Source organism: Amycolatopsis deserti, assembly GCF_014653945.1.
GTDB lineage: Bacteria > Actinomycetota > Actinomycetes > Mycobacteriales > Pseudonocardiaceae > Amycolatopsis_E > Amycolatopsis_E deserti.
Window position 1 is genome coordinate 56,875 of record NZ_BNAU01000010.1, and the last position, 56,136, is coordinate 113,010.

Here is a 56,136-nt window from a genome sequence, read left to right on the forward strand (position 1 = left end):
GGACTGGTGCTCGCGCGCTCCGGCGATGATGCTCGACGCATGATCACCCCCGACACCAAGGACTGGACCTGGGTGCTGCGCACGCCGTGCCCGGAATGCGGTTTCGACGCCGCGACGTTCGCGCGCGAGGACGTGCCCGCGATGCTGCGGGCCAACGCCGAAGGGTGGCGCCGGGCGCTGGCGGAGCCGGACGTCCGGAAGCGGCCCGCGCCGGAGGTGTGGTCCACCTTGGAGTACGGGTGCCACGTGCGGGACGTGTGCCGGATCTACCTGGAGCGCCTGCGGCTGATCCGCACGCAGGACGCCCCGCTGTTCCCGAACTGGGACCAGGACGCGACGGCGGTCGAGGACCGGTACGACACCCAGGACCCGCGGGTGGTTGCGGACGAGCTGATCGCGGCGGCGGACCGGCTGGCCACGGCGCTCGCCGAGGTGAGCGGCGCGGAGTGGGACCGGACCGGCAGCCGCAGCGACGGCGCCCACTTCACCATCGACACCTTCGCGCGCTACTTCATCCACGACCCGCTGCACCACCTCTGGGACGTGACCGGGCAGCGGGTGGGGCACTAGCGGCGCGCCGGAGCCTGCCCGTCCGGCGAGGACATCTCTTGATCTTTGAACTCGCACCCGCGCTGCTACCGCCGCAGGTAGCCCAGCGCCTCGTCGTGCAGGTGCCCGTTCGACGACAGCGCCGAGCCGCCGTCGAAGCGCTCCGCGCCGCTCAGGTCGGAGAACCGTCCGCCGGCCTCGGTGAGCAGGATCTGCATCGGCGCGACGTCCCACGGGTTGACGATCGGCTCGGCCGCCAGGTCGATCGCGCCCTCGGCCACCAGGCAGTGGTGCCAGAAGTCGCCGAACGCGCGGGTTTCCCAGCACGCCTCGACCAGGCCCAGGTAGGCCTCGCGCGAGTGGTACTCGGTCCACGAGCCCAGGTCCGTCGTGGACAGGTAGGCGTCCGACAGCGACGACACGGCCGACACCGAGATCCGGCGCTCGCCCGCCGAGTCGCTCATCCACGCGCCCTCGCCCGCCGCGGCCCACCAGCGGCGGCCGAGCAGCGGCGCGCTGACCATGCCGACCACCGGCTGCCCGTCCTCCACCAGTGCGATCAGCGTCGCCCACACCGGGCCGCCGCGCAGGAAGTTCTTCGTCCCGTCGATCGGGTCCAGCACCCACGCGCGGCCCGACTCCCACGCCGTGCCGCCGCGTTCCTCGCCGGCGACGTTGTCGTCCGGGCGCTCGGCGGCGAGCACCTCGCGCACCGCGTCTTCGACCGCCGTGTCCGCGTCGGTGACCGGGGTGCGGTCCGGCTTGCTGCTGACCTTCAGGTCGCGGGCGCGGAACCGGGCCGTGGTGATCGAGTCCGCCGCGTCCGCGAGCCTGCCCGCCAGGATGAGATCGTCCGTGTAGCTCGCCACGCCACGATGTTTTCACGGACCGCGGTCGTAGAGTTGGCCAGGTGAGCATGGTGTTGCTGGCCGAGGACGACCCGGCGATCGCGGACCCCCTGTCGCGCGCGCTCGAACGGGAGGGCTACGACGTCGAGGTGGTCGGCGACGGCCCCGCGGTACTCGACACCACCCAGGCCAAGCGGGTCGACCTGCTCGTGCTCGACCTCGGCCTGCCCGGGATGGACGGTCTCGAGGTGTGCCGCCGGCTGCGTGCGAACGGCAGCGAGCTGCCGGTGCTGATGCTCACCGCCCGGACCGACGAGGTGGACTTCGTGGTCGGCCTGGACGCCGGCGCCGACGACTACGTCGCCAAGCCGTTCCGCCTGGCTGAGCTGCTGGCCCGCATCCGCGCCCTGCTGCGCCGCCGGGCGCCGGAGGTGCTCGAGGCCGGTGGGGTGCGGATGGACCTGGGCGCGCGGATGGTGCTGGTGGACGGCCGCGAGGTGCAGCTGGCGAACAAGGAGTTCGAGCTGCTGCGGGTGCTGATGAGCCACGCCGGGCAGGTCGTCAGCCGCGACGAGATCCTCGCCGAGGTGTGGAACGACCTGGAGTCCAAGACCTCGAAGACGCTCGACATGCACATGTCGTGGCTGCGCCGGAAGCTGTCGGTGACCAGCGACGGCAAGGGGTCGGTGATCCACCACGGCGACGGTGAGCGGCGCATCGCGACGGTCCGCGGCGTCGGCTTCCGGTTCAACGCAGACTAGTGCGCCGCCGGATCCTGCTCGCCATCCTGCTGGCGGTCGCGGTCACCGCGGCGGCGCTGGGCATCCCGCTCGGCGTCACCGCGTGGAAGCTGGTCGACAGCATCTACAACGAGGACCTCGCCGGGCGTGCCGCGCAGATCGCCGCGACGCTGGACACCGAGCTGGCCGACGGGGCGCTCGACCAGAACGACCTCACCCAGGTGTCGGTGGCGATCCCGCAGGGCGGGAAGCTGGTCGTCGAGGTGCCGGGGCAACAGCGGATGACCGAGGGCGCCGACCCGGGGGCGGACCCGGTGACCGCGACGGTCCAGCTGGCGCGGCAGGGGCACCTGGAGCTGTCGATCCCGTCCGGTCCGCTGCGGTCGCGGCAGACCACGGTGACGCTGGCCGTGCTGCTGCTGGTGGTGTTCTCGGTGACGATCGGGACCGTGGTGGCGACCGTGACGGCCCGGCGGCTGGCGAAGCCGCTGCGGCACGTGGCCGAGCGGGCGGCGCGGCTCGGCGGCGGGGACTTCCGGCCGGACCCGAGCCGGTACGGCATCGGCGAGCTGGACATGGTCGCCGAGGCGCTGGACACGTCGGGCACCGCGCTGGCGCAGCTGGTGCAGCGGGAGCGGCAGCTGGTCGGGGACGTGTCGCACCAGCTGCGGAGCCGGCTGACCGCGCTGCAGCTGCGGCTGGAGTCGCTGACGGTGGCCGACGACCCGGACACGGCGGAGGAGGCGCGGGCGGCGCAGGAGCAGGCGGACCGGTTGTCGGAGGCGCTGGAGGAGCTGCTGGCGGCGGCGCGGGCGGCGAGCGAGGTCGACACGGAGGCGCTGGAGCTGGCCGCGGAGCTGCCCGAGGTGTCGCACGAGTGGCGGCAGTTGCTGCGCGCGGAGGGCCGCAACCTGCGGTTGAAGATCGGCGAGGGCCTGATGGCGCGGGCGACGCCGGGCCGGCTGCGGGAGGTGGTCGGGGTGCTGCTGGACAACGCGCTGCGGCACGGGGCGGGGACGGTCACGCTGGCCGCGCGCCGTGGCGAGACCGAGGGCACGGTGGTGGTCGAGGTGAGCGACACCGGCTCGGGCATCCCGGACGACCTGGCGCCGCACATCTTCGAGAGGGGTTTCTCCGGCGGCGGCTCGACGGGCGTCGGCTTGGCACTGGCCCGGGCCCTGGCCGAGGCGGACGGTGGGCGGCTGGAGTTGTCCAGCCGTCGGCCGGCGGTGTTCAGTCTGTTCCTGCGGGTGCCGTACCCGGGGGACGTGCCGGAGGTGCGCTGGCCCGCGGAGCGTGTGCCCCGCTGAGCGTGGTGGGTTCAGGACGGGTGGCCGGTCGGGCCACCGGTGGCGGCCGCACTGGGTGGCGCGGGCCTTGGCGGGCGGCGGTCGGCGCGGTGGCTGGAGTTGTCGGGCGGCTGGCCGGCGAGCGCGTGCCCGGTTGGGGTGGTGGGTTCAGGTTTTCGGGCCGCCGGTCGGGGCCACTGGCGGCGGCTGCGCTGGGGTGGCGCGGCGCGTGCCTTGGCGGAGGCGGTCGGCGCGGTGACTGGAGTTGTCGAGCCGTCGGCCGGCGGTGTTCAGCCTGTTCCTGCGGGTGCCGAATCCGGGGGACGTGCCGGAGGTGCGCTGGCCCGCGGAGCGCGTGCCCCGCTGAGCGGCCGGGCACGATGCACCCGGGCGTCTCAGGCGGTCGGGTCCGGCGAGCGGGAGACGTCGCGGCGGCGCTGGCCCAGTTCGTCCGGGAAGACCCACCTCTTGAAGCCCCAGAAGCGGAACACCATCGCCAGCAGCATGCCGATGATGGACCCGCTGACGAAGTCCGCCGCTTCCTGCGCGAACCGGCTCACGTGTGGCAGCTCCAGGTGCAGCACGTACCGCGACACCCACAGCGGAATCAGGTTCACGGCCACGGCCAGGCCGCTGATCACGAAGAACAGCGCGGCCTCATGATGCCTTTCCCGGCCCCCACGAGTCCGGAACGACCATTCGCGATTGAGAATGTAGGACACGATCGTCGCGACGATGATCGCGATCGCTTTCGCGGTGGTCGGCTTGTCTTCCAGCACGCTCAGTTTCAGCAGGTACCAGACACCGTTGTCGACGATGAAGGTCGTTCCGCCGACGATCCCGAATTTGAGCAGCTCCCGATGCTTGATCAAGACCGAGCGCAATGGCTCGGGCGTGTGCGACAACACGCTTTCCACAACGGTCACTTGCGCAGTGTACGTAGTCCCGGGAACGCGAGGTCGTCAGGCGGCGCGTGAGCCGGTTTCACCCGTTTTCGCGACCCCGCCCGGATGCGCCTTCTCCTGCGGGAACACCCATTTCCGGAACGACACCCAGCGGAACGCGGTGCCGAGCAGCGTGCCCACGATCATGCCGCTCACGTAGTCCGCGATCTCCTGCGTGACCAGCCCGACCTCGGGCGTGTGCAGGTGCAGCACGTACCGCGACACGGCGAGCGGCAGCGCGCTCAGCCCCAGCGAAATCGCGCTCATCAGGAAGAACAACGCGGCTTCGTGACGCCGTTCGCGGCCGCCGCGGGTGCGGAAGGACCACTCGCGGTTCAGCACGTACGACACCACCGTGGCCACCAGCGTCGCGACCGCCAGCGCGGTCACCGGCTTGCCGGTCAGCACGGTCAGCTTGAGCCCGTAGTTGACGACGTTGGTGAGCACGAAGCAGGTCCCGCCGACCAGCACGAACTTCAGCAGCTCATGCCGCCGGACGAGGAACTTGCGCACCCCCCGGGGCAGGACCCGCAGCAGTGCCCCGAAACCGGTCATGGCGGGTGACCCTACTCCCGGCGATCAGTGCGGGATCCACGGCAGCCACCACCACGGCCGCCCGTGGCCCTTCGACGTCGAGGTCGTCGTGGTGGTCGTCGTGGTGGTGCTGCTGCTGGAAGTCGTCGTCGTGGTGGTCGTCGTGTCCCGCGAGGTCGTGGTGGTCGTCGTGGACGACGACGGAGGCGCCGCAGTGGTGGTCGTGGTCGGCGCCAGGCCCGGCGTCGGCACCCCGCAGTGCGGGAACCAGCAGTCGAACGTCACGGTGCGCGACGCGTGCGCGCTGCCCAGCGTCGCCGACACCGTCACGGTCCGGGACTCCTTCTTCGGCCCGTCCAGCTCGAACCACAGCCGCAGGTGCTCGCCCGGCTCCAGCGCGTTCAGGCTGGTGCAGGTCGTCGTCGGGCCGCTGTCGCACGCCGCCCGGAAGTTGCCCAGGATCAGCCGCGCCTCGTCGTCGATCGACAGGGTGACCGGCTTGGTGTTCGGGCCGGTGTTGACAACGTCGACGGACATCCAGGCGGAATGCCCCCAGGCGGGCTGGCCGCTCCACACGGCCTTCGCCTCGAGCGTCAGCTGGTCCGGCGCCTCGGCCACCGACACCGGCACGCTGACCGACACCCGCACGTTCGACCCGGCGTTCACCGAACCGGTGATCTGGCCGGACGCCGCACCCTGGTCCGCCTTGAGCAGGAACGTCAGCACCGCGCTCTCACCCGGCTGCAGCCCGCGCGGCGTGGTGCAGGTGACCGTGCCCTCGCCCGGTGGACAGGCGACCAGCAGCGGCCCGGACGCGGCCTGCGTGCCGAACCCGCCGACGCCGCCACCGCCGCCGCCCGCGGGCACCACCCGGATGCCGGGCGGCAGGTTCAACGTCGCCGCGACCGGCTCGGACACCGACCCGCCGCTGTTGCGCACCGTGATCGGCAGGGCGACCGGGTCCCCGCCCGGTTCCAGTTCGAGCGCCGACGTCGGGCCCTCGGCGGTGATGTTCGCGGGCGCGCCGGGCGCCGGCGGCGGCGGTGCCGGCGCCGGCGCCGGCGCCGGTGGCACGACGGGTGCGGGCGCCGGCACGACGGCCGGAGCCGGCGGCGGCGCGGCAGGGGGAGCGGCGGGCGGGGCCGGGGGCTGCGCGGGCGCCACCGCCGGCGGTGGCGCCGGAGCCGACGCGGCCGCCGGGATCTCCTGCGTGCCGCCACCCGCGGCCAGCGCGGCGGCGACCGCGGCCGCCACCGCCGTCCCGGCGACGCCGACCCCGACGAACTGCCGCGGCCCGGCGGCGGCGACCGAAGCCGCGCCACCCGCGGACCCGGCCGCGGCACCGGCGGTCGCCACCGTCGCGGCCGTCGCCTTGCCCGCGGTCGCGAGGTAGCCCAGCGCCGCGCCGCCCAGCACGATCGGCGCGATGATCGCCCGCAGCGCGCCGTTGACCTCGGCCAGCTCGGCGGCCAGCGCGCGGCAGTCCGCGCACTCGTCCAGGTGCGCCTCGACCTGGGCGCGTTCCCGCTTGGACAGACCGTCGCGGGTCCACGCGCCCAGCCGGTCGGCGCACGCGCGGCACTTGTCGGCGGACGTCTCGGCCAGGTGCACCTGCAGGTAGGCCTGCCGCAGACCCTCCCGGGCCCGGTAGGCGAGCGCGGACACGCCGTTTGGCGTCAGGCCGAGCAGCGGCGCGACCTCGGCCGGGCTCTGCTGCTCGATCTCGGTGTGCCACAGCACCGCCTGCCAGCGCTCCGGCAGCGACGCGAACGCCTTCGCCGCCATCGTCCGCTCCAGCCCGGCCAGCGCGGTGTCGGAGAACTGCACGGTCAGCGCCTCCGCGCCGACCGTGGTCATGTCCTCGTTGAGGTCGACGCGCTTGTCCTTGCGGGTCTTGTCGTAGGCGGTGTGCCGCAGCGCGGTGAGCAGGTACGCGCGGAAGGCGCTGTCCGGGCCCTTGCCCGCGCGCAGCGTGTCGAGGACCTTGGCGAACGCGTCGGAGACCAGGTCGTCGGCCTCGGCCGTGGACCGGGCGAGCTGGCGCGCCAGGTTGTAGGCGGCGCTGACGTGCCGTTCGTAGAGCGTGCCGTAGGCAGCCAGGGTGCCGGTGCGGACGTCGGTGATCAACTCCGCGTCGCTCTTGCCCTCGAAATCGGCCGAAAGGGTGGACACCGCTCTCCTTCATCCCCAGTGCTGCGCGCGATCAGTGTGACTGACCGGCCCCGGCACGTCACGCCACACCTCGCACTGTTGACCCGCACGGTGTAATTCCGTCACGGCGCGCCGCTTCGATCGTCACATCACCGGAACAGCGGTCGCGGGACGAGAGGACGGTTGCCAGTGGACGTGCCGGCCATGGGGTTGCGGCTCGAACCGGAGCCCGGCGGCGGCGGATCGCTGCGGGAGCTGCGGGCGCGCTGGCAGGCCGCGAGCCTGGCCGCGGGATGGCGTTTCCCCAGCGACTGGGCGCTTCCCGAGGTCGACACGGTGTGCGCGGCCGTGTTGCGCAAGGGCTCCGCGGAGATCCCCATCGCGGCTCTGGCAAGGGCGCGGGCCGCGGCGGGCGCCGGGCTCGGTGAGACCCTCACCGATCTGGCGGCGTTGCACGCCGTAATCACCCCGCCGGGGGACTCAGGCGGTCTGGTGAGCCCGGACGTGGACGCCCTGCCGTCCCGGCTACTGCGGGTGGCCGCGCTGGCGTGGGCCGACGTCGCGATGGACAAGCTCGCCACCGCCGAGGTCATCGACCCGCTGACCGGCCTGCCGACGGCGTCGTACCTGCGCACCCGGCTGCGCGAGCTGTACCGCCGGCCCGGGCACCAGGTGTCCGAAGACCACACCCTGCTCGTCGTCTCGGTCGACCTGTCCGGCGTCAGCGGCTGGCCGCGGCTCACCGCGATGATCCTGATCGCCGAGGCGCTGCGGGCGGTGTTCGACGGCGGCGAGAGCATCGCCTCGCTCGGCCCGTCCACGGTCGCCGCCGCGGTCCCGCGCGACGGCCGCATCGCCGCGAAGGCCGTGATGCTGCGACGCGAGCTGCACGAGCGGCTGTCGGTCGACGACCAGCTGGAATCGGTCGGCCCACCGAAGATCAAGCTGATCCGGCTGCCCGCCACCCACGAGTCCGCGTGCGACCTGCTGCAGCGACTCGCACGAACCTGACCCTCCCGCCCGCCAGCCCTCCGCCACCCTCAACGGAGGCGCTTCGCGCCGCGGCACCCTCCCCGAGACTCACTACCCGTTTCGTGATTTCCTGAAAGGGTGACCCAGTCAGTGCCCGCCACCGGCGGCGAGCCGCTCGGCGAGCCGGCGCACCCGCGCCTGGCCCTGCGGACCTCGCTCGCCCGGTTGTCGGTGCGGCCGCGTTCGATCCTGCTGCTGTCGCTGGTCCCGCTGCTCGCGCTGGTGTTCGGCATCGTCGGCTGGTTGCTCGACTGGCGGCTCGGCGTGGACAGCGCGGTGTACCGGGCGGGGGCGATCACCCTCCTGCACGGCGATCCGCTCTACGACGCGAACACCCTGCCGCCGGAGCCGTGGTGGGCGCTGCTGCCGTTCACCTACCCGCCGACGGCCGCGCTGCTGTTCGTGCCGCTGGCGATCCTGCCGGTCCAGATCGCCTGGGGCGTGCTGACCGCGATCTCGGTGCTGGCGATGGCCCTGGTCATCCGGGTGGCGATCGGCTCGCTGCCGACCCCGCCCGCCGTGCGCCGCTGGTGGTCCTCCCCGGCCCGCGCGACGCTGCTGTTCTCCCTGGTCATGCTCGGCCTGGAGCCGGTGTGGCGGACGATCTTCCTCGGCCAGATCAACCTGATCCTGATGGCCGTCGTGGTGCTCGACGTCCTGGTCGTCACCACGCGCGGCACCCGCTGGGGCGGGGTGCTGGTCGGCATCGCCTCGGCGGTGAAGCTGACGCCGCTGGTGTTCGTGGCGCACCTGTTCCTCACCGGCCGCCGCCGCGAGGCCTTCCGCGCGTTCGGCGTGTTCCTCGGCCTGCAGCTGCTGATGCTGGCGCTGATCCCGGGCGACACGATCCGCTACTGGACCAAGACCATCTCCGACACCGGCCGCATCGGCCCGGTGCACTGGGCGGGCAACCAGTCGCTCAACGGCCTGATGAACCGGCTCACCGACCTCGCCCCGTGGGCCTCGAAGGCCGCGCTGGGCGTCGCCGCGCTGCTGGCGATCCCGGCCGTGTGGCTGATGCTGCGCTTCCACCGCCGCGGGCAGGCGCTGGCCGCCCTGCTGGTCACCGCTTTCTTCGGGCTGCTGGCCTCGCCGATCTCGTGGTCGCACCACTGGGTGTGGGCGGTGCCGCTGCTCGTGCTGCTGGTGTCGCGGCTGCCGCAGACCACGCTCGCCACCGCGTGGAAGCGCTGGGTCGGCACCGGGGCGGTGGTCGCGGTGTTCATCAGCTGCGTGCTGCTGGCGCTGCCCAACGGGCGCAACATCGAACTGCACTGGAAGTTCTGGCAGACCGTGCTGGGCAACGCCTACATCCTCACGCCACTGGTGCTGACCGTGGTGCTGGTGACGCGCTGGGCACTGCAGCGCCGGCGGGAGCGGGCGCGTGACGACGTTACGGTCGCGGGCTGAGCCCGCGCTGGTCGGCGCCCTCGTCCTGGGCGCGCTCGCGGTCGGCGTGGCCGGCTGGCTCGCGGGCTGGCAGCTCGGTGCGGACAGCGCCGTCTACCGCGCCGGCGCGCTGACCTTCCTGCACGGCGACGCGGTCTACACGCCGGAGCGGCTGACCACACTGCCGTCCTGGGTGTCGCTGCCGTTCACCTACCCGCCGGCCGCGGCGCTGCTGTTCGTCCCGCTGACCGCGCTGCCCAGCGGACTGACCTGGGGCGTGCTGGCCGCGGCGTCGGTGCTGTGCCTGGCCGTGGTGATCCGGGTGAGCGGGCGGTTCCGCGGCTGGGCGGTCGCCGGGCTGACGGTGGCGGCGCTGGGGCTGGAGCCGGTCTGGAAGACGATCTTCCTCGGCCAGATCAACCTGGTGCTGCTCGCGCTGGTCGTGGTCGACGTGCTGGTCCTGGCCGGCTCGCGCTGGTCGGGCGTGCTGATCGGGGTCGCGGCCGCGGTTAAGCTGACGCCGCTGATCTTCGTGGCGCACCTGTTCGTCACCGGGCGCTGGCGGGACGGGCTGCGCGCGCTGGGCACGTTCGCCGGGCTCCAGGTCGTGATGTTCGCGTTGATGCCCGGCGACGCCGCGCGCTACTGGGCCGAGGCGGCGTTCGACCCGCACCGCGTGGGCGGGGTGTCCTGGATCTTCAACCAGTCGCTCGGCGGGCTGGTCAACCGGCTCTCGCACGAGGCGTCCTGGTCGACGGCGGTCGCGCTGGGTGTCGGGGCGGTGCTCGCGGTGCCGGCGGTGTGGCTGGTCCGGCGGCTGCACCGGCGCGGCGAGACGCTGGCCGCGTTGCTGGTGACGGCGTTCTTCGGGCTGCTGGTCTCGCCGGTGTCCTGGTCGCACCACTGGGTGTGGGCGGTGCCGCTGATCGTGCTGCTCGCGTCGAAGGCGCGCTGGGCTTGGGCGGGCCTGGTGACGGTGTTCTTCGACAGCTGTGTGGTGATGCTGGTGCCCAACGGCGGGGACACCGAGTTCGGCTGGGGGCCGGAGCTGTTCGTGCCGGGCAACGCGTACGTGCTGGCCGCGGCGCTGGGAATCCTCGGGCTGGCGGCCCGTGAGCTGCGTCTCCCAGTAATCTCATAGCCGTTATGGACAAGCGCACAGGTCTCCCGATCGTCGGGATGGTGGGCGGCGGCCAGCTCGCCCGGATGACACATCAGGCCGCGATTTCGCTGGGACAGTCGCTGCGGGTCCTCGCGCTCGACGAGAACGACGCGGCCGGGCTGGTGGCCGGGCAGGTCCAGATCGGGCACCACACCGACCTGGACGCGCTGCGCGAGTTCGCCAAGACGGTCGACGTGGTGACCTTCGACCACGAGCACGTCCCGTGGGAGCACCTGTTCGCGCTGGTCAACGAGGGCTTCACGGTCCGCCCCGGCCCGGACGCGCTGGCCTTCGCCCAGAACAAGCTGGTGATGCGCGACCACCTGTCCGCGCTCGGCTTCCCGTGCCCGCCGTACGCCGAGGTGTCCGAAGTGGAGGACATCCTCAAGTTCGGCGCCGAGCACGGCTGGCCGGTCGTGCTGAAGGCCGCCACCGGCGGCTACGACGGCCGTGGCGTGTGGATGGTCGAGTCCGACGCCGAGGCCCGGACGCTGGTGCCCGAGCTGCTCGCCGCCGGCACCGAGCTGCTGGTCGAACAGCGCGTGGCGATGAAGCGGGAGCTGTCCGCGCTGGTCGCGCGCTCGCCGTTCGGGCAGGGCGCGGCCTGGCCGGTCGTGGAGACCGTGCAGGAGAACGGCATCAACACCGAGGTCCTGGCGCCCGCGCCGGGCCTGACCTCGCGCCAGGTGCACGAGGCGCAGGAGCTGGCGCTGCGGCTGGCCGACGAGCTCAACGTGGTCGGCATCCTGGCGGTCGAGCTGTTCGAAACCGACGGTGGCCTGCTGATCAACGAGCTCGCGATGCGCCCGCACAACTCCGGCCACTGGACCATGGACGGCTCGGCGACCTCGCAGTTCGAGCAGCACGTGCGTGCGGTCCTGGACTACCCGCTGGGCGTGACCGACCTGATCGCGCCGACCGTGATGGCCAACGTGCTCGGCGCCCCGGAGACGCCTCAGATGGCGCCCGATGAGCGGCTGCACCACCTGTTCGCGCGCTTCCCGGACGCCCGCGTGCACCTCTACGGCAAGGGCGAGCGGCCCGGCCGCAAGCTCGGGCACGTCAACTTCGTCGGCGGCGACCTGGAGAACCTGCGCACCCGCGCCAAGCTGGCCGCGCACTGGCTGTCGCACGCCGAATGGCCCGACGGCTACGACATCCACTGAGAGGAGCACGCGTGACCGACGTCGGCGTGATCATGGGCAGCGACTCCGACTGGCCCGTGCTCGAAGCGGCCGGGACGGCGCTGGACGAGTTCGGCGTGTCCTACGAGGTCGGCGTGTACTCCGCGCACCGGACGCCGCAGCGGATGCTCGACTACGCCCGCACCGCGGCCGACCGCGGCATCAAGGTGATCATCGCCGGCGCCGGGGGAGCCGCGCACCTGCCCGGCATGGTCGCCTCGGCGACGGTGCTGCCGGTGATCGGCGTGCCGGTCCCGCTGAAGTACCTGGACGGGATGGACTCGCTGCTGTCCATCGTGCAGATGCCGGCGGGGGTCCCGGTGGCGACGGTGTCGATCGGCGGCGCCCGCAACGCCGGGCTGCTGGCCGTGCGGATCCTGGCCGCGCAGGACCCGGCGCTGCGGGAGAAGATGGCCGCCTTCCAGGCCGATCTGGAGCAGTTGGTGCTCGACAAGGACGCCAAGCTCCAGGAGAAGCTCGAGTCCTAGCTCGCGGTGTACTGCTTCGCGATGAAGGCCGCGGCCGCGTCGACGGCCAGACCATCCCTGCGGAGCTGGCGCCGCGGGTGGTCGCGGTGATCGCGTTCGGCAACCCACTCGGCCTGTACGGGCAGACGATCAAGACGGCCAGCCCGACCTACCGGTGCCCAGGTAGGTCCGGATGCCGATCGCGATGTCGGTGACGCTCGCGCCCTGCGAGTAGCCGCCGATCGCGAACTTGGTGCCCGGGCAGGCGGCCGCGGTGGACTTGATGTGGTTGCTCATGTCGGTGCGCCCGGGCCGGCGCTGGTCTGGTCGTAGCTCGCGGCGTAGTCGACCGCGTAGGACGACACCGAGGCGGACGGCAGCGCGGACTTCACGTCGGACACCAGCGGCGTGCCGGTGATGCCGAGGCCGGGCGCCTCGCCGCTGCCCCGGGCGAACACGACCTCGAGGTCCGAGCAGGCGGCGGCGTCGGCGGTGGCGGTGCCGGCCAGTGCGAGGACGGCGCAGGCGAGCAGGGTCAGGTTCCGGAGCTGGTGTGGACCATTCACCGAGTGTCCCGCCATCGTGTTGCCCGGGCATCGGTGAAATCACCAGTGTCGGTGAACTCCGGCTCGATCCGGTGCGCCTCGGGTACCCGGCGATCATGGAGTTCTCGCGCCGCTCGCTGGGCATGTTCGCCGCCTCCGCCGGGTTCGTCCGGGCCGAGCCGCCCGCGGCGCGGGCGCCCGTCGGGCTGGTGCTCTCGCACGAGCAGTTCCCGACCGCCCGGCTGCTGGACTTCGCACGGCAGGCGGAGGCGGCGGGCTTTTCGTTCGTCTGGGCCAGCGACCACCTGCAGCCGTGGCAGGACAACCAGGGGCACTCCATGTTCCCGTGGCTCACGCTCGCCCTGGTCGGCGAGCGCACGCGGCGCGTCACCTTCGGCTCCGGCGTGACCTGCCCGAGCTACCGGCACCACCCGGCCGAGGTGGCGCAAGCGTTTGCCTCCCTCGAACTGCTCACCCCGGGGCGGACGTTCCTCGGTCTCGGCACCGGTGAGGCGGTCAACGAGCAGGCGGGCACCGGCCAATACGGCCGGTACGCCGAGCGGCACGACCGGCTCGTCGAGGCGATCGAGCTGATCCGGCGGCTGTGGACGGGGGAGCGGGTCACCTTCCGCGGCCGGTTCTTCACCACCGACCAGCTCAAGCTGTACGACCTGCCGTCGAAGCCGCCGCCGGTGTACGTGGCCGCGCAGGGGCCGAAGAGCGCACGGCTGGCCGGCCGCTACGGCGACGGCTGGATCACGCAGGCCGGGGCGTCCCTCGACCCGGCGTTGCGGGACGCCTTCGCCGCGGGGGCGCGCGAGGCGGGGAAGAACCCGGACGCGATGCCGAAGTGGGCCGAGCTGTTCGCGGTCGTCGGCGACCAGCGGGAGATCGACCTGGCGGCGCAGCGGTGGCGGTTCACGGCCAAGCCGGCCGATCTGCCCAACCCGGTTGCCATCCAGGAGGCCGCGCAGGCCACGCCGCTGGCCGAGGTGGCGGGCCGCTGGACGGTGGGCACGGATCCGGCGGTGCACGTCGCGGCGGTGCGCAAGCTGCTCGACGCGGGTGTGACGCCGTTCCTGCACTTCCCGCAGGAGGACCCGGGCGTGGCGATCGAGTTCTACCGCGCCCGGGTCCTGCCGCTGCTCTAGAGCCGCTGCCGCAGCTCCCGCTTGAGGATCTTGCCCGCTGCCGACACCGGGATCTCGTCGACGAACCGCAGCTCGCGGATCCGCTTGTAGGGCAGGACGTTGTCGTTGACCGCGGACAGGATCTCCGCCTCGGTCACGGTTTCGTCCGCCCGCACGACGAAGGCCACCGGCAGCTCGCCGACATCGGCCTGCTTGCGTCCCACGACGGCCGCCGCGGCGACGCCGGGGTGCGCGATCAGCAGCTCCTCCAGCTCGCGCGGGTACACGTTGTACCCCTTGTACAGCAGCATGTCCTTCTTGCGGTCCACAATGGACAAGTAGCCGTCCTTGTCCAGGATGCCGATGTCGCCGGTGTGCAGCCAGCCGTCCACCAGCACGGCGGCCGTCTCGTCGGGCCGGTTGTGGTAGCCCGCCATCACCTGCGGCCCGCGGATGCACACCTCGCCCTGCTCGCCCTCGGGCACCGGGTCCTCGCCGCCCTCCAGGGGCACGATCTTGACCTCGGTGTCGAACACCGGCACGCCCACCGACCCCTGTTTGCGCAGGCCGGAGCGGAACGCCGGGTTGATCGTGGCGCCCATGGTGACCTCGGTGAGGCCGTAGCCCTCGGTGATCACCGCGTCCGGGAACCGCGCCGCCAGCGCCTTGAGCATCTCGTGCGGCAGGGGTGCGGCGCCGGAGCTGATGCCGCGCACGGACGACAGGTCGCGCGTGGCGAGGTCCGGGCTGGCCAGTAGCGCCGCGAACAGGGCGGGCGCGCCGCCGATCGAGGTGACCCGCAGGCGTTCGGCGTCGGCCAGGTAGGCGACCGGGTCGAAGCGGTCGTGCAGCGTGGTCGAACCGCCGCCCATGACCGGCACGTTGAGCCCGCCGATGGTGCCCATCGCGTGGAACCACGGCGTGAGGTTGATGCCAGAGCCGGTGCCCAGCCGGGTGGGCCACTCGTCGGGACTGCCGACCTGGTCGAGCGTGAGGTCGCCGTCGTCGTCCAGCGCCGGCAGCGATCCGGTGCCCCAGCACGCGTACTGCAGCGTGTTGACCACGACGTTGCGGTGCGGCAGCCGGACGCCCTTCGACCGGCCGGTGGTGCCGCCGGTGTAGGAGAGGTGGGCGAGGTGGGTGCTGGTGTCGATGTCCAGCTCGGGGCGGGTGTCCGGCTGGTCGGCGTAGAAGGCCTGGAACTCGACCTGGCCGTCGGCGAGGTCGTCCGGCGCGACGACCACGACCAGCTCGACGGCGGTCTGGATGCGGACCGCGGTCAGTACCGGCGCGACCTTGCCGAGCGTGACCACCGCGACGGCGCCGGAGTCGGCGAGCTGGTGGGCGAGGTCCGCGGGCGGCAGCAGCGGGTTCGCCGGGGTGAAGGTCGCGCCGGCGAGCAGGGTCCCGTAGTAGGCGACCGGGTAGGCGAGGCAGTTGGGCAGGTGGATGGCGACCGTGGCACCCGGCCCGATGCCCCGTGCGCGGAGCGCGTTGGCGAACCGGCAGGCGGCGCCGTAGGTCTGGGCGTAGGTGAGGGAGCGGTCGTGGTGGGTGAACGCGGGTTCGGTCGCCGTAGCGTTTCGCGGCGCCGGCCAGTATCGACCCGGCGGGGACGTCGGGGTAGTCCAGCGATCTCGGGAGGTGGGGCGGCCATGACCCAGCAGTGATCGGCATCACCCCACCATAGAGCGAAGGTGCGGCCCAGAACACAATTCCGGCTAGTGAACGAGCACTAACATGGATGGCGGACTTCTTACCCGCTCGATGAAAGGTGACGACGGTGTCGGAGACCCCGGGCCTCTACCAGCTGGCCGAGGAGCACGAGGAGCTGCGTGCTGCCGTGCGTGCGCTGGCGGAGAAGGAGATCGCGCCTTACGCCGCCGAGGTGGACGAGCAGGAGCGGTACCCGTACGAGGCGTTGAAGGCGCTCAACGCGTCCGGCTTCAACGCGGTGCACATCCCGGAGGCCTACGAGGGCCAGGGTGCGGACGCGATCGCGGCGTGCATCGTGATCGAGGAGGTCGCGCGGGTCGACGCGTCGGCGTCGCTGATCCCGGCGGTGAACAAGCTGGGCACCCAGCCGATCCTGCTGTCGGCGTCGGAGGAGCTCAAGAAGCTGGTGCTGCCGGAGATCGCGGCCGGGGCGACGGCGTCGTACGGGCTGTCGGAGCGGGAGGCCGGCTCGGACACCGCGTCGATGCGGACCCGCGCCCGGCTGGACGGCGACCACTGGGTGCTGAACGGGACGAAGGCGTGGATCACCAACGCCGGCGAGTCGACGTGGTACACGGTGATGGCGGTGACCGACCCGGACGCACCGAAGAAGTCGAACGGGATTTCGGCGTTCGTGGTGCACAAGGACGACCCGGGTTTCTCGGTCGGCCCCAAGGAGAAGAAACTCGGCATCAAGGGCTCGCCGACGCGGGAGATCTACTTCGAGAACTGCACCATCCCGGCGGACCGGATCATCGGTGAGCCCGGAACCGGCCTGAAGACGGCGCTGCGCACGCTGGACCACACGCGGCCGACGATCGGGGCGCAGGCGCTGGGCATCGCGCAGGGCGCGCTCGACGCGGCAGTGGCGTATGTGAAGGAGCGCAAGCAGTTCGGTAAGGCGATCGGCGAGTTCCAGGGCGTGCAGTTCATGCTGGCGGACATGGGCACGAAGATCGAGGCCGCGCGGCACCTGGTGTACGCCTCCGCGGCGGCCACCGAGCGCGGCGACGCGCGCGCCGGATTCATGGCCTCGGCCGCGAAGTCCTACGCCTCGGACGTGGCGATGTCGGTGACGACGGACGCCGTGCAGCTCTTCGGCGGCGCCGGCTACACCCGCGACTTCCCGGTGGAACGCATGATGCGCGACGCGAAGATCACGCAGATCTACGAGGGCACGAACCAGATCCAGCGCCTGGTGATGGCGCGGGCCCTGCTGAAGGGCTGATCGAGGTTTCGGCGGCGCGGTGCCCGGGCTACGGCTCGGGTGCCGCGCCGTTTTTTTGGGCTTCGCAGGCTGGCCGTTGGCAATTTCGCATTCGAGGTCGGCGAGCGGGCGTGTCGTGGTGACCGCCCCGGTGCTGTGGACCGAACAGCGCTGAACCAGAGCCCCTGTGGTCCTGCTCACCCGTTCCTGTCCAGTATGTGGGTATTTCACCACCCGCTCACCTGGCTCCGGTACCGTCGACCCCGCTAGTTGAAACTTCAACCAGAACGGGGAGCAGGGATGTACGACCGAGTCAAGGACGTGGCGGCGCTGATCGGCCGGGTCGCGGTGGGGGTGGTCTTCCTCGCGCACGGCCTGCAGAAGTGGGACGCCGGGCTGGACGGTGTCACGAACATGATGAGCGGCATCGGCGTGCCGTTGCCGGCCCTGTCCGCCCTCTTCCTCATCGTCCTCGAGACGATCGGCGCGGTGGCGTTCATCGCCGGCGTCGCGCTGCCCGTGCTGGGCCTGCTGTTCGCCGTGGACATGGTCGGCGCGATCTTCTGGGTCCACCTCGACGCGGGCCTGACCGGCCAGGGCGGCTACGAACTCGTGCTCGTCCTCGGCGCCGCGGCCCTCGCGCTCGGGTTCAACGGCGGTCGCCTCTCGCTGGACCACCTGCTCCTCGGCCGGCGGGCACGCAAGGCCGAACCGCAGACCGTCTAGGCGAGCAGGTCCACCGTCGTCCGCTCGGCGGCCCGCCGGGCGTCCAGCTTCGACGGGTCCGGGTTGGAAATCTGCACCAGGTGGGCGCCGGCTGACAACGGGGTCAGCAGGCCGTCCAGCACACCCTCCGGCACCGTCCACTCCACAGTGGACAACACCCGCGCCCCGGGGCCGAGCTTTTCCGCACGCGCACGGGCTTCCGACAGCACCTCGTCCACAGTGGAACCCGCCAGTGCCGGGGTGTCCCCGGCGATCGGGATCATCGGGCTGAAGTCGTCGCCGTACGCGCGGGCTTCGTTGAGGTAGTCCAGCGCACCCGGAACCGGCGCGGTCAGCCCCCGCCCCATCGGGTCCAGCGCCACGACCGCCGTCGCCTCGGCGCCCTCGCCCGAACCGCCCGGCGCGACGAACGCCACCCGCGCACCCGACGGCGAAGCGACCACCTCCGCCCCGCACCACCACGCCCCGAGCAGCACCCCCGCCGTCTGCCAGTGCGCGGGCAGCGCCACGGCCACCGGATCGCCCGGCTCCACGTCGAACTCCTCGACCAGCCAGTTCGCCGTCTTCGCGGCCCAGTTCGCGGTCGTCGCCACCGACAGCTCCACCCGGGTGCCCGCGGCGTCGTCGTAGTGGGTGATCAGCGGCTTCCCCGGCTGGGCCAGCAGGGGACGGAACAACGCATCAGTCAGCGACACGCCCTGAATGTAGCCGCCGCGCGCAGATGGGCGAGGGGCCGGCCTAGTTCACACACGTCACCCCGGCGGGCACGGCCTGCACGACCCCGCCCGAAGACGCCCCGCCACCCGAACCGGGACTCCGCCCGGCCAGCCCGGCGAAGAACTGCCGCACCGCGACCGGATCGACCTCCACGATGCTCTGCTCCCCGTCCGGGCTGCGGCCGTCGATCGTGATCACCGGGATCGTCGTGAACGTGACGTCCCCGGACGCCAGCCCCTTGGCCTTGTCCGCGAACTGCAGCAGGTCGAAGTCCGGGTCGAGCACCAGCGACCGGTGCAGCGCGTCGGTCAGGTCGCCGAGCGTGCCCGGGTTCGCCAGCACCCCGGCCGACAGCACCTTGTGCAGCGCCGAGGACAGGAACGCCTGCTGCCGCACGATCCGGTCCAGGTCCCCGCGCGGCAGGTTCTTCCGCTGCCGCACGAACGACAGCGCCTCGCCGCCGGACACCGTCTGCACCCCGGCGCGGAAGTCGGCGCCGGAGTCCTTGTCCTCGGTCGCGTGGTTCAGGCACACCTCGACCCCGCCGAGGGCCTCGGTGATCAGGTAGAACCCGAGCAGGTTGACCTCGGCGTAGTGGTCGATCCGCACCTGCGTGAAGTCCTGCACGGCCTGCACCAGCGCCTGCCGCCCGGCCTGGTCGGAGTCGCGCTCGACCTCGGCCGCGTCCCGCTTGCCCTGGCGGCGCAGCTCGTCGGCCTTCGCCTGCTTGGCGACGCCGTACACCGAGTTGATCTTGCCCTGCCCGCCGCGCGGCACGTCGATCCAGGTGTCGCGCGGGATCGACACCGCGAACGGCTTCGCACCGTTCTTCGGGATCCGCACGACGATGATCGTGTCGGTGTTCACCCCGCTGGTCTGCTCGGTGCGCAGCGTCTTGAGCACCTGCAGCGGCAGCGCGTTGCCCTGCATGTCGGTCCGGGCGTCCGCGCCGACCAGCAGGATGTCGTCGCCCCCGTCGTCGGCGGGCGGCGCCGGCTTGTCCTCGGGCAGGTCGAGGGCGTCCGTGGTGTGCACGTTGCCCTGCACCTCGTGGTAGGTCGCCCAGGCGTACCCGGTGGCGGCCAGCGCGACCACCGAGACCAGCGCGACCACCGCCTTCCCGGTCGCGCGGAACGGGTGACGACGCCGGGCCGGTGGCTCCTCGGCGGGGGCCGTCGACCGCGGGTAGGGCGTCGGTTTCGGCTCGTCGTCCATCCCCGTGTCTCCCCCCTCGTCAGCCCCTGGGAACCAGGTTAAGGCACCGGGGCGTCAGTTCACACAGGGCACGTCGCCCGCGGTGATGGGCGGCGGCGCGGGGGAGGACGAGGTCGGAACCGGGGTGCTCGTCGTGGTGGCGGGCCGTCGGCTGGGGCTGCTGGGCGGTGCGCTGGAGGAGGACGGCGCCGAGGTGGGTGCGGCCGAACTCGACGCAGGCCGGCCCGAGTCGGAGGTGAGCTGGTCGACGAACGCGTGCACGGCCTGCGGGTCGACGCGCACGACGTCGGCGCCGCCGATGGTGGCGTTGCCGATCACCGGGATGGTGCGGAACTCGATGTTGCCGCCGTTGAGCCCGCGCATCTGGGCGGCGAACTCTGGCAGGTCCCAGTTGTCGGAGAGCACCACCGACTTCTTGACGGCGGTGATCACGTCGGAGAGCTTGCCCGGGTTGGCCAGCACGTCCCGGGAGAGCATCTTGCGCGCCAGCCCGGACAGGAACGCCTGCTGGCGCGCGATGCGGCCCAGGTCGCCGCCCGGCAGGTCGTAGCGCTGCCGCACGAACGCCAGCGCCTGCACGCCCTCGATGGTCTGCCGCCCGGCGGGCAGGTCGACCCCGGACTTGCGCTCGCGCACCGGCGCCTTGAGGCACACCTCGATCCCGCCGAGGGCCCGCGTCACCTCGTAGAAGCTCGCCAGGTTCACCTCGGCGTAGCGGTCGATCATGCCGGGCTTGCCGATGAACGTCTCGAGCGTGGCGATGAGGTTCTTCCGGCCGGTGACCTTGGCCTGCTCGTCGGCCGTCCTCAGGTCGACGCCCTGCTGCTGGAGTTCCTTGAACTTGTCGTTGTAGGCGTAGACGAACGCGCCGTTGAGCTTGTGCTTGCCGAACCCGCCGGCCAGCTCGACCCACGAGTCGCGCGGGAACGAGATCGCCACCGCGCGGCGCCCGTCCTGCGGGATGTGCACGAGGATCATCGTGTCGGTCTGCTTCTCGCCGTCGGACTCGCCGGCGTGCAGCATGTCCAGCACCTCGCGGGGCAGCGGGTTGCCCTGCGCGTCGGTGCGGCTGTCCATGCCGACCAGCAGGATGTCGACCGCGCCGTCGAGCGGCACCGCGTGCAGCTCCTCGTCGAACACCTGGGTGGTGGACAGGCCGGAGTTGGGGTCGCCGATGAACTGCCAGCCGTACCAGGTGATGGTGAGGACCGCGACCGACACCAGGGCGACGACCAGCTTGCCGCCGCGCCGGGCGACGACGGCGATGCGGTGGCGCCGCCGCCGGGGAGACGGGATGGGCCGCGCGGGCCACGCGACCTCGTCCGCGGCCTCCAGGCGGGTGGTAAGCCCGTCGGTCACACTCGCTCCCTCCCAGCCCCCGACCCGAGTGAATGCCTCCAGATTACTGTTCGGGTGAGTGAAGCGGCCGTGGGCTGGTCCATGACGATCTTGAGGAGGAGCAGGCGATGCGGGTCCTGGTGACCGGGGGCGCGGGTTTCATCGGCTCGCACTACGTCCGGCAGGCGATCTCGGGGGCCTACCCGGCGCTCGCCGACGCCGAGGTGGTGGTGCTCGACAAGCTCACCTACGCCGGCAACGAGGCCAACCTGGCGCCGGTCGCGGACTCCCCGCGGCTGCGGTTCGTGCGCGGCGACATCACCGACGCGGAGGTGGTCGCCGAGGTCATGACGGGCGTCGACCTGGTCGTCCACTTCGCCGCCGAGTCGCATGTGGACCGCTCCATCCTCGGCTCCGCCGACTTCGTGCTGACCAACGTGTTGGGCACGCAGACCCTGCTGCAGGCCGCGCTGGACGCCGGGGTGGGCAGGTTCGTGCACGTCTCGACGGACGAGGTGTACGGCTCGATCGAGAGCGGATCGTGGTCGGAAGACCACGTCCTGGAACCGAATTCGCCGTACTCGGCGTCGAAGGCGTCCTCCGATCTGATCGCGCGGTCCTACTTCCGGACGCACGGACTACCCGTGTGCGTGACGCGGTGTTCGAACAACTACGGGCCGTACCAGTTTCCGGAGAAGGTCATCCCGCTTTTCGTTACCAACTTGTTGGACGGGCTGACGGTCCCGCTCTACGGCGACGGGCTGAACGTCCGTGACTGGCTGCACGTGGACGACCACTGCCACGGCATCCAGCTGGTGGCCGAGGGCGGCCGTCCGGGGGAGATCTACAACATCGGCGGTGGCACGGAGTTGACCAACCGTGAGCTGACCGAGCGACTGCTGGCCGCGGTCGGGGTCGGCTGGGAACGGGTCGAGCAGGTCGCCGACCGCAAGGGGCACGACCGGCGGTACTCGGTGGACATCACCAAGATCAGCACCGAGCTCGGGTACGCGCCGAGGGTTTCCTTCGACGAGGGTCTGGCGGCTACCGTGCGCTGGTACGCCGACAATCGCGCGTGGTGGGAGCCGCTGAAGCGGCGCGCCGCGCTGGTGGGGAAGTGACGATGCTCAGTGTGCTCGTGCCCGGCGGAACGGGGCAGCTCGGCAGCGCCCTGTCCGCGCTCGCCTCGGCCGACGTCCAGGTGGTCGCGCCCTCGTCGGCCGAACTCGACCTGACCAGCGCCGGTTCGGTGATCGCCGCGGTCAACGCGCTGGCCGCCGAGGCCGCCGAGGCCGGGCGCAGCCCGCTGGTGATCAACGCCGCCGCCTACACGGCGGTGGACGCGGCGGAAACCGACGAGCCGCGGGCGTTCCGGATCAACGCGGACGGTGCGCGCGTGCTGGCGGCGGCGTGTTCGTCGCGGCGGGTGCCGCTGATCCACGTGTCGACCGACTACGTGTTCCCCGGCGACGCGTCACGGCCGTACGAGCCGGAGGACCCGCTGGGGCCGCGCAGCGCGTACGGCCGGACCAAGGCGGCGGGTGAGGACGCGGTGCTGGGCTCCGGTGCCCGGGCCTGGGTCGTGCGGACGGCCTGGGTGTACGGCCCGGGTGGGGCGAACTTCGTGGAAACCATGCGCCGCCTGGAGAGCGAGCGGGACACGCTGTCCGTTGTGGACGATCAGCGGGGGTCGCCGACCTCGGCCGCCGACCTGGCCGCCGGACTGTTGGAGCTCGGCCGGGCCGTGGTGAGCGGGCGCGGGCCGCAGCGGCGGGTGCTGCACTGCACCAACGCCGGGGAGACCACGTGGTTCGGCTTCGCGCGGGCGATCTTCGAGGAGCTGGGTGCGGACCCGGAGCGGGTCGAGCCGTGCACGACGGCCGAGTTCCCCCGGCCGGCGCCCCGGCCGCCGTACTCGGTGCTGTCCAACGAGGCGTGGCAGCGGGCGGGGCTCACGCCGCTGCGCCCGTGGCGGGAGGCGCTGCACGCCTACCTCAGCGGGGACGCAGACCGTCCACGATGACCGTCACGAGCCGGTGGGCCCGCGCGTCCCACTCGGTTTCGGGCAGCCGTGACAACGCGCCCAGGAGCAGGATGACGTCCGCGGCGTCGACCTCCGCGCGCACTTCGCCGGCGGACTTTCCGCGATCCAGCAGCATCCCGAGCGCCTCGTCCAGCCGGTGGTGCTGGTCGGCGTAGAGGTCCTGCCACGCCGAGGCCTCGATCGCCGCCATCACGCCGCGCTTGACCCGCGCGTAGCCGATCAGCCGCTCCAGCCAGGCGGTCAGGGCCTGGAGCGGGGCATGCTCGGCCAGCAGTGGTGCGACGGCGTCGACGAGCTCGGTCATCTCGTGCCGGTACACCTCGGCGAGCAGGTGCTCGCGGGTCGGGAAGTGCCGGTAGAGGGTGCCTTGGCCGACGCCGGCGGCCTTCGCGACCGCGTGGAGCTTGAGATCGTCGGAGGTGTTCAGTTCGGCGCGCGCGGCCTCGACGATGCGGTCCCGGTTGGCCGCGGCATCCGATCGGGGCACGGCACTCCTTCCCTAAGCGGACAAGTGTCCGCTACGGTTAAGCGGACAATTGTCAGCTTAGCGGGAGGGTGTCATGAGCGGAGTGGACGGCAAGGTCGTCGCGATCACCGGAGCCAGCAGCGGCATCGGCGAGGCGACGGCGCTGGAGCTGGCAGGGCGTGGTGCGGCCGTCGTGCTGGGGGCCCGGCGCGGGGATCGGCTCGAGGCTCTGGTGGGGCGCATCCGGGGCGAGGGTGGCCGGGCGGAGATGCTGGAGGTGGATGTCACCGGCCGGGCTGGTGTCGCGGAGCTGGTGGCGTTGGCGGTGGACCGGTTCGGGCGGCTGGATGTGCTGGTGAGCAACGCCGGGGTGGCTCGTCTCGCGCCCGTGGCTGATCTCGATGTGGACGACTGGGACGCGATGATCGACGTCAACCTGCGGGGCGTGCTGTACGGGATCGCTGCCGCGATGCCGGTGTTCCGTCGTCAGGGGCGGGGGCACTTCGTCACCACGGTGTCGACATCGGGGCTGAAGATCGTACCGACGCAGGCGGTGTACGCGGGGACCAAGAACGCCGTGCGGACCGTGCTGGAGGCATTGCGTCAGGAGTCGACCGACGGGGTGGTGCGCACGACCGCGATTTCGCCGGGGTACGTACGGACGGAGCTGGTCGATCACGTCGAGGACCCGGCGCAGCGGGAGGCGGCGCAGCGGGCGATGGCGGAGGTGGGGATCAGTCCGGAGGCGGTGGCGCGGGCTGTCGCGTTCGCGATCGAGCAGCCGGAGGACGTGGAGATCGGGGAGCTGGTGATCCGGCCCGCGCGGCAGGGGTGATTCTTGAGGCGCTTCGCCAGCCCACGCGCTGGTTCAAAGATCAAAAGATGTCCTCGCCGGACGGGCAGGCTCCGGGATGACCACCCAGCTCCTCAGCGCTGTGCGGCTTGGCGGTAGGCCGCCAGCGTCGTTTCCGCTGTGCGGCGCCACGTGAAGCTCGCCGCGTGGGCGCGTCGCTCGATGGACCTCGATGCCAGCGGGGGTTCCGCGACCGCCTCGCGCAGGGCCGCGATCAGCGCGTCCACCTCGCCGTAGGGCGCCAGGTGCGCGAAGCCGCCCGAAATCTCGCGCAGCGCGGGGATGTCCGAGCACACCACGGGCACGTCCGAGGCCAGCGCCTCCAGCACGGGCAGGCCGAAACCCTCGTCCCGGGACGGGAGCACCAGCGCGGCCGCCCCGGCCATCACGTTGTGCAGGTCCCGCTCGGACAGATAGCCCAAGCGCCGGCTCCGCGAACTCCCGGGCGCGGGCCCGGGGCCGGAGAACACCAGTGGCGGCAGGTCCTCGGCCGCCGCATGAGCCCGCAACAGCCAGTCCAGGCCCTTGCGCGGGCCCGCCGCGCCGACGAACAACAGGTACCGCTCCGGCAGCCCCAGCCGCTCGCGCATCGGCTCGTCCGGGGGACGTCCGGTGAACCACGCCGCGTCCACGCCCAGCGGCGTCACCACGACCTTCGCCCGGTCCACGTCCAACCGCGTCGCGACCGCGTCAGCCACCGCCGCCGTCGGGGTGCAGATCACGTCCGCGCGGGCGGCGCCCCGGCGGACCAGCTCCGGCAGCTCCCGGTCACTCGGCGGCAGCTCTTCGGGCGCGTCCAGGAACGCCAGATCGTGGATCGTCAGCACACCCGCGGCCCGCACCGCGCCGGGCAGCACGAAGTTCGTCCCGTGCACCACGTCCGCGCGGCCGGCGAACAGCTCGATCGGCGGGAACGTCGACCGCAGCCACGCCTTGCGCAGCATCCGCGCGGCGACCGGCATGCCGCGGGCCCGCGCGCCGTGCGGCAGCACGTACCGCAACCGGCGCCAGCCGCGCAGGGTGAACGCCACCGCACGCATGTCCACATCGGACATCGAGGCGAGCTCTTCGGCCAGGGACGCGGTGTAGCGCCCGATGCCCGTCCGGTCACCCAGCAGCGGGGTGCCGTCCAGCAGGACCCGAAGCGCTCGCTCAGCCACGACGGCGGGCGACCTTCCGCACCCGGCCCGCGACCCGCCGCGCCAGCTCCTTCGGGCCACCGTCGGCGAGGTACTCCTTGACCAGCGCCAGATCCCGCCGCACCGCCTCCGCGCCGCGCACCGGCTCCTCCGCGGTCAGCGGCGCGGCGCCGACCAGGCGGTCGGCCGCCGGGCGCGGGTTGCGGCAGAACTCCACCAGCGGCGCCAGCGCGGTCGGCCACGCGAACCGCTGCGCGACGACCTCGATCCGCGCGCGGCACTCTGCCGCGAAGTCCTCGTCGTAGAGCACCCGCTCCAGCGCGTCCGCCAGGGCGTCCACGTCCTCGGCCGGCACCACGACACCCAGCTTCTCGTCGCGCACCAGGTCGGCGAACGCGTCGCCGTCCGTGGTCACGATCGGCAGCCCCGCCCACAGGTAGTCCAGCACCCGGGTGCGGAACGCGAACGTGGTCTCGACGTGCTCGTAGTGCGTGGTCACCCCGCAGTTCGCGTCGAGCAGCCAGTTCTGCCGCTCGCCGAAGGGCACCCACTGCTCGTTGAAGTAGACGTGCTTGTCGGTGAGCCCGAGCCGGTCGGCCAGGTGGATCGTGCGCGCGCCGATGTCCATCTCGGCGACCTCGGGGTTCGGGTGCTTCATCCCGAGGAACACCAGCTTCACGTCGGGCCGCCGCTGCCGCAGCCGGTCGATCGCGTGCACCAGCGTCAGCGGGTCGAACCAGCTGTAGACGCCACCCGCCCACAGCACGACCCGGTCGCTGCCGTCGATGCCCAGCGTCGCCCGCAGGCCGGGGCCGGTGCGCACCGGCGGCTCCGGCGACAGGCCGAACGGGACGACCGACAGCAGCGACTGCGTGGTCGGGTCCGCGTCGTACAGCCGCGGCGACAGGCGGCCCAGCGCGGCCAGGTGGCCCAGCCAGAACAACCGCTGCCGCTCCGACGCGCACAGGAAGAAGTCCCCGCGCAGCAGCTGTGCGTCCAGCACCCGCGTCACGCCGGCCAGATCGGCGGCGCGGCGGTCGTCCGGCGCGCTCTTGCCCTGCTCCAGCAGCTCCAGGTGCATCGGGTCGTACAGGTCGCAGACCACGATCTTGTTCGAGTCCTGGGCCTTCAGCGCGGGCGCCATCTCCAGCACGTGACCCTGCAGGATCACGATGTCCGCCCACGCGACCGGCTCGGTCAGGTCCCGCTTGCGCGCCGCGCTCACCGGGAACGGCGCGGGCGGCGGCGCCGCCAGCGGGTTGACCGTGACCAGGCGCACGTCGTGTTCGGCGGACAGGACCGTGGCGATGTTCCACGCGCGGATCGCCGGGCCCGCCATGCGGTCGGTGATCGCGTCGCCGGTGATCACCAGGACCTTGCGGCGCTGTCCGAACACGGCCTCGATGCCGAAGACGTCGGCGAGGACGTCGTGCGCGGCGAGGTAACGCGGCAGGGGATAGGCCGGCTCCAGGGCCTTGCGCATGAGCGGGATCAGGTCGGCGTCGGTGCGCACGCGCGCGGCCTGCTCGGCGGCGCGCGACTCGGTCAGCGACGGCAGCAGCTCGACGAACTGGTCGATCGCCAGCACCCCGGCCAGCGTGGTGCGCGGGATCGCCACCGGCGCGGTCTCCACCGGACCGGCCTTGGCGAGATCCAGCTGGGTGGGGTCCAGCTCGCCGCGGGCGGTGGCGCGGCGCACGGCCAGCGCCAGCGCGGCGGGCAGCACCTTCGCCAGCGTCTCGTCGGAGAGGTTCTTGTAGAGGGCGGCGAGAGCGTTGCGCTCCAACAGGAACGTCTCGCGACCGGTGTCCGGCGCGTCCACTTCGGACATCGTGCCGTGGTGGCGGTGGTAGGCGACCGACTCCGGCACGTACCGCACGCGCCAGCCGCGCAGGTTGAGCCGCCAGCCCAGGTCGACGTCCTCGTAGAACATGAAGAAGCGCTCGTCGAACCCGTCCAGCGCGCGGAACACGTCGGCGCGCACGAACATCGCCGAACCGGTGGCGAACAGCACGTCCTTGGCGACGTCGTGCTCACCGGGCGCCACGTCGGCCAGCGGACCGCCCGCGTGCCGCTTGTACCCCATGCCGAACCAGGTCAGGCCCGCGTCCACGAAGTCCACGCCGGTGCCATCCCAGTCCAGGACCTTGCTGGCCACGGCGGCGACGGTCGGCTCGGCGCGCAGCACGTCGACCGCCGCCTTCACCCACGCCGCGTCCGGGCGCGCGTCGTTGTTGAGGAACGCGAGCACGCTGCCCTGGGCGTGCCGGGCGCCGAGGTTGCAGCCGCCCGCGAAACCGGTGTTGGTGTCCGACTCGATCACCCGCGCGTCGCCGGCCGCGGCCTTGATGCGCGCGACGTCGTCCCCGCCCGAGGCGTTGTCGACGACCAGCACCTCGAGGTTCGGGTAGTCGAGGTCCTCGCGCAGGGCGCGCAGGCAGGCGATCGTGTGCTCCGCGCCCCGGTAGTTCACCAGGATCACCGAGACCAGCGGCAGTGGTGTGTCCCCCTGGACCAACGCCCGACCTCCGTACTCGCCGTGTGTCCGGCAGAGACTATCGGGAGGTCCAGGCCGCCCAGACCGCGCCTCGGCCGACCGTCGAGCGGCGCGTGATCGACTTCCGCGCGGCCAGTGTCGCGGGCAGCCGGAGGATCACTTCGCCGAGGACACGGCACCGCAGGCCCAGGCGGAAATTGGGCGCTTCCGGCACGTTCCGCTTGAGCGGCAGCAGGGCGGTGATCGCGGTGAACCGGGCCAGCTCGCGCGCGGCGATTCCGGCCGGGGCGCAGCGCAGGAGGGTGAGCAGCCGGTTGCGTTCGTTCCACCGGTGGAAGCTCTCGGATCCCGGTTGCGTGCTGGCGCCGTGGCGGTGTGTGACACGCGCCGTGGGGACCGTCACGATGTCATGGCCGGCGAGCCGCAGGCGCCACGCGGTGTCGGTGTCCTCGTAGTAGCAGAAGAAGTCCGCTGGGACCCCGCCGACTTCGCGCAGCGTGGCGGTGCGGATCAGCGCGGCCCCGCCGCAGAAGGCGAACACCGGGGTCTGTGTGGTCTCCGCGGTGTCGTAGCCGTGGCCGTCCGGGGTGAGGTTCACGCCGAGGGACTGGACCTGTCCGTCGGCGTATTCCAGGCGGGACGCGGCGGCCGCGGCGTCGCCGACGTGGTCCTCCAGCTCGGCGAGCCAGTCCGGGGCGGGGGCGGCGTCGTCGTTGAGCCACACCGTGAACTCGGTGTCCACTTCGGACAGCGCGTGGGCGGTGGCGCCGGCGTACCCGGTGTTGCGGGACAGCCGGACGACCTCCGGCGCGGACGGATGCCGGGCCAGCAGGTGGGCGGTGCCGTCGTCGGAGGCGTTGTCGATCACGAGCAGCCGGTGCGGGCGCGTCTGGGCGGCGAGGGCGTCCAGGCAGGCGGTGATGTGCGCGGCACCGCGCCAGGTGACCACCACGACGGTGCTGCGGATCGGCACACCGGAAGAATACGGGCCGTGCCGGAACTCGTGGTCATCGCCGAGCAGCTGCTCGCGCCCGTGCCCGGCGGGACGGGCCGCTACACCGCGGAGCTGCTGCGCGCGCTGACCGAGACCGCCCCGCCGGGGTGGACGGTGTCGAGCGTCACGGCGCGGCACGCCGAGGGGTTGCCCGGGACGCGGATGCTGCCGTTGCCGCCGCGGGCGCTCGTCGCGGCGTGGCAGGCCGGGCTGCCGTACTGGCCGGGCGGGGACGCGGTGCACGCGCCGACCCCTTTGGCCCCGGCGCGAGTGCCGCGCGGGCGCACGCTGTCGGTGACCGTGCACGACACCGTGCCGTGGACGCATCCGGAGACGCTGACGCCGCGCGGGGTGCGCTGGCACCGGGCGATGATCGCGCGGGCGGCCCGGCGTGCTTCGGGACTCGTCGTGCCGACGCGGGCGGTCGCCGACGATCTCCGCACACGCGTGCCGGTGGCGGTGCCGGTGACCGTGGCCGGGCACGGGGTGGCGGAGGTGTTCACCAGAGACGACCTGCCCGAGGTGGACGTGCCGGACCGCTACGTGCTGGCGGTCGGGACCATCGAGCCGCGCAAGGGGATCGACGTCCTGGTCTCGGCGATGGAGCGGGTGGGGGTGCCGCTGGTGCTCGCCGGACAGCCGGGCTGGGGTGGTCTGGACCCCGTCGCGATGGCCGGAAACCGTGCCCACGTGCGGGTTCTGGGGCGGTTGACCGACGTTTCACTGGCGGCCGTGTTGCGGCGGGCGTCCGTGCTGGCGGCGCCGAGCGTCGCGGAGGGCTTCGGATTGCCGGTGCTGGAAGCGATGGCGGCCGGGGTGCCGGTGGTGCACTCGGACGCTCCAGCGCTGGTCGAGGTCGCCGGGGACGCGGGCGTGCGGTTCCCGCGCGGGGATTCGACGGCGCTCGCGGCGGCGCTGAACGACGTTCTGTCCAGTCCGGAACGGGCGGCTGACCTGGTGCGTCGTGGACGGGCGCGGGCGGCGGCGTTCTCCTGGGAAGGAGCCGCACGAGCCGTTTGGGCCGTGCACGACCGCACCACTTCGTGAGTTCCCGACCACGGCGATCCCGATCAGCCGTACCCTGCACGAGTGGGAAGAGGCGAACCCAGCGTCCTGATCGATGCCACGGCCGTGCCCGCGGACCGGGGCGGGGTCGGTCGCTACGTGGACTCGCTGGTGGCGGCGCTGGACGCCGACGGCGCGCCCATCACAGTGGTCTGCCAGCCACGGGATTTCCGGCTCTTCGACCGGCTCGCGCCGCACTCGCGGGTCGTGCCGGCGGTCCAGTCCACCGCGACGCGCACCGCGCGGCTGATCTGGGAGCAGACGACGCTGCCGTCGCTGGCGCGGCGGCTGGGTGCGGACGTGGTGCACTCGCCGCACTACACGATGCCGCTGGCCGGGCCGTCGGCGTCGGTGGTGACGTTGCACGACGCGACGTTCTTCACCGACGCGGTGCTGCACTCGTCGGTCAAGGCGCGGTTCTTCCGCGGCTGGACGCGCACGGCGTTGCAGCGGGCGACGTTGTGCGTGGTGCCGTCCAAGGCGACGGCGTCGGAGCTGGCGCGGGTGGCGCGGCCGCGGCGGCAGCCGGAGATCATCGAGCACGGGGTGGATGTCGAGCGCTTCCACCCGCCGACGCCGGACGAGGTGCGGGCCGCGCGGGCGGCGATCGGGCTGGAGCGGATGCCGTACGTGGCGTTCCTGGGGGCGCTGGAGCCGCGGAAGAACGTGCCGGCGCTGATCCGAGGGTTCGTGAAGGCGGTGGAGCACCGGCCCGACCCGCCGGCGCTCGTGCTGGCCGGGCAGCCGGGCTGGGACACGCAGGTGGAGAAGGCGCTGGCGGCGGCGCCGTTGCGGCTGCGGGTGATCCGGGCCGGGTACCTGCCGTTCGACTCGCTGGCCGGGTTCCTCGGTGGGGCGGAACTGGTGGCCTACCCGAGCCTCGGCGAGGGCTTCGGCCTACCGGTCCTGGAGGCGATGGCCTGTGGCGCGTGCGTGCTCACCACCCGGCGCCTGTCGCTGCCCGAGGTGGGCGGCGACGCGGTGGCGTACTGCGGTGTCGGCCCGGGTGATGTCGCGGTGGCGCTGGGCGAGCTGCTGGACGACCCCGCCCGCCGGGCGTTCCTCGCGTCGGCCGCCCAGAGGCGCGCGAAGGAGTTCTCGTGGGCCACGAGCGCGGAAAAACACCGCGAGGCCTACGGCAAGGCGTGGCACCTGCACAAGCGGGAGCACTAGCCGTTGGACGGTGTTCGGCAGGTGATGTGTCGGCGGGTGTCAGGCGCAACGCCCGGTCGATCTGACTGTCACGGTGGTCGCGGCTGCCCAGCCTTGAGGCGCTGTACCCCCCACGCATCCTCGCCTCGAGGGTGACTCGCCTCGCCCCTGGAGGAATTCCTCGGCCGCGGATCCGATTCCCGTAGCCGCACGACTCCTCGGGGTAGCGGACTGCCGCGGCCGTCAGTCACGGGGTGCCCGCCCGATCGCGCTGCGTAGTGGGGGCACAATGGCCCGCGTGACCGAGCCGAGCCGTTACGGCGACGGGGTCGCCGTGGTTGTCGTGACGTACTTCCCCGGTGAGGACCTCGACCGCTTCCTCGACAGCCTCGAAAAGGCGACCACCCGCGACGTCCACGTGGTCGTCGCCGACAACGACTCCACCGATGACGCCCTCGACCGGGCCGAAAAGCGCACATACACCCACGTCCTGCGCATCGGCGAAAACCTCGGCTACGGCGGCGGCGCCAACCGCGGCGTGGCGGCCCTCGACGACCGCTACGGCTGGGTCGTCATCGCCAACCCCGACCTCGAGTGGGAACCCGGCTCGCTGGACACCCTCCTGGAAGCCGCCCGGCGATGGCCCCGCGGCGGCGCCTTCGGCCCGCTCATCCGCGACCCCGACGGCACCGTCTACCCCTCCGCCCGCCTGCTGCCCTCGCTCGGCCGCGGCGTCGGCCACGCCGTCTTCGGCAAGATCTGGCCCGCCAACCCGTGGACCCGCGCCTACCGCCAGGAACACGCCGCCCCGAGCGAACGCACCTCCGGCTGGTTGTCCGGCTCGTGCCAGCTCATCCGCCGGGAAGCGTGGGATTCGGTCGGCGGCTTCGACACCCGCTACTTCATGTACTTCGAGGACGTCGACCTCGGCGACCGCATCGGCCGCGCCGGCTGGCTCAACGTGTACGTGCCCTCCGCCGCGGTCACGCACATCGGCGGCAAAGCCACGTCCCGCGCGCCGAAGAAGATGCTGGCCGCCCACCACGAGAGCGCTTACCGCTACCTCGCCGACCGCCACCAGGGCCTCGCCTGGAAACCGGTGCTGGCCGCGGTCAAGCTCGGCCTGAAGCTGCGCCTGAAGTTCGAGACGCGCGGCAAGTAACGCGGCCCTACAGGCCTTCCAGCCGCCGCGCGAAGTCGGTGTTGCCGGTCTGCGTCTTGGTCGTCGGCACCAGCCCGTCGACCTCTTCCTCCGGCTGCACCGGCGTCATGTTCACGCGGGTGTCCGGTTTCGAGGCGGGCAGGCTGCCCTGCACCGACTCGATCACCGACGCCGGCACCACGGCCGTCGTGTCCGGGTCGTCCGCGTCGATCTTGTCGACGACGTCCCGGGGGATCTGCTGCGTGCTCGAAGCGTCCATCGGCGAGGTCGCGGCGTCCGGCGTCACGACGAACGCACCCCGGGACTGCGCCCTGGCCAGCAGAGCGTCCGCTCGATCGCGGGGGTCCATCCCCTAGGCCTCCCGACTCGACGTGGGCCCTCTCCGAACGGGGCCCTCCGTGTGCTGTCTAGGGTAGGCCCTCCGGGCCGTCGCCGTCATTGTTTCCCGCGGCTTGTCGCCCACCGGTGCGTGATAACGGGAAGGATCTTGACGTGACATCGGAACTTGATGTCGATGCCGTTGTGCTCGTGGGCGGTAAGGGAACCCGCCTGCGGCCGTTGACCCTGTCCGCCCCGAAACCGATGCTGCCCACCGCGGGCGTGCCGTTCCTGACCCACCTGCTGTCCCGGATCCGCGCCGCGGGGATCCGGCACGTGGTGCTCGGCACGTCCTACCGCGCCGAGGTGTTCGAGGAGCACTTCGGCGACGGCGCGTCGCTGGGGCTGGAAGTCGAGTACGTCGTCGAGGACGAGCCGCTGGACACCGGCGGCGCCATCCGCAACGTGGCCGGTTACCTGCGCGCCGACCACGCCGTGATCTTCAACGGGGACATCCTCTCCGGCGCCGACCTGCGCGCACTGGTCCAGACCCATCTCGACACGAGCGCGGACGTCACGCTCCACCTGCAGCGCGTCGAGGACCCGAGCCGCTTCGGATCGGTGCCCACCGACGCCGACGGGCGGGTCACCGCGTTCCTGGAGAAGACCCCGAACCCGCCGACCGACCAGATCAACGCCGGCTGCTACGTGTTCCGCCGCCCGGTGCTGGAGTCGATCCCGGCCGGCCGCCGCGTGTCGGTCGAGCGCGAGACCTTCCCCGGCCTGCTGGAGGGCGGCGCGCACCTGCACGGGTTCGTCGACGCCTCCTACTGGCTCGACGTCGGCACCCCGGAGGCGTTCGTGCGCGGCAGCGCGGACCTGGTGCGCGGGCTCGCCCCCACCTCGGCGCTGCCCGGGCCGGCCGGCGAGGCCCTGGTCCTGCAGGGCGCGGACGTCGCCGCGGACGCGACCGTCACCGGTGGCTCGACCATCGGCGGGGGTGCGCACGTCGCGTCCGGCGCCCGGATCGCCGGGTCGGTGCTGTTCGACCGGGTGTCCGTGGCGGAGAATGCGGTCGTGGAGAACTCCGTGCTGGGTGTGGGTGCGCGCGTCGGCAAGGGGGCGGTGCTCAAGGGCGTCGTCCTCGGGGACGGCGCGGTCGTCGGCGCCGGGTGCGAGTTGCTCGACGGCGCCCGCGTGTGGCCGGACGTGACCCTGCCCGACGGTTCGATCCGGTTCTCCAGCGACGCCTGATGCGTTACCGCCCGCCGTTCACCCTCGACCTCGACGCGGTCCTCCGGCCGCTGCGCCGGGGCAAGGGCGACCCGTGCCTGCGGGCGGACGAGCACGGCCGGACGTGGCTGACCGGCAACACCGCCGACGGTCCGGGAACGCTGGTGCTGCGCCGGTTCGCCGACGGCGAGATCGAGGCCGCGGCGTGGGGCCCGGGGGCGGACCGGCTCCTCGACGGGGTGCCCGCGCTGGTCGGCGCCGAGGACGACGACAGCGAGTTCGTCTCGCACCACGACCGGATCGCCGAGGTGCGGCGCCGCATGCCGGGGCTGCGCCTGGGTGCGACCGGCCGGGTGTGGGACGTGCTGGTCCCGGCCGTGCTGGAGCAGAAGGTCACCGGTTACGAGGCGCGCCGGTCGTGGCGGGAGTTGTGCCGGTGGTTCGGCGAGCCGGCTCCGGGACCCGCTCCGGCGGGGATGCGGGTGCCGCCGACGCCGGAGGCGATCATGTCCATTCCGGACTGGACGTGGCACCGGGCCGGCGTGGACCACAGCAGGCGCAAGGCGTTGATCTTCGCGGCGCAGGTGGCGCACCGGCTGGAGAAGGCGGTGGAGCTGCGTGGCGCGGAGGGGCGCGCGTGGCTGCGGAAGGTGCCGGGCATCGGGGTGTGGACCGCGTCGGAGGTCGCGCAGCGCGCGTGGGGTGACCCGGACGCGGTCAGCTTCGGCGACTTCCACATCCCGGCGGTGGTCGGGTACGCGCTGCTCGGCGAGCCCCTGGACGACGAGGGCCTGGCGGAGGTGCTGGCGCCCTACGCACCGCACCGGCAGCGCGCGGTGCGGTACCTGGAGGCGGCCGGGTTCTCGCGCCCGCGCTTCGGCCCGCGATTCTCGCCGCGGGACTACCGCGCCATGTGAAGCGCGGCGCGCACGATCTTCAGCGCGTCCTCACCCGACAACCCCAACGCCCGGGTCACCGCGGCATACGTCTCGGCCGCTTCACGGGCCCGGGCCAGCGACTCGTCCCCCGCGGAGGCCACGAACGAACCCGCCCGGCCGCGCGTTTCGATCAGCCCCGCCTCCTCCAGTTCGCGGTAGGCGCGGGCGATCGTGTTCGGCGCGATGCCCAGCTCCTCCGCCAGCCCGCGCACCGTCGGCAGCTTCGTGCCCACCGCGAGCGCGCCGGAGTTGATCTGCCGCGCCAGCCCGGACCGCACCTGCTCGTACGGCGGCACCGCCGAGGACGGGTCGACCGAGACGATCATTCGCACGCCGCCGCGATCAGCTCGGTCAGGTCCTCCGAACCGGGCGGCAGCGCGGTCAGCGGCCACCACCGCAGGTCGTCCGACTCCGCGCTGCGCACGGGCTCCGAACCGGCCGGCGCGGTCACCACGAACCGCACGTCGAAGTGCCGCGTCGGCACCCCCAGCGAGCACGTGATCGGGTGCACGTCCAGGTGCACCGGCTCGGCCGAGATCGTCAGCCCGCTCATCCCGGACTCCTCGGTCGCCTCCCGCCACGCGGCGGCCGCCAGCGACGTGTCCGACTCCTCGCAGTGCCCGCCCAGCTGCAGCCACCGCCCGACGCGCGGGTGCAGCGTCAGCAGCACGTGCGACCGGGAAGCGTTCAGAACCACGGCTGAGGCGGTGATGTGCCCGGCCGCGCAGGACCGCCGGCACGCGTCCTCCCGCGCGGCGAGGAAACCCAGGAACGCGTGCCGCAGCGCCTCCTGCCCGGCCGTCCCCGGCTGCCACTTCTCCAGCGTCTCCGCGACATCGGCGTGCAGGCTCACAGTTCGACCAGCCCGTCCGTCACCGGCTCACGGGGCTGGGCGGCGGTGGCCGGATGCCCGATCGCGACCGCGCCCAGCGGCTGCCACGACGGCTCCAGCCCCAGCACCTCGCGCACCACGTCGGCGGCGAAGATCGTCGACCCGATCCAGCACGACCCGAGGTCCTCCGCCGCCAGCGCCACCAGCAGCCCCTGCACCGCGGCACCGCCGGCGACGGTGAACATCGTCCGCTCGCAGGCGTTGCGCCGCTCGTCCGGATACGTGTGCGCGCCGTCCGGCACCAGGAACGGGATCACCACTTCGGGCGCCTCGAACAGGATGTCGCCCCGGGCCACCCGCCGAGCGATCTGCTCCTCGGTGAACGCGTCACGGGCCAGGTCCGCCCGCCACGCCTCGCGCATCGCCTCCAGCAGCTTCGTCCGCAGCCCGCGGTCGCGCAGCCACACGAACCGCACCGGCCGCGTGTGGTGCGGCGCGGGCGCGGTCAGCCCGGCGCCGATCGCGCGGCGCAGCGCGTCCGGATCGACCGGCTCGTCGGTGAACGAGCGCACCGACCGGCGCACCAGCACCGCCTCACGACGGCCCTGCGCGATCGCCTCGCGCGTGCCGAGGGAGAACATGTCCTCCTCCGACGGCCGCACCAGCTTCCGCGCGGTCGACCCGTCGTCGGCGATCTCCAGCCCGCGCACCACCGCGACCGGCGTCGCGGTCAGCTTGCCCTTCACCAGGTCCGCGGCCGCCGCGATCTCGTCGGCCACCGCGATCTCGGTGACCTGCAGCTCGTTGCCCTGGCCGTCGACCTCGCCCTCGTAGGAGTGCAGCACGCGCAGCCCGCTCGCGCCGATGGCGTTGTCGGTCTGCCCGACCCGCCACGCCCGGCCCATCGTGTCGGTGATGACCACCGCGACCTCGACGCCCAGCCGCTCGCGCAACCCGTTGCGCAGCGCCAGCGCCGAGGCGTCCGGATCGGCGGGCAGCAGCGCGATCTCGTCACCGGCCACATTGGACGCGTCGACCCCGGAAGCGGCCTGCACGATGCCGATCCGGTTCTGCGTGATCAGAGTCCGGTTGAACCGGGCCAGCACCCGCACCGACTCCTGCTCGACCAGCTCGCGCCGGGCCGCGTCGCGGGCTTCCGGGTCACTGGGCACGCGCACCAGCCGTCCCTCGATCTTCGACACGACCTTGCTGGTGACCACCAGCACGTCACCGGAACGCAGCCAGGGGGCGGCGGTCGCGATCGCGCCGGTCAGGTCGTCGCCCGGCCGGAACTCCGGCAGGCCCTCGATCGGCAGGATCTCCAGCCGCGCGGCGGAGTGGTCACTCAACTTCGGCTCCCGCGAGTTCGAGCGCGGCGCGCGCCATCGCCGCGGTGGCGTCCACATCGGACATCAGCAGCGGCACCGCCCGCACCGCGACGCCCGGCACGTGCACGGTCTCGCCCTCGGCGACCAGCCAGCCGTCGAGCAGGCCGTCCTCCGAGGTCTGCCGCGATCCGTAGTGGATGCCGACGGCCTCGGCCGAGGTCTCCACCCCGATGGCGGTCAGGCACGCGTCGGCCATGCCGCGCACCGGCTTGCCGCTGATGATCGGCGACACCCCGACCACCCCGGCGTCGGTCTTGCGCAGCGCCTCCGTCACGCCCGGCACGGCCAGCACGGTGCCGACCGAGACGACCGGATTGGACGGTGCGAACAGGACCGCGTCGGCCTCCGCGATGGCGTCCAGCACACCCGGCGCCGGCTTGGCCTCCTCGACCCCGACCGGCACGATCGAATGCGCCCGCGGTTCGGCCCGGTAGCGCACCCACCACTCCTGGAAGTGGATCGCCTTGCGGTTGCCCGGGTCCTCCGGATCGTCGATGACGACGTGGGTCTCGACCCGGTCGTCGGTCATCGGCAGCAGCCGCACGCCCGGCTGCCACCGGTCGCACAGCGCCTCGGTGACCGCGGACAGCGGGTAGCCCGCGCGCAGCATCCGCGTGCGGATCAGGTGGGTGGCGATGTCCTTGTCGCCGAGGCCGAACCAGGTCGGCTCGGCGCCGTAGGCCGCCAGCTCCTCCTTCACCACCCAGGTCTCGCCCTGGTGCCCCCAGCCGCGCTCGGTGTCGATGCCACCGCCCAGCGTGTACATGCAGGTGTCCAGGTCCGGCGCGATCCGCAGACCGTGCATCCACACGTCGTCACCGGTGTTGACCACCGCGGTGATCTCGTGCGTCGACTCCCCAGGGCCGATCGGGGGCAGACCCAGCGCGGCTTTCACTCCGAGCAGGAAGCGGGCGCCGCCCACCCCGCCGACAACTACGACAACCTTCACAGCGAGCGATCCTCGCACGCCCGGGGGCCCGGAACCCAGTAGCGGTACCTGTGGTGCTCGGCGAACCCGAGCCGCTCGTAGAACGCGAGCGCTCCCGCGTTGTCCACGGCGACCTGGAGCACGGTCCGCGTCGCGCCGCGGTCGGCCGCCCACGGGCCGCACGCGGCCATCAACGCCGAGGCCAAGCCGCGGCGGCGGTACTCCGGCCGGACCGCCAGCCGGGCGATGTGCAGGACGTCGTCGGCCACCGCCGCACGCACCGCGCCGGCTGTGACTCCCATCACTTCGGCGACGGCGTACCCGACTTCGCCGGTGGTCAGCACGTGCCGCTCGGCGTCCGTCGGCTCGGGTCGTCCGATGGTCAGCTCCCACCAGCCGGCGGTCGGCTCCGGGAGGACGGGCACCTCGCCGTCGCGCGCGCCGAGCGGACCGGTGAGCACGGCCACCAGGTGCCCGGCGGCGTGACCGGTGTTCGGCACCCAGCCGGCGGCCTCGATCGCGCGCTCGTTCGCGCTGCCGGCGACCACCTGCACGACCGGCGGGATCCGGTGGGCGTGGGCGAAGTCACAAACAGCCGTCAGCGCGCTCCCGGTCGGCACCCCCGGGTCGCCGACGGCCAGCGCGCTGTTGGCGCGTCCGGTGAACCCGCCGGCGGCGCGAAGCCGCCAGTCACCGATCTTGTCCACGGTCACGGCGGGCCACGCGTCGGCGCAGCGCAGTTCGAGCGTCTCGGAGGAGTCCACGTCCCCATTGTGCTCGCCGATGGGCGGATTAAGGGTGGCCTCACTTTGGAAGGTTCCCGCCTCGGCGCGTAATGTCCAGGATCGGTAGTGGATCCTTGGACCTAGCTGGAGATCGCAGTGACGTACGTGATTGCCGAGCCCTGCGTCGACGTGCTCGACAAGGCGTGCATCGACGAATGCCCCGTCGACTGCATTTACGAAGGCGACCGCATGCTCTACATCCACCCGGACGAGTGCGTGGACTGCGGTGCGTGCGAGCCGGTGTGCCCGGTCGAGGCGATCTACTACGAGGACGACGTGCCGGACGAGTGGGCCGAGTACACCAAGGCCAACGTCGACTTCTTCGACAGCCTCGGCTCGCCCGGCGGCGCCTCGAAGGTCGGCAAGACCAGCAACGATCCGCAGTGGATCAAGGACCTGCCCCCGCAGGGCGAATGAACCGCGGCGGTACCGGTCTGCCCGACTTCCCGTGGGACTCGCTCGCCGAGCCCACGGCACGGGCGAAGTCCCACCCGGGCGGCCTCGTCGACCTCTCGGTCGGCACGCCGGTCGACCCGGTGCCCGAGTCGATCCGCGCCGCCCTGGCGTCGGTCTCGGAAATCCCCGGGTACCCGACCACCCACGGCACGCCCGAGCTGCGTGCGGCGGCGGTCGAGGCGCTGAGCCGCCGGCACGGCGTCACGGGCGTCGACCCGGCGACGGTGCTGCCCACCATCGGGTCCAAGGAGCTGGTCGCCTGGCTGCCGCGGCTTCTCGGTGCCGAGCCGGGCGACACAGTGGTGATCCCCGAGCTGGCCTACCCGACCTACGAGGTCGGCGCGCTGCTGGCCGGCGCCGGGATCCTGCGCACTGACGACCCGCGCGGCCTCGCCGAGCCGCCCGCGATCGTCTGGCTGAACTCGCCGTCCAACCCGACCGGACGCGTGCTGGGCGCCGACGCGCTGCGCGGGATCGTCGAGTGGGCGCGTGAGCGGGACGTGATCGTGGTCTCCGACGAGTGCTACCTCGCGCTGGGCTGGGACGCCGATCCGGTGTCGATCCTGCACCCGTCGGTGTGCGGCGGCCGCCACGACAACCTGCTGGCCGTGCACTCGCTGTCCAAGTCCGCGAACCTGGCCAGCTACCGCGCCGGGTTCGTCACGGGCGACCCGGAGCTCGTCGCCGGGCTGCTGGCGGTGCGCAAGCACGCCGGCATGATCGTGCCGCGCCCGGTCCAGGAGGCGATGACCGCCGCACTGGCCGACGACGGCGCGCTGGCGCTGCAGCGCGACCGCTACGCCCGCCGCCGCCTGGTGCTGCAGAAGGCGTTGCAGGACAACGGTTTCCGCATCGACCACTCCGAGGCTGGGCTCTACCTGTGGGCCACCCGCGGTGAGGACTCCTGGCAGACCGTGCAGTGGCTGTCCGAGCGCGGGATCCTGGTCGCGCCGGGCACGTTCTACGGCCCCGCGGGCGGTGAGCACGTGCGAGTGGCGCTGACCGCGACCGACGAGCGCGTCGAAGCCGCGGCCGAGCGCCTCGGTCAGTAGTCGCGGCCGCTGATTCCCCGGTAGACGAACCGGGTGAGCGCCTCGATCGCCTCGTCCTCGGTGAGGTCCGTCACCCCGTCGTGCCACAGCTGGGCGAAGCTGTCGACCACCGCGGTCATCATCGTGACGCTCGCCAGCGGTGAGCCGGGCAGGCGGTGGCCCGCCTTGGTCACGTAGTCCACGTGATCGGTGATCTCCTCGTTCTGCACCCGGGTGAACTCGTTGAGCTTGGCCGCGAAGTCCTCGTTGACCTGGGCCGCCTGCCGCAGGGCGCGCAGGGTCGCCGCGTGCTCGGCGTAGAAGCGCCAGTACTCCGCGACGTGGAACCGGACCGCAGCGGGGTCGGTGAAGTCCGGGCTGTGCTCAGGGCGGTCCACGCTCTCGTCGCCGGCCGCCTCCAGGTCTGCCAGCAGTGACTCGAGCAGTTCTTCCTTGCCGGCGAAGTGGTTGTAGAACGACCCGGCCGCCCGGCCCGCTTCGGCCGTGATGTCGGTGATCTTCGTGCTCAGGTAGCCCCGAGTGGCGAACAGGCGCTGCGCGGCGGCCTTCAACGCGGCCTCGGTCTCCGCGGCCTTCTCCTTGCGCTTCACGGCACCTCCTTGACGGGAGCACGCTAGCAAGTCCATTATGAATCTGAATTCAGTGAATGGAGATTCAATTATGGATGTGGTGATCGCGGGCGCCGGCCCGGCCGGGCTCGCACTGGCCATCGACCTCGCCCGGCGCGGAGTGGGCGTGCGGATCGTCGACAAAGCGACCGAGTTCTTCCGCGGCTCCCGGGGCGACGGGCTGCAGCCGCGCACGCTGGAGGTGTTCGACGACCTCGGGGTGATCGACGTCGTGCTGGCCGCGGGCCGGGAGACGCCGGCCTTGCGTGTGCACCTGGACGGCGAGTTCGTGGTGGAGCGCCGGATCTTCGAGCCGCGCGAGCCGATGCCGGACGTGCCCTACCCCAACGGGTGGACGCTCGGGCAGGCGCAGATCGAGGGCATCCTGCGTGACCGGCTGGCGGAGTTCGGGGTGCGCGTCGAGCTGGGCGCGGCGTTGACCGGCTTCACGCAGGACGCCGCCGGGGTCACCGCGGAGCTGGCGACCGGCGAGACCGTGCGGGCGGACTACCTGGTCGGCGCCGACGGCGGGCGCAGCTTCGTACGGAAGGCGCTGGGGATCGAGTTCGAGGGCGTCACGGACGAGTCGTTCCGGATGCTGCTGGGTGACGTCGAGGCCGATCTCGACCCGGAGTTCGGCTACTGGTTCGCGACCGCGGCGGACCCGGGGCGCGGGGTCGTGATGAGCCCGCTGCCGGGGATCGGCCTGTTCCAGTTCGGCGCGCCGCTGGAGGAGGAGGACGTGGAACCGAGCGTGGCGACGCTGCAGTCCACTCTGGACGCGCTCGGCGCCCGGGTGCGGCTGGGGGAGCTGACGTGGTCGACGGTGTGGCGGCCGAACGTGCGCCTGGCGAAGCGGTTCCGGGTGGGCCGGGTGTTCCTGATCGGCGACGCGGCGCACGTCCACCCGCCGACCGGCGGGCAGGGGCTGAACACGAGCGTGCAGGACGCGTACAACCTGGGCTGGAAGCTCGCCGACGGGTCACCGGAGCTGCTGGACAGCTACGAAACCGAGCGGCGAGCGGTGGCCGAGCGCGTGCTGGGCGTGTCGTCGGAGCTGCTGCGCAAGTACCGGGAGGGCGACGAGCGGGCCCACGAGCGCGGCGCGGACACCGACCAGCTGAACATCAGCTACCGCACGTCGGACGAGCCCGGGCTGGCGGCGGGGGACCGGGCGCCGGACGCGCCGCTGCTCGACGAGGACGGCACGGAGGTCCGGCTGTTCGACCTGTTCCGCGGCCCGCACGCGACGAGGCTGATCTTCGGTGGTCCTGGGGCGGACGAGCCACACACCTACGCGGTGCTCCGCCCGGGGGAGACCGCCACGGGCCGATACGTGATCGACGCGGAGGGGCACGCCTTCGCTTCGTACGCGGCGAAAGAGGTGGTCGTCCGACCGGACGGCTACGTGGGCGAGCTGGTGCGCTAGCACGGCCAGCCGGTGCGGCGGGGAAGGAACATGCGTCCGGCGGTTGGCGGGGGCCGGGCCCGACGTCGCGGCCGCGCCGGTGCAGGTACCGCTCGGCGGCGCGGTCCGGGTGGTGGGGGCCGGGCGTTGGGGTGGTGCCGCAGGCTTCCGGCCGTGCTCGCGCGGTCGGCCGGCGCGCGGCACGCGGCGCGGCCGGTTCGACTTCCCGGTCGGGCCGGTTCGGCTTCCCGCGCCGCGGGCTCGGCTCGCCTCCGGCGTCCGCGGGGCGGAGCAAGTGATCGCGCCCGGCGGTTGGGCGGGCGGCGCTAGCCGCGGCCGCGCTCCGCCGGCGCCGAGGCGATGGCGCTACCCACAGACCTTCGCCGCTGCCGCGTCCACCTCTGCCAGCACCGCCGGCCACGCGGCCCGTGCGGCGGCTCGTCGCGTCAGTTCTCGCTCCGCGATGCGGCCCGCTACGAAACCCACGGCTGGTTCGTCGGCCGCCGAGAGCAGGTCTCGCATCCGCGCGGCGGCCACCACCGCGTCCTGGTGGTCGCCCAGCACGTCCTGCAGCCGCTTGGTCGCCTTGATCAGCTCGCGCACCCGCGCGGCCTGCTTCTTCCGCGCCGCCGCCTTCGCCGTCTCCGCCGCGTACCGCAGGCGCTTGCCATGAATGCGCAGCTCGTGCAGCTCGTCGTCCGGCGGGTCGGCCGGCAGCGCGGCCACCGCCTTCACCAGCTTCCGGTACGGCTTGCGCACCACCGCGCCCACATCGACCGGGCCCGGCGCCGGATCAGCGCTCAGCTGCAGCTCCGTCAGCACCAGCCGCGCGGTCGAGCGCAGCAACGCCGCGTACCGCGCGCTGCCCAGGCACCGGTTGAGCCGCCGCTTCGCCTTCGCCCGCTCGGCCACGAAGATCCGCACCAGCCGCGCCCCGGCGGCCTGGTCGGCCTCGCCGAACGACGCGACCGTCGCGCGCAGATGGCCGATCAGCACGTCGTGGTCGCGCACCTCGCCGAGCCCGGCGGCGAGCCACTTCAGCTCGGCCCGCACGTCGTCGCCCGCCGGCCCCAGCAGCTTCAACGCGCTGCGGAGCCGGCGGACCGCCACGCGCATCTGGTGCAGGTCCTCGGGATCGGCCCCGGACCGCGTGCCCGGCTCGTGCCTGAGCATCGCGCGCAGCTGCCCGTCGATCCGCGCCCGCAGCAGCGTCTCGGGGGTGTCCCGCGGACCCGCGACCAGCGGTTCCCCAGGCAGCCCGAGGTCACCGGCGGTCACGGCTCGGGAGGGCAACGTAGCGGTGCTCACCCGGTGAATGATAGGTGAACGAAACCCGCGTTCAGTTCGCGTGCAGCATCTCGTTCAGCTCGATGCCGGCCCCCGTGCGCGGCACGGCCTCGACCGCGCCGGTCTCGGAGTTGCGCCGGAACAACGCGCCGGAGATGCCGGACAGCTCGCGGGCCTTGACGGTCTTGCCCTCGACCACGACCTTCGTGCCGGCCGTGACGTAGAGCCCGGCCTCGACCACCGAGTCGTCCCCGAGGGAGATGCCGACCCCGCCGTTGGCGCCGATCAGGCAGCGCTCGCCCAGCGAGATGACCTCCTTGCCACCACCGGACAGCGTGCCCATGATCGACGCGCCACCGCCGACGTCGGTGCCGTCGCCGACGACCACGCCGGCCGAGATGCGGCCCTCGACCATCGACGCGCCGAGCGTGCCGGCGTTGAAGTTCACGAAGCCCTCGTGCATGACCGTGGTGCCGTTGGCCAGGTGCGCGCCGAGGCGCACGCGGTCGGCGTCGCCGATCCGCACCCCGGTGGGCACCACGTAGTCGACCATGCGCGGGAACTTGTCGACGCTGTAGACGGTGACCGGGCCGCGCGCCCGCAGCCGCAGCCGGGTCTGCTCGAAGCCCTCGACCGGGCACGGGCCGTGGTTGGTCCACACGACGTTGGCCAGCAGGCCGAAGATCCCGTCCAGGTTCTGCCCGTGGGGCTGCACCAGGCGGTGCGACAGCAGGTGCAGGCGCAGGTAGATGTCGTGCGCGTCGGCCGGGGCCTGCGCGAGCGTGCCGATCGTGGTGCGGACCGCGACCACCTCGACGCCCCGGGCCTCGTCCGGGCCGAGCAGCTCGGCGGCGGCCTCGCCGAGGATCTCGACGGCCTGCTCGCGGGTCAGCCGCTCGGTCCCGCTGGTGCCGGGCTCGCCCAGCTTGGGCTGCGGGAACCAGGTGTCCAGCACGGTCCCGTCGGTGGTGACGGTGGCCAGGCCGACGCCGTGCGCACCGGTGGTCTCGGGATTGGGGCTCTGCTCGCTCACGGCCCTAACCGTAACTCAGCCGGTCACGAGCTGGGTGTCCACCAGTTGCTTCACCGACCGGAGGCTGTCGGCGATCGCGGTGAGCGCCGAGGTGCACGCTCCGCCCGGATCGGCGACGGCGTCGCAGTGGCCGCCGCGGTAGGCGCCGATGCCCTTCTCCAGGTCGTTCGCCGCCGCGACCAGGTCCGGGTGCTTGGTGCCGGCCTGCTCACGCACCAGGCCCGGGGTGCTGCCCAGCTCGGTGACGTACTTGCCGCAGCCGCGCGGGGTCTGCCCGGCCGGGTCGCGGAAGCAGGTGTCCGCGGTGAGGGCGTTGAGCTTGACCGACAGGGCGTAGGGCGTCTCCGCCTGGCCGGCCCCACCCTTCGGGGTCGGGCCCGCCTCGTTGGAACAGCCGGCCAGCACGAGTGCCAGCGCACCGAGGGCGATCAGGGGCTTCCACGTGCGCACCTGCTCACCGTACGACACCCCCTAGAGTCGGGACATGACGACTCTCGACCTGCACGCCGACCCCGTCGACCTGACCGCCGCGCTGGTGGACGTCCAGAGCGTGTCCGGGCAGGAGGCGGCGCTGGCCGACGCGGTGCAGGCAGCGTTGCTCGCGCAGGCCGGGCACCTCGAGGTGGTGCGCAACGGCGACGCCGTGCTGGCCCGGACGAACCTCGGACGGCCCTCGCGCGTGGTGCTGGCCGGGCACCTGGACACGGTGCCGGTGAACGAGAACCTGCCGGTGCGCCGCGAGGGCTCCGGCGACGACGAGGTGCTGCACGGGCTCGGCACGGTCGACATGAAGGGCGGCGACGCGGTGTTCCTGCACCTGGCCGCCACCGTCACGCAGCCGCGCCACGACGTCACGTTCGTCTTCTACGACAACGAGGAGGTCGAGGCCGTGCGCAACGGTCTCGGCCGGATCGAGCGGGAGATGCCGGACTGGCTGGCCGGCGACCTGGCGATCGTCGGCGAGCCGTCGAACGCGGTCATCGAGGCCGGCTGCCAGGGCACCATGCGGGTCGAGCTGCGGCAGACCGGCAAGCGCGCGCACACCGCGCGAGCCTGGATGGGCGTCAACGCGATCCACGCGCTGGGCGAGCCGCTGCGCCGGCTGGAGGCGTATGAGGCGCGGGTGGTGGACATCGACGGCCTCACCTACCGCGAGGGCCTGCAGGCCGTGCGGATCTCCGGCGGGGTGGCCGGCAACGTGGTGCCGGACGAGGCGGTGCTCGCGGTGAACTTCCGCTTCGCCCCGGACCGCAGCCCGGAACAGGCCGAAAAGCACCTGCGCGAGGTGTTCGACGGCTACGAACTGTCCGTTGTGGACCTTTCGCCGGGTGCGCTGCCCGGCTTGACCGCCCCGGCGACGGCCGAGCTGGTCCAGGCCGCCGGCGGCGCGGTGGCGGCGAAACTGGGGTGGACGGACGTGGCCCGGTTCGCCGCGCTGGGCATGGCGGCGGTGAACTTCGGCCCCGGGAACCCCACGCTCGCGCACACCCGTGAGGAGCACGTCGCGGCGCGGGAGATCCGGCAGGTCACGCGCGTGCTGCGGGACTTCCTGGCCCAGTAAGCTCGGCGGGGTGACAGGGCCAGAAGTGGACGAAGCGTCCGAGTATCCCGAGCACCCGCGGGAGAAGCAGCGGGGTCCGGTCGTGCTGCGCCGCGAGCGCCGCATCGAGCAGACCACCACCGACCAGCGCCTGCTCGACTCGCGCGGGCCCAGCGACTGGGTGCACACCGACCCGTGGCGGGTCATGCGCATCCAGGCCGAGTTCGTCGAGGGTTTCGGCGCGCTGGCCGAGGTGCCGCGCGCGGTCACCGTGTTCGGCTCGGCCCGCACGCCCCGTGACCACCCGGAGTACGAGCTGGGCCGCAAGATCGGCGCGGGGCTGGCCAACGCCGGGTTCGCGGTGATCACCGGTGGCGGGCCGGGCGCGATGGAGGCGGTCAACCGCGGCGCGTCCGAGGCCGGCGGGCTGTCCATCGGCCTGGGCATCGAGCTGCCGTTCGAGCAGGGCCTGAACCCGTGGGTCGATCTCGGGGTGAACTTCCGGTATTTCTTCACCCGCAAGACGATGTTCATCAAGTACGCGCAGGCGTTCATCTGCCTGCCCGGTGGCTTCGGCACACTGGACGAGTTGTTCGAGGCGCTCACCCTGGTCCAGACCAAGAAGGTGACGAAGTTCCCGGTGGTCCTGTTCGGACGGTCCTACTGGGGCGGGCTCTACGACTGGGTCCGGGACGCGGTGCACGCCCAGGGCAAGATCAGTGACAAGGATCTGGCGCTGCTGCACCTCACCGACGACGTCGACGAGGCGGTGGCGATGGTCGAGGAGGCCTACAAGGCCTGGGAGGACACCCACTAAGTGAAGCGGATCTGTGTGTTCTGCGGTTCTTCCGGCGGCGGCGACCCGGTGTACGCCGACGCCGCCACGGCGCTCGGCAAGCTGCTCGCCGAGCGGGGGATCGGCTTGGTCTACGGCGGCGCGAGCGTCGGCCTGATGGGCGCGGTGGCCGACGGCGCGCTGGCGGCGGGCGGCGAGGTGATCGGCGTGATCCCGGAGCACCTGAAGCGGGTCGAGATCGCGCATGCGGGCTTGTCGGAGCTGGTGGTGACCGCCGACATGCACGAACGCAAGGCGAAGATGGCCGAATACGCCGACGCGTTCCTGGCGCTGCCCGGCGGCGCGGGGACGCTGGAGGAGCTGGCCGAGGTCTGGACGTGGGCCCAGCTGGGGCTGCACAGCAAGCCGATCGGCCTGGTCGACGTGCGCGGTTACTACCGCCCCTTCCGCGACTTCATCGACCACATGGTGACCGAGAAGTTCCTGCGCGCCGAGCACCGGGACCTGGTCTTCGTGGACGAGGACCCGGCCGCACTGCTGGACGCCTTCGCGAAGTACGAGGCCCCCGACATCGCCAAGTGGCAATAACAGCACCACCACCACCCAAACCGCCACCCGGCAGCAAAACGCAACAAACCCCCGAACCAGCCCGCCTCCCGCACCCGATCCCCAGCCTTCTTTGGCGGCCGATCAGGCGTGTCAAGGTACTCTTTCCAGCCTTGACACGCCTGCTCGGCCGCTAAAACACTGAAAGATCGGGTTCGGGAGGGCACTTCCAATCCGGGCGTAGCGAAGCGAAGCCGGTGCCCGAGATACCCGCGTAGCGGCTAAGCGGCCTCCCCAGGCCGCTTGTGGTACTTGTCCACGTACTCCTGCCCGGACAGCTCAGCGATGGCGTACATCACCTCGTCGGTGACAGCGCGCCGGATCGCCGGCGACGCGTCCAGCCCGTCGTAGCGCGAGAAGTCCAGAGGCTCCCCGAACTCGACGGTCACCTTCGCGAACCGCGGGAACAGCTTGCCCTTCGGCAGGAGCTTCTCCGTGCCGGTCAGCGCCACCGGCACCACCTTCGCGCCGGTCGCCAGCGCCAGCGAGCCCACCCCGGTGTGCCCGCGGTGCAGGCGGCCGTCGAGCGAGCGGGTGCCCTCCGGGTAGATGCCGAACACGCCGCCCTCGTCGAGCACCTTGCGCCCGGACTCCAGCGCCGCGAGCCCGGCCTTCGCGTTGCCGCGTTCCACCGGCACGAACCCGACCGCGTCCAGGAACGCGGCCATCAGCCGGCCGCGCAGGCCCTTGCCGGTGAAGTACTCCGCCTTGCCGAGGAACCGCACCCGCCGGGGGCTGACCAGCGCCAGCAGCGTCGTGTCCACGGCCGCGCGGTGGTTGGGCGCGAGGATCACCGGGCCGTACGCCGGAACCCTCTCCGCGCCGCGCACCTCCGGCCGGTAGATCAGCTTGACCACCGGAACGGCCAGGAGACGGATCAGCTGGTAAAGCACGGTTCCTCCAGTTCGTCGTCGGTTCCAGCATGGCACGATCGGCGGTCATGGACACCGGCTGGTTCGCCCTGCGCACGTGGCAGGAGCCCGATTTCGACCCCGCTGACCTGGTACGGGCGAAAGCGGGCCGCACCGTGTCGGTGGTGCTGCCCGCGCTCGACGAGGAGCGGACGGTCGGCGACGTGGTCGCCTCGGTGCGGCCGCTGGTGGGCACTCTGGTCGACGAGCTGGTGGTCGTCGACTCGGGCTCCACCGACGCGACGATCGAGGTCGCCGCGGCGGCCGGGGCCCGCGTGGTGCGCCGCGAGGACGTGCTGCCGGACCTGGAACCGCTGCCCGGCAAGGGCGAGGTGCTGTGGCGGTCGCTCGCCGCGACCACCGGTGACCTCGTCGTGTTCCTCGACTCCGACCTCGTCGACCCCGATCCCGGGTTCGTGCCCGCGCTGCTCGGCCCGCTGCTGCTCACCGAGGGCGTGCACCTGGTCAAGGGCTTCTACCGGCGGCCGCTGCGGGTCGAGTCGGCCGAGGCCGGCCACGGCGGCGGGCGGGTCACCGAGCTGCTCGCCCGCCCGGTGCTGTCCGCGCTGCGGCCCGCGCTGTCGGCCGTGGTGCAGCCGCTCGGCGGCGAGTACGCGGCCACCCGCGAGTTCCTCGAATCGGTGCCGTTCGCCGCGGGGTACGGCGTGGAGATCGGGCTGCTGCTCGACGCCGAGGCCCGCTACGGCATGGCCGGGCTCGCCCAGGTCAACCTGGGTGTCCGCAAGCACCGGAACCGGTCGCTGCTGCAGCTGGGCGTGATGGCCCGGCAGATCCTCGGCACCGCGCTGGCCCGGTGCGGGATCGACGCGGGCGGCTCGGGGACGCTGACCCAGTTCGTGGCCGAGGCCGGGGCGTGGGTGCCGCGGGAGTCCGAGGTCCTGGTGGCCGACCGGCCGCCGATGCGGCAGGTGCGCTCGGGGGACGAACCGCGCCCGGGTGTGTCACGATTCTGACGTGACGACCGCCCTGATCTACCTCGTGATCATGCTGCTCGTGGCGGCGGTGGTGTTCCTGCTGGCCGCCGTCGTGTTCGGCCGCGGCGAGGAGCTCGCGCCGCTGCCGCCGGGCAGCTCGCCGACGCGCCTGCCGGTGCGCGACATCACCGGCGAGGACGTGCGAAAGGTGCGCTTCCAGCTCGTCCTGCGCGGGTACAAGATGTCCGAAGTGGACTGGGTGATGGGGCGGCTGGGCGCCGAGATCGACGAGCTGCGCGCCCGGGTGGCCGAGCTCGAGTCGGAACGGCAGACGTCGGGATGATCGACCTGGTCCTGTCCGTGGACGTGCACGCGGGCGCGGGCACGACGTGGCTCGCGCTGACCGACTGGGAGCGGCAGCACGAGTGGATGCTCGGCACGCACGTCGAGGTCGTCGAGGGCGACGGGCGCAGCGTGGGGTCGAAACTGAGCGCGTTCACCGGGGTGCGCGGCGTGGGCGTCACCGACCAGATGGAGATCACCAGCTGGGAGCCGCCGGTGCGGTGCACGGTCCGGCACCTGGGCAGCGTCGTCAAGGGCACCGGCGCCTTCCACGTGCACGCGAAGGGGGCGCACCGGTCCACGTTCGTCTGGTCGGAGAGCCTGGTGCCGCCGCTCGGGCCGGCGGGGCAGCTGGGGTGGCCGGTCGTCAAGCCCGCGTTCGTTCTTGGGTTGCGGTATTCGTTGAGACGGTTCGCGAAGTTCGCGGAGAGCTACTCGGTGGGGCAGGTGTGATGGAGTCGATCGGCGCCGACGGGGTGTCGCGGTGCCCGTGGGGGAACTCGGCGCCGGACTACGCCGAGTACCACGACACGGAGTGGGGCGTGCCGCTGCGCGGGCAGGACGCGCTGTACGAGCGGCTGTGCCTGGAGGCGTTCCAGTCGGGGCTGTCGTGGATCACGATCCTGCGCAAGCGGGAGGGTTTCCGGACCGCCTTCGCCGGGTTCGTGCCGGAGAAGGTGGCCGAGTTCGGCGAGGACGACGTCGAGCGGTTGATGGCCGACGCGTCCATCGTGCGCAACCGCGCGAAGATCCTGGCCGCGATCACGAACGCCCGCGCGATCACGACGCTGGACCAGCCGTTGGACGACCTGCTGTGGTCGTTCGCGCCGACCGGGAAGCGGGCACGCCCGCGCACGATGGCCGACGTCCCGGCGATCACCCCGGAGTCGACGGCGATGGCGAAGGCGCTGAAGAAGCGCGGGTTCGCCTTCGTCGGCCCGACGACGTGCTACGCGCTGATGCAGGCCACCGGCATGGTCGACGACCACTTGGTGACCTGTTTCCGCGCGACGTCCTGATGCTCCCGGTCGCCGACGCCTCGACCGTGGTGCTCGTCGAGGGCGACAGCGACCGGATCGCCGTGGAAACGGCTGCCGTGATCCGCGGCCGGGTTCTGGACGCGGAGGGCGTGGCGGTCGCGCCGGTCGGCGGGGCGCACGCGATCGGCCGCTTCCTGACGCGGTCGGGTCTGCTGGACCGCCCGGTGCGGCTCGCCGGGCTCTGCGACCTGGCCGAGGCGGAGGTGTTCCGGCGCGGGCTGGCCACGGCCTCCGGCGCCGAGCACTTCGGGGTCTTCGTCTGCGTCGATGACCTGGAGGACGAGCTGATCCGCGCGGTGGGCGCCACGGGCGTCGAGGCGGTTTTCGGCTCCCAGGGCGATCTCGGGTCGTTCCGGTCGCTGCAGCGCCAGCCCGCCTGGCGCGGCCAGGAGGTGGAAGCGCAGGCGCGGCGGTACCTGGGCGCTGGGGCGGGCCGCAAAGCGCGCTACGCGCGGCTGCTCGTCGAGGCGGCGGCCGGCCGGGGCGCCCTGCCCCGGCCGCTCGACGCCCTGCTCACCGCGGTCTGACCTACTTCCCCTGGAAGTCCGGCTTGCGCTTGGCGACGAACGCCTCCACCGCCTCGCGGTGGTCGGCCGTCGAGCCGAGCACCGTCTGTGCGGCATCCTCCGCGGCCAGCGCGTCCTCCAGCGAGCCCTCCGCGGCCACGGTCAGCACGTGCTTGATCTTGGCGTAGCTGACCGTCGGCCCGGCGGCGAGCTTCGCGGCCAGCGCCTGCGCCCGGCCGGCCAGCTCCGCGTCCGGCACGACCTCCGTGACCAGGCCAAGCGACAGCGCCTCCTCGGCGCCGACCGTGCGCGCCAGCAGCATCAGCTCGGCCGCCCGGCCGTAGCCGACCAGTCGCTGCAGCGTCCACGACGCGCCCGAGTCCGGGCCGAGCCCGACATTGGCGAAGGCCATCAGGAAATTCGCCGACGAGGCGGCCACCCGCAGGTCGGCGGCGTAGGCGAAGGCCGCCCCCGCGCCCGCGGCCGGGCCGTTCACCGCGGCGATCACCGGCTTCGGCATCTCCACGATCGCCCGGACGATCGGGTTGTAGTGGTCCTGCACGGTCCGCAGCGGCGCCGGGTCGCCGGCCTGCAGCAGCCCGACGTGCTCCTTGAGGTCCTGGCCCGCGCAGAACGCCTTGCCCGCGCCGGTCAGCACCACCGCGCGCACCGCGGGGTCCGACGACGCCTCCCGCAAGGCGGCGAGCAGGCGCTCCTTCAGCTCCACGGTGAGCGAGTTGTAAGCCTTGGGGCGGTTCAACGTCACGGTGCGCACGCCGTCGGCGTCGGCGGTGAGCAGCACGTCCTCGGTGGTCACCGGAGGTCCTCCTGAAAACTCGGGTGCGGGGCGATACCAGCACCTAAGCAAACACGAAAAGATCGGTCCGCGTTCGCGCGCCCATCCTGATGAGGGAGAATGGGCCCTGACCCGGTTGGCTTGAGGAGCGCGACCCGGGCGCGCCGGTTGATACGGAGGGAGCACGCTATGGCGGCCATGAAGCCCCGGACCGGAGATGGTCCCCTCGAGGTGACTAAGGAGGGGCGGGGCCTCGTGATGCGCGTTCCGCTCGAGGGCGGTGGGCGACTTGTCGTCGAGCTGTCGGCCGAAGAGGCCAAGGACCTGGGGGTTGCCCTGCAGGAGGCCACCAGCTGAGCACTTCCGTTCCCGTCGTCACCGGCTGACGTCACGCGCGGCCGCAGTCCCTTGAGTTCCAGGAGGTCGCCAGATGGCGCGGTTCCCCCTGCCGTCCGTTCCCAGCCGGCTGATCGACGTCGAGGTCGCCGACGCGCGCCGTCGCGGCGCCGACCTGGCCGTCCTGGTCCCCGCGGGTGCGGCCGCGCCGGTCGCCGGGGTCGAGCACTCCGGCAAGGCCGGTGAGGTCCGCCGGGTCCCCGCCGGGGACGTGCGCTGGCTGGTCGGGATCGGCGAGGGTGAGCCGGTGCAGTGGCGCACCGCGGGCGCGGCGCTGGCCCGGGAGGCCGCCGACGTCAAGGCGGTGCAGGTCGAGCTGGGTGGCGACGTCACCGGCGAGCAGGTCGCGGAGCTGACCCTGGGTGCGCTGCTCGGCGGGTACCGGTTCAAGGTCACCGCGGAGGCGGACCAGCCCGCGCTGCGCACCCTGCGCCTGATCACGCCGGAGGCCGGTCACCAGCGGATCGTCGAGCGCGTGCGGGTGCTGGCGGGGGCGACGGCGCTGGCCAGGGACCTGGCGAACACGCCGTCCAACGTCAAGAACCCCGAGTGGCTGGCGGACACCGCCGCGCGCCTGGCCGGTGAGGTGCCCGGCCTGAGCGCCACGATCCGGGACGAGGAGTGGCTGGCCGCGCAGGGCTTCGGCGGGGTGCTCGCGGTCGGCGGCGGTTCGGCGAGCCCGCCGCGGCTGATCGAGCTGACATACCGGCCGCGCGGCGCGGTGCGGCACCTGTTGCTGGTCGGCAAGGGCATCACGTTCGACACCGGTGGCCTGTCGATCAAGCCGGCCGACGGGATGCACCTGATGCGCACCGACATGGCCGGCGGTGGCGCGGTGATCGCCGCGGCGCTGGCGATCGCGTCGCTGCGGCTGCCGGTGCGGGTCACGGCGCTGGTGCCGGCGGCGGAGAACCACGTGTCCGGTTCGTCGTACCGGCCGGGCGACGTGGTGCGGCACTACGGCGGGCGGACCACCGAGGTGTCCAACACCGACGCCGAGGGCCGCATGGTGATGGCCGACGCGCTGGCCTACGGGATCCGCCGGTTCACCCCGGACGCGGTGGTCGACGTGGCGACCCTGACCGGCGCGATGAAGGTCGCGCTGGGCCTGCGGACCGGCGGGTTGTTCGCCACGGACGACAAGCTGGCCGACGAGATCCGCGAGGCCGGCGCGAGCGTGGGGGAGGCGTGGTGGCGGATGCCGCTGCTGGACGCCCACGCCGACGCGGTGCGCGGTGAGCTCGCCGACGTGAAGCAGGCGCCGGGCGGGCCGGGCGGCATCACGGCGGCGCTGTTCCTGCGCGAGTTCACCGAGGGCCTGCCGTGGGCCCACCTGGACATCGCGGGCCCCGCGAGAGCCGAAAAGCCCTACGCGGAGGTCGTCCCCGGCGCGACGGGCTTCGCGGCGCGGACGCTGGTGGCGTTCGCGGAGGCGTTCGGCAGCGACCAGGCGTAGTTCCAGCGCCCTCGGCGCAGCCGCCGCGGGAGGGCCGCAGGCGTGGCGCCCGCCGTTGGCGCGTAGCCCGAGGTGCGGGGCTGTGCGGTGTGCCCGTGGTGGTATTCCGGCGCTCTGCGGCTGGGCGCGGCGTGCGGTTCCGGTCAGGCGTAGCGCGCTCCGTTGGCGCGGACGTAGTCGCGGAAGGCGGAGACCGCTGGGGTTGGCTCCTCGCCTGCTCGCCAGGTCAAGCCGATCGTCCGGCTGACCTGCGGGGACAGCGGCACCTCCACCACCCCCGCCGGTGGCGCGGGCCCGAACCGCGGCAGCAGCGCCACCCCGAGCCCCGCCGCGACCAAGCCGCGCGCGGTGTCCGACTCCTGGCTCTCGAACGCGATCTTCGGCTCGAAACCGGCCGCCGCGCAGAGGCCGTCGATGATCTGCCGCAGCCCGTAGCCGTGCTCGAGCGTCACGAACGGCTCGTCGGCCAGTTCCTCGACCCGGATCCGGCGCCGTCGGGCCAGCGGATGCGCCTCCGGCACCGACAACAGCAGCTCCTGCTCCGACAACGCGCAGCTGTCCAGCGCCGCGGTCTCCGGCAGCGGCGCCACCAGCGCCAGGTCCAGCTCACCGTCCGCGAGCCGGTCCAGCACGTGCTGCCGCGAGCCCTGGACCAGTGAAAACCGCACCCCCGGGTAGTCGATGCGGAAGTCGCGCAGCAGCGACGGGACCAGCCACCGGCCCAGCAGGTGCAGGAACCCGAGCACCACGTGTCCGCGGTCCGGCGAGATCTCCTCCCGCGTCTGCCGCACGCCCGTCTCGACCGCACCGAGCGCCCGGGCCGCCGTCGCCGCGAGGATCTCGCCCGCCCGCGTCAGGCGGACGCCGCGCCCGTCCGGCCGGGTCAGCGGCGCGCCGACGACCTCGGACAACGCGGCCAATCGCCGGCTCACCGTCGGCTGCGGGACGCCCAGCCGTTCCGCCGCGCGGGTGATGTTGCGTGTTTCACGCAGCGCGGCCAGCAGCGCCAGGCTGGGGGCCAGCTCCGCGGCCAGCCGCTGGTCAGACGCTTCGGCCGGATTCTCATACGCCACGGTATGAATAATGCCAGTTCCGCGCATTAGAAGTATCTTTTAGCGCGGCTTACTTTCGAGGGCGTGCCAGTCGATCTGCTCGCCCCCGCCCGCCCGGAGACGCGGCGGGTGAAGCTCGCGGTCGCCGCCGCCGGGATCTCGTCGTTCGCCCTGCTCTACGCGCCGCAGCCGGTTCTGCCGCAGCTCGCCGCGCAGCACCACCTGGACCCCGGTTCGGCGTCGCTCGCGGTGTCGGTGGCGACCGGGGCGCTCGCGATCGCGGTGCTGCCGATCGCGGCGCTGTCGGAGATCGTCGGGCGGCGGCCGATCATCGTCGCGTCGGTGACGATGTCGGTCCTGCTGGGCCTGCTGATGCCGTTCGCGCCGTCGTACCCGGTGCTGCTCGCGCTGCGGGCGCTGCAGGGGATCGCGATCGCCGGGTTCCCGGGCGTGGCGTCGGCGTACCTGGTGGAGCAGCTCGGCAAGACCGGGGTGGCCGCGGCGGTCGGGGCGATGATCGCGGGCAACACCGTGGGCGGGATGCTCGGCCGGTTGTCCGCCGGGTTCAGCGCGGAGGCGCTGGGCTGGCACGGCGCGCTGGCCGTGGTCGCGGGCGTGGCACTGGTGTGCAGCGCGATCACCGTTCTGTCGCTGCCTCCCGGTGCGCGGGTGACCGCCTCGGGGGAGCGGTCGCGAGGCGTGCTGAGCGGGATGGGACTGGCGTTGCGGCGGCCGGTGCTGCTGGCGCAGTACGGCGTGGCCCTGCTCGCGATGGGCGCCTTCGTGGCGATGTACAACGCGGCCGGGTTCCGGCTGACCGGGGACCTCGGCCTGTCGCCGGCGGTCGCGTCGCTGGTGTTCCTCGCCTACGCGGTGGGCTCGGTGTCGTCGTCGAACGCGGGCCGGCTGGTCACCCGGTTCGGCCGGCCGCGGGCGGTGCTCGGCGGACTGGCTGTGATGGCGACCGGGATCCTGCTGACCCTGCCCGACTCGCTGCCGCTGGTCGTGCTCGGGTTCGTGGTGCTGACCGGCGGGTTCTTCGCCGCGCACGCGGTGGCCAACGGCTGGGCCGCGGCCGAGGCGCCGGAAGGCGCGCGCGGTCAGGCGTCCGGCATGTACACGCTGGCCTACTACCTGGGCAGCAGCGTCGGCGGCACGCTCGGCAGCATCGTGTTCGGGCACTTCGGGTGGAGTTGGCTGGTGGGTGCCGCGGTGGTGTGGCTGGCGCTGGCCGGCGCG

Annotated in this window: 57 protein-coding genes and 2 pseudogenes (1 of these 59 only partly in view); 33 read left to right on the plus strand and 26 right to left on the minus strand. The window is 72.7% G+C overall.

What is annotated here, in order from left to right; translation table 11 throughout:
• Positions 1–39 precede the first annotated feature (39 nt).
• Entirely contained in the window at positions 40–570 is a 531-nt protein-coding gene (locus IE290_RS32650) for a DinB family protein (RefSeq protein WP_191248593.1), read from the plus strand.
• 65 nt (positions 571–635) lie between these two features.
• Here IE290_RS32650 and hisN read toward each other — a convergent pair whose 3' ends face one another.
• Entirely contained in the window at positions 636–1,418 is a 783-nt protein-coding gene (gene hisN / locus IE290_RS32655; RefSeq protein WP_191248594.1) for a histidinol-phosphatase, read from the minus strand.
• A 47-nt stretch (positions 1,419–1,465) separates the two neighbouring features.
• On the opposite strand from hisN, the gene IE290_RS32660 reads away from it, so the two are divergent.
• Together IE290_RS32660 and IE290_RS32665 are read left to right on the plus strand one after the other, a co-directional pair.
• A complete protein-coding gene (locus IE290_RS32660) occupies positions 1,466–2,158 on the plus strand; it encodes a response regulator transcription factor (RefSeq protein WP_026153804.1) in 693 nt (230 codons plus the stop codon).
• On the plus strand, positions 2,158–3,447 hold the full coding sequence (locus tag IE290_RS32665; protein ID WP_191248595.1) for a sensor histidine kinase: 1,290 nt from the start codon (positions 2,158–2,160) through the stop codon (positions 3,445–3,447). The genes IE290_RS32660 and IE290_RS32665 overlap by 1 nt, the downstream gene beginning before the upstream one ends.
• Positions 3,448–3,821: 374 nt before the next feature.
• Here IE290_RS32665 and IE290_RS32670 read toward each other — a convergent pair whose 3' ends face one another.
• From IE290_RS32670 to IE290_RS32680, 3 genes are read right to left on the minus strand one after another with little or no spacing between them, the layout of a single operon-like run.
• The gene (locus tag IE290_RS32670) at positions 3,822–4,352 is read right to left on the minus strand and encodes a GtrA family protein (RefSeq protein ID WP_191248596.1); all 531 of its coding nucleotides are present in this window, start codon (positions 4,350–4,352) and stop codon (positions 3,822–3,824) included.
• Positions 4,353–4,388: 36 nt separating this feature from the next.
• Positions 4,389–4,925, minus strand: coding sequence for a GtrA family protein (locus IE290_RS32675; protein ID WP_191248597.1), 537 nt, complete (start codon positions 4,923–4,925; stop codon positions 4,389–4,391).
• 24 nt (positions 4,926–4,949) lie between these two features.
• The gene (locus tag IE290_RS32680; protein WP_191248598.1) at positions 4,950–7,076 is read right to left on the minus strand and encodes a sigma-70 family RNA polymerase sigma factor; all 2,127 of its coding nucleotides are present in this window, start codon (positions 7,074–7,076) and stop codon (positions 4,950–4,952) included.
• Positions 7,077–7,244: 168 nt separating this feature from the next.
• Here IE290_RS32680 and IE290_RS32685 point away from each other — a divergent pair, with 168 nt between their 5' ends.
• The 5 genes from IE290_RS32685 to purE all read left to right on the plus strand — a co-directional run bounded on the left by IE290_RS32685 (position 7,245) and on the right by purE (position 12,310).
• Positions 7,245–8,066, plus strand: a complete 822-nt coding sequence (locus tag IE290_RS32685) for a GGDEF domain-containing protein (RefSeq protein WP_191248599.1) — start codon at positions 7,245–7,247, stop codon at positions 8,064–8,066.
• Between the two features lie 99 nt (positions 8,067–8,165).
• On the plus strand, positions 8,166–9,497 hold the full coding sequence (locus tag IE290_RS32690) for a glycosyltransferase 87 family protein (protein WP_191248600.1): 1,332 nt from the start codon (positions 8,166–8,168) through the stop codon (positions 9,495–9,497).
• Positions 9,472–10,617 (plus strand): glycosyltransferase 87 family protein, encoded by a 1,146-nt coding sequence (locus IE290_RS32695; RefSeq protein ID WP_191248601.1) that lies wholly within the window; start codon positions 9,472–9,474, stop codon positions 10,615–10,617. Before IE290_RS32690 ends, IE290_RS32695 begins: the two co-directional genes overlap by 26 nt.
• A 5-nt stretch (positions 10,618–10,622) precedes the next feature.
• Complete coding sequence (locus IE290_RS32700) at positions 10,623–11,804, plus strand: 5-(carboxyamino)imidazole ribonucleotide synthase (RefSeq protein ID WP_191248602.1); 1,182 nt, start codon at positions 10,623–10,625, stop codon at positions 11,802–11,804.
• A complete protein-coding gene (gene purE, locus IE290_RS32705; protein WP_191248603.1) occupies positions 11,777–12,310 on the plus strand; it encodes a 5-(carboxyamino)imidazole ribonucleotide mutase in 534 nt (177 codons plus the stop codon). Before IE290_RS32700 ends, purE begins: the two co-directional genes overlap by 28 nt.
• 129 nt (positions 12,311–12,439) lie before the next feature.
• On the opposite strand, the pseudogene IE290_RS32710 reads toward purE, so the two are convergent.
• Positions 12,440–12,870: pseudogene (locus IE290_RS32710) on the minus strand (cutinase family protein).
• An 80-nt stretch (positions 12,871–12,950) separates the two neighbouring features.
• Between IE290_RS32710 and IE290_RS32715 the strand changes: the two are divergent.
• Positions 12,951–13,985: a F420-dependent hydroxymycolic acid dehydrogenase gene (locus IE290_RS32715; protein WP_191248604.1), complete on the plus strand. Its 1,035-nt coding sequence runs from the start codon at positions 12,951–12,953 to the stop codon at positions 13,983–13,985.
• On the opposite strand, the pseudogene IE290_RS32720 reads toward IE290_RS32715, so the two are convergent.
• Positions 13,982–15,641: pseudogene (locus IE290_RS32720) on the minus strand (class I adenylate-forming enzyme family protein). The gene IE290_RS32715 and the pseudogene IE290_RS32720 overlap by 4 nt on opposite strands.
• 97 nt (positions 15,642–15,738) lie before the next feature.
• Here IE290_RS32720 and IE290_RS32725 point away from each other — a divergent pair.
• Both IE290_RS32725 and IE290_RS32730 read left to right on the plus strand, forming a co-directional pair.
• Positions 15,739–16,908, plus strand: a complete 1,170-nt coding sequence (locus IE290_RS32725; RefSeq protein ID WP_191248605.1) for an acyl-CoA dehydrogenase family protein — start codon at positions 15,739–15,741, stop codon at positions 16,906–16,908.
• Positions 16,909–17,187: 279 nt separating this feature from the next.
• Positions 17,188–17,613, plus strand: coding sequence for a DoxX family protein (locus IE290_RS32730; protein WP_191248606.1), 426 nt, complete (start codon positions 17,188–17,190; stop codon positions 17,611–17,613).
• Here the strand turns inward: IE290_RS32730 and IE290_RS32735 are convergent.
• The 3 genes from IE290_RS32735 to IE290_RS32745 are packed head-to-tail and all read right to left on the minus strand — an operon-like array spanning position 17,610 to position 20,904.
• Entirely contained in the window at positions 17,610–18,308 is a 699-nt protein-coding gene (locus IE290_RS32735; RefSeq protein ID WP_191248607.1) for a TIGR03089 family protein, read from the minus strand. The two genes, IE290_RS32730 and IE290_RS32735, sit on opposite strands and share 4 nt — an antisense overlap.
• Before the next feature lie 43 nt (positions 18,309–18,351).
• Positions 18,352–19,545, minus strand: a complete 1,194-nt coding sequence (locus IE290_RS32740; RefSeq protein ID WP_191248608.1) for an LCP family protein — start codon at positions 19,543–19,545, stop codon at positions 18,352–18,354.
• A 54-nt stretch (positions 19,546–19,599) separates the two neighbouring features.
• Positions 19,600–20,904, minus strand: coding sequence for an LCP family protein (locus IE290_RS32745; RefSeq protein WP_191248609.1), 1,305 nt, complete (start codon positions 20,902–20,904; stop codon positions 19,600–19,602).
• 107 nt (positions 20,905–21,011) lie between these two features.
• On the opposite strand from IE290_RS32745, the gene rfbB reads away from it, so the two are divergent.
• Together rfbB and rfbD are read left to right on the plus strand one after the other, a co-directional pair.
• Positions 21,012–22,004 (plus strand): dTDP-glucose 4,6-dehydratase, encoded by a 993-nt coding sequence (rfbB, locus tag IE290_RS32750; RefSeq protein ID WP_191248610.1) that lies wholly within the window; start codon positions 21,012–21,014, stop codon positions 22,002–22,004.
• Between the two features lie 2 nt (positions 22,005–22,006).
• Entirely contained in the window at positions 22,007–22,906 is a 900-nt protein-coding gene (rfbD, locus tag IE290_RS32755; RefSeq protein ID WP_191248754.1) for a dTDP-4-dehydrorhamnose reductase, read from the plus strand.
• Here the strand turns inward: rfbD and IE290_RS32760 are convergent.
• Positions 22,878–23,414, minus strand: coding sequence for a TetR/AcrR family transcriptional regulator (locus tag IE290_RS32760; protein ID WP_191248611.1), 537 nt, complete (start codon positions 23,412–23,414; stop codon positions 22,878–22,880). The genes rfbD and IE290_RS32760 overlap by 29 nt on opposite strands.
• 73 nt (positions 23,415–23,487) lie before the next feature.
• Here IE290_RS32760 and IE290_RS32765 point away from each other — a divergent pair, with 73 nt between their 5' ends.
• The gene (locus IE290_RS32765; RefSeq protein WP_191248612.1) at positions 23,488–24,228 is read left to right on the plus strand and encodes an SDR family oxidoreductase; all 741 of its coding nucleotides are present in this window, start codon (positions 23,488–23,490) and stop codon (positions 24,226–24,228) included.
• Between the two features lie 92 nt (positions 24,229–24,320).
• Here IE290_RS32765 and IE290_RS32770 read toward each other — a convergent pair whose 3' ends face one another.
• Genes IE290_RS32770 through IE290_RS32780 form a run of 3 tightly spaced genes read right to left on the minus strand, consistent with a single transcriptional unit; the run spans position 24,321 to position 28,855 of the window.
• A complete protein-coding gene (locus IE290_RS32770) occupies positions 24,321–25,406 on the minus strand; it encodes a glycosyltransferase family 4 protein (RefSeq protein WP_191248613.1) in 1,086 nt (361 codons plus the stop codon).
• A complete protein-coding gene (locus IE290_RS32775; protein ID WP_191248614.1) occupies positions 25,399–27,903 on the minus strand; it encodes a glycosyltransferase in 2,505 nt (834 codons plus the stop codon). Before IE290_RS32775 ends, IE290_RS32770 begins: the two co-directional genes overlap by 8 nt.
• Positions 27,904–27,940: 37 nt before the next feature.
• Complete coding sequence (locus IE290_RS32780; RefSeq protein WP_191248615.1) at positions 27,941–28,855, minus strand: glycosyltransferase family 2 protein; 915 nt, start codon at positions 28,853–28,855, stop codon at positions 27,941–27,943.
• Positions 28,856–28,873: 18 nt separating this feature from the next.
• On the opposite strand from IE290_RS32780, the gene IE290_RS32785 reads away from it, so the two are divergent.
• The 3 genes from IE290_RS32785 (at position 28,874) to IE290_RS32795 (ending at position 32,255) form a co-directional block, all read left to right on the plus strand.
• The gene (locus IE290_RS32785) at positions 28,874–29,923 is read left to right on the plus strand and encodes a glycosyltransferase family 4 protein (RefSeq protein WP_191248616.1); all 1,050 of its coding nucleotides are present in this window, start codon (positions 28,874–28,876) and stop codon (positions 29,921–29,923) included.
• A gap of 42 nt (positions 29,924–29,965) precedes the next feature.
• Positions 29,966–31,114, plus strand: coding sequence for a glycosyltransferase family 4 protein (locus IE290_RS32790; RefSeq protein ID WP_229874852.1), 1,149 nt, complete (start codon positions 29,966–29,968; stop codon positions 31,112–31,114).
• Positions 31,115–31,382: 268 nt separating this feature from the next.
• Positions 31,383–32,255 carry a glycosyltransferase family 2 protein gene (locus IE290_RS32795; RefSeq protein ID WP_191248617.1) on the plus strand — a complete coding sequence of 291 codons (873 nt, stop codon included), beginning with the start codon at positions 31,383–31,385 and terminating at the stop codon, positions 32,253–32,255.
• Between the two features lie 7 nt (positions 32,256–32,262).
• Here the strand turns inward: IE290_RS32795 and IE290_RS32800 are convergent, their stop codons facing one another.
• Positions 32,263–32,604: a hypothetical protein gene (locus IE290_RS32800; RefSeq protein ID WP_191248618.1), complete on the minus strand. Its 342-nt coding sequence runs from the start codon at positions 32,602–32,604 to the stop codon at positions 32,263–32,265.
• Positions 32,605–32,747: 143 nt separating this feature from the next.
• Between IE290_RS32800 and manB the strand changes: the two genes are divergently transcribed.
• Together manB and IE290_RS32810 are read left to right on the plus strand one after the other, a co-directional pair.
• Positions 32,748–33,827 (plus strand): mannose-1-phosphate guanylyltransferase, encoded by a 1,080-nt coding sequence (manB, locus tag IE290_RS32805; RefSeq protein ID WP_191248619.1) that lies wholly within the window; start codon positions 32,748–32,750, stop codon positions 33,825–33,827.
• The gene (locus IE290_RS32810; protein ID WP_094006897.1) at positions 33,827–34,723 is read left to right on the plus strand and encodes a DNA-3-methyladenine glycosylase family protein; all 897 of its coding nucleotides are present in this window, start codon (positions 33,827–33,829) and stop codon (positions 34,721–34,723) included. Before manB ends, IE290_RS32810 begins: the two co-directional genes overlap by 1 nt.
• On the opposite strand, the gene IE290_RS32815 is transcribed toward IE290_RS32810, so the two are convergent.
• From IE290_RS32815 to IE290_RS32835, 5 genes are read right to left on the minus strand one after another with little or no spacing between them, the layout of a single operon-like run.
• Positions 34,708–35,070, minus strand: a complete 363-nt coding sequence (locus tag IE290_RS32815; protein ID WP_191248756.1) for a GntR family transcriptional regulator — start codon at positions 35,068–35,070, stop codon at positions 34,708–34,710. The two genes, IE290_RS32810 and IE290_RS32815, sit on opposite strands and share 16 nt — an antisense overlap.
• Positions 35,067–35,597 carry an NUDIX hydrolase gene (locus tag IE290_RS32820; RefSeq protein ID WP_191248620.1) on the minus strand — a complete coding sequence of 177 codons (531 nt, stop codon included), beginning with the start codon at positions 35,595–35,597 and terminating at the stop codon, positions 35,067–35,069. The genes IE290_RS32815 and IE290_RS32820 overlap by 4 nt, the downstream gene beginning before the upstream one ends.
• Positions 35,594–36,925 (minus strand): coenzyme F420-0:L-glutamate ligase, encoded by a 1,332-nt coding sequence (locus IE290_RS32825; RefSeq protein WP_191248621.1) that lies wholly within the window; start codon positions 36,923–36,925, stop codon positions 35,594–35,596. Before IE290_RS32825 ends, IE290_RS32820 begins: the two co-directional genes overlap by 4 nt.
• The gene (gene cofD, locus IE290_RS32830) at positions 36,918–37,913 is read right to left on the minus strand and encodes a 2-phospho-L-lactate transferase (RefSeq protein ID WP_191248622.1); all 996 of its coding nucleotides are present in this window, start codon (positions 37,911–37,913) and stop codon (positions 36,918–36,920) included. The genes IE290_RS32825 and cofD overlap by 8 nt, the downstream gene beginning before the upstream one ends.
• A complete protein-coding gene (locus IE290_RS32835; RefSeq protein WP_191248623.1) occupies positions 37,910–38,656 on the minus strand; it encodes a GNAT family N-acetyltransferase in 747 nt (248 codons plus the stop codon). The genes cofD and IE290_RS32835 overlap by 4 nt, the downstream gene beginning before the upstream one ends.
• Before the next feature lie 117 nt (positions 38,657–38,773).
• Here IE290_RS32835 and fdxA point away from each other — a divergent pair, with 117 nt between their 5' ends.
• Both fdxA and dapC read left to right on the plus strand, forming a co-directional pair.
• Positions 38,774–39,094 carry a ferredoxin gene (gene fdxA, locus IE290_RS32840; protein ID WP_020420964.1) on the plus strand — a complete coding sequence of 107 codons (321 nt, stop codon included), beginning with the start codon at positions 38,774–38,776 and terminating at the stop codon, positions 39,092–39,094.
• Positions 39,091–40,185: a succinyldiaminopimelate transaminase gene (dapC, locus tag IE290_RS32845; RefSeq protein WP_191248624.1), complete on the plus strand. Its 1,095-nt coding sequence runs from the start codon at positions 39,091–39,093 to the stop codon at positions 40,183–40,185. Before fdxA ends, dapC begins: the two co-directional genes overlap by 4 nt.
• Here the strand turns inward: dapC and IE290_RS32850 are convergent.
• Positions 40,179–40,775 carry a TetR/AcrR family transcriptional regulator gene (locus tag IE290_RS32850; RefSeq protein WP_229874853.1) on the minus strand — a complete coding sequence of 199 codons (597 nt, stop codon included), beginning with the start codon at positions 40,773–40,775 and terminating at the stop codon, positions 40,179–40,181. The genes dapC and IE290_RS32850 overlap by 7 nt on opposite strands.
• Positions 40,776–40,845: 70 nt before the next feature.
• Here IE290_RS32850 and IE290_RS32855 point away from each other — a divergent pair, with 70 nt between their 5' ends.
• Positions 40,846–42,222, plus strand: a complete 1,377-nt coding sequence (locus IE290_RS32855) for an FAD-dependent monooxygenase (RefSeq protein ID WP_191248626.1) — start codon at positions 40,846–40,848, stop codon at positions 42,220–42,222.
• 345 nt (positions 42,223–42,567) lie between these two features.
• Here the strand turns inward: IE290_RS32855 and IE290_RS32860 are convergent, their stop codons facing one another.
• The 3 genes from IE290_RS32860 to IE290_RS32870 are packed head-to-tail and all read right to left on the minus strand — an operon-like array spanning position 42,568 to position 44,971.
• Positions 42,568–43,509 (minus strand): CHAD domain-containing protein, encoded by a 942-nt coding sequence (locus IE290_RS32860; RefSeq protein ID WP_373300595.1) that lies wholly within the window; start codon positions 43,507–43,509, stop codon positions 42,568–42,570.
• Positions 43,510–43,540: 31 nt separating this feature from the next.
• Complete coding sequence (dapD, locus tag IE290_RS32865; RefSeq protein WP_191248627.1) at positions 43,541–44,521, minus strand: 2,3,4,5-tetrahydropyridine-2,6-dicarboxylate N-succinyltransferase; 981 nt, start codon at positions 44,519–44,521, stop codon at positions 43,541–43,543.
• Positions 44,522–44,536: 15 nt separating this feature from the next.
• Positions 44,537–44,971 (minus strand): hypothetical protein, encoded by a 435-nt coding sequence (locus IE290_RS32870; protein ID WP_191248628.1) that lies wholly within the window; start codon positions 44,969–44,971, stop codon positions 44,537–44,539.
• 34 nt (positions 44,972–45,005) lie between these two features.
• On the opposite strand from IE290_RS32870, the gene dapE reads away from it, so the two are divergent.
• The 3 genes from dapE to IE290_RS32885 are packed head-to-tail and all read left to right on the plus strand — an operon-like array spanning position 45,006 to position 47,445.
• A complete protein-coding gene (gene dapE, locus IE290_RS32875; RefSeq protein WP_191248629.1) occupies positions 45,006–46,082 on the plus strand; it encodes a succinyl-diaminopimelate desuccinylase in 1,077 nt (358 codons plus the stop codon).
• 25 nt (positions 46,083–46,107) lie between these two features.
• On the plus strand, positions 46,108–46,878 hold the full coding sequence (locus IE290_RS32880; RefSeq protein ID WP_191248758.1) for an LOG family protein: 771 nt from the start codon (positions 46,108–46,110) through the stop codon (positions 46,876–46,878).
• Positions 46,879–47,445 carry an LOG family protein gene (locus IE290_RS32885; protein WP_191248630.1) on the plus strand — a complete coding sequence of 189 codons (567 nt, stop codon included), beginning with the start codon at positions 46,879–46,881 and terminating at the stop codon, positions 47,443–47,445.
• Between the two features lie 239 nt (positions 47,446–47,684).
• On the opposite strand, the gene IE290_RS32890 is transcribed toward IE290_RS32885, so the two are convergent.
• The gene (locus IE290_RS32890) at positions 47,685–48,356 is read right to left on the minus strand and encodes a lysophospholipid acyltransferase family protein (RefSeq protein WP_191248631.1); all 672 of its coding nucleotides are present in this window, start codon (positions 48,354–48,356) and stop codon (positions 47,685–47,687) included.
• Between the two features lie 47 nt (positions 48,357–48,403).
• Here IE290_RS32890 and IE290_RS32895 point away from each other — a divergent pair, with 47 nt between their 5' ends.
• From IE290_RS32895 to IE290_RS32915, 5 genes are read left to right on the plus strand one after another with little or no spacing between them, the layout of a single operon-like run.
• Positions 48,404–49,348, plus strand: coding sequence for a glucosyl-3-phosphoglycerate synthase (locus tag IE290_RS32895; protein WP_191248759.1), 945 nt, complete (start codon positions 48,404–48,406; stop codon positions 49,346–49,348).
• Between the two features lies 1 nt (position 49,349).
• Positions 49,350–49,652 (plus strand): DivIVA domain-containing protein, encoded by a 303-nt coding sequence (locus tag IE290_RS32900; protein ID WP_191248632.1) that lies wholly within the window; start codon positions 49,350–49,352, stop codon positions 49,650–49,652.
• Positions 49,649–50,104 carry an SRPBCC family protein gene (locus IE290_RS32905; protein ID WP_191248633.1) on the plus strand — a complete coding sequence of 152 codons (456 nt, stop codon included), beginning with the start codon at positions 49,649–49,651 and terminating at the stop codon, positions 50,102–50,104. The genes IE290_RS32900 and IE290_RS32905 overlap by 4 nt, the downstream gene beginning before the upstream one ends.
• Positions 50,101–50,670 carry a DNA-3-methyladenine glycosylase I gene (locus tag IE290_RS32910; RefSeq protein WP_308431399.1) on the plus strand — a complete coding sequence of 190 codons (570 nt, stop codon included), beginning with the start codon at positions 50,101–50,103 and terminating at the stop codon, positions 50,668–50,670. The genes IE290_RS32905 and IE290_RS32910 overlap by 4 nt, the downstream gene beginning before the upstream one ends.
• A complete protein-coding gene (locus IE290_RS32915) occupies positions 50,670–51,218 on the plus strand; it encodes a TOPRIM nucleotidyl transferase/hydrolase domain-containing protein (protein ID WP_191248635.1) in 549 nt (182 codons plus the stop codon). The genes IE290_RS32910 and IE290_RS32915 overlap by 1 nt, the downstream gene beginning before the upstream one ends.
• Before the next feature lies 1 nt (position 51,219).
• On the opposite strand, the gene IE290_RS32920 is transcribed toward IE290_RS32915, so the two are convergent.
• Positions 51,220–52,014, minus strand: coding sequence for an enoyl-CoA hydratase-related protein (locus tag IE290_RS32920; protein ID WP_191248636.1), 795 nt, complete (start codon positions 52,012–52,014; stop codon positions 51,220–51,222).
• 168 nt (positions 52,015–52,182) lie between these two features.
• Between IE290_RS32920 and IE290_RS32925 the strand changes: the two genes are divergently transcribed.
• Positions 52,183–52,350 carry a DUF3117 domain-containing protein gene (locus IE290_RS32925; protein WP_081617745.1) on the plus strand — a complete coding sequence of 56 codons (168 nt, stop codon included), beginning with the start codon at positions 52,183–52,185 and terminating at the stop codon, positions 52,348–52,350.
• 73 nt (positions 52,351–52,423) lie between these two features.
• On the plus strand, positions 52,424–53,845 hold the full coding sequence (locus IE290_RS32930; protein ID WP_191248637.1) for a leucyl aminopeptidase family protein: 1,422 nt from the start codon (positions 52,424–52,426) through the stop codon (positions 53,843–53,845).
• Positions 53,846–53,988: 143 nt separating this feature from the next.
• Here the strand turns inward: IE290_RS32930 and IE290_RS32935 are convergent, their stop codons facing one another.
• Entirely contained in the window at positions 53,989–54,918 is a 930-nt protein-coding gene (locus tag IE290_RS32935; protein ID WP_191248638.1) for a LysR family transcriptional regulator, read from the minus strand.
• Between the two features lie 108 nt (positions 54,919–55,026).
• Here IE290_RS32935 and IE290_RS32940 point away from each other — a divergent pair, with 108 nt between their 5' ends.
• Positions 55,027–56,136, plus strand: partial view of an MFS transporter gene (locus IE290_RS32940; protein WP_191248760.1) — the 5' portion only. It continues 54 nt past the right edge of the window; only the first 1,110 of its 1,164 coding nucleotides appear in the window; it begins with the start codon at positions 55,027–55,029; its stop codon lies beyond the right edge, outside the window.

Bases quoted from the DNA above. Each gene is read 5' to 3' on its own strand.
- IE290_RS32650 (WP_191248593.1), top strand. From the start codon at position 40: ATGATCACCCCCGACACCAAGGACTGGACCTGGGTGCTGCGCACGCCG.
- IE290_RS32660 (WP_026153804.1), top strand. From the start codon at position 1,466: ATGGTGTTGCTGGCCGAGGACGACCCGGCGATCGCGGACCCCCTGTCG.
- IE290_RS32675 (WP_191248597.1), bottom strand. From the start codon at position 4,925: ATGACCGGTTTCGGGGCACTGCTGCGGGTCCTGCCCCGGGGGGTGCGC.
- IE290_RS32700 (WP_191248602.1), top strand. From the start codon at position 10,623: ATGGACAAGCGCACAGGTCTCCCGATCGTCGGGATGGTGGGCGGCGGC.
- purE (WP_191248603.1), top strand. From the start codon at position 11,777: ATGGCCCGACGGCTACGACATCCACTGAGAGGAGCACGCGTGACCGAC.
- IE290_RS32715 (WP_191248604.1), top strand. From the start codon at position 12,951: ATGGAGTTCTCGCGCCGCTCGCTGGGCATGTTCGCCGCCTCCGCCGGG.
- IE290_RS32730 (WP_191248606.1), top strand. From the start codon at position 17,188: ATGTACGACCGAGTCAAGGACGTGGCGGCGCTGATCGGCCGGGTCGCG.
- IE290_RS32740 (WP_191248608.1), bottom strand. From the start codon at position 19,545: ATGGACGACGAGCCGAAACCGACGCCCTACCCGCGGTCGACGGCCCCC.
- rfbB (WP_191248610.1), top strand. From the start codon at position 21,012: ATGCGGGTCCTGGTGACCGGGGGCGCGGGTTTCATCGGCTCGCACTAC.
- rfbD (WP_191248754.1), top strand. From the start codon at position 22,007: ATGCTCAGTGTGCTCGTGCCCGGCGGAACGGGGCAGCTCGGCAGCGCC.
- IE290_RS32765 (WP_191248612.1), top strand. From the start codon at position 23,488: ATGAGCGGAGTGGACGGCAAGGTCGTCGCGATCACCGGAGCCAGCAGC.
- IE290_RS32795 (WP_191248617.1), top strand. From the start codon at position 31,383: ATGGCCCGCGTGACCGAGCCGAGCCGTTACGGCGACGGGGTCGCCGTG.
- IE290_RS32800 (WP_191248618.1), bottom strand. From the start codon at position 32,604: ATGGACCCCCGCGATCGAGCGGACGCTCTGCTGGCCAGGGCGCAGTCC.
- IE290_RS32810 (WP_094006897.1), top strand. From the start codon at position 33,827: ATGCGTTACCGCCCGCCGTTCACCCTCGACCTCGACGCGGTCCTCCGG.
- IE290_RS32815 (WP_191248756.1), bottom strand. From the start codon at position 35,070: ATGATCGTCTCGGTCGACCCGTCCTCGGCGGTGCCGCCGTACGAGCAG.
- dapC (WP_191248624.1), top strand. From the start codon at position 39,091: ATGAACCGCGGCGGTACCGGTCTGCCCGACTTCCCGTGGGACTCGCTC.
- IE290_RS32855 (WP_191248626.1), top strand. From the start codon at position 40,846: ATGGATGTGGTGATCGCGGGCGCCGGCCCGGCCGGGCTCGCACTGGCC.
- dapE (WP_191248629.1), top strand. From the start codon at position 45,006: ATGACGACTCTCGACCTGCACGCCGACCCCGTCGACCTGACCGCCGCG.
- IE290_RS32895 (WP_191248759.1), top strand. From the start codon at position 48,404: ATGGACACCGGCTGGTTCGCCCTGCGCACGTGGCAGGAGCCCGATTTC.
- IE290_RS32905 (WP_191248633.1), top strand. From the start codon at position 49,649: ATGATCGACCTGGTCCTGTCCGTGGACGTGCACGCGGGCGCGGGCACG.
- IE290_RS32915 (WP_191248635.1), top strand. From the start codon at position 50,670: ATGCTCCCGGTCGCCGACGCCTCGACCGTGGTGCTCGTCGAGGGCGAC.
- IE290_RS32925 (WP_081617745.1), top strand. From the start codon at position 52,183: ATGGCGGCCATGAAGCCCCGGACCGGAGATGGTCCCCTCGAGGTGACT.
- IE290_RS32930 (WP_191248637.1), top strand. From the start codon at position 52,424: ATGGCGCGGTTCCCCCTGCCGTCCGTTCCCAGCCGGCTGATCGACGTC.